At 40.8% G+C, this 57,671-nt stretch carries 56 protein-coding genes and 2 pseudogenes (1 of these 58 running past the window's edge); 36 read left to right on the top strand and 22 right to left on the bottom strand.

Annotated features, from left to right (window positions below; translation table 11 throughout):
* Positions 1 to 267, bottom strand: partial view of a DUF748 domain-containing protein gene (locus H5123_RS17490; protein WP_182698785.1) — the 5' portion only. Its footprint begins 3,084 nt before the window's first position; the window shows 267 of its 3,351 coding nt (coding positions 1–267); the start codon lies at positions 265 to 267; its stop codon lies off the left edge, out of view.
* 312 nt (positions 268 to 579) lie between these two features.
* On the opposite strand from H5123_RS17490, the gene H5123_RS17485 reads away from it, so the two are divergent.
* The 4 genes from H5123_RS17485 (at position 580) to H5123_RS17470 (ending at position 2,479) form a co-directional block, all read left to right on the top strand.
* Positions 580 to 975 (top strand): GNAT family N-acetyltransferase, encoded by a 396-nt coding sequence (locus H5123_RS17485; RefSeq protein WP_182698784.1) that lies wholly within the window; start codon positions 580 to 582, stop codon positions 973 to 975.
* Positions 976 to 1,110: 135 nt separating this feature from the next.
* Positions 1,111 to 1,812, top strand: coding sequence for a DUF445 domain-containing protein (locus H5123_RS17480; protein ID WP_182698783.1), 702 nt, complete (start codon positions 1,111 to 1,113; stop codon positions 1,810 to 1,812).
* Between the two features lie 129 nt (positions 1,813 to 1,941).
* The gene (locus H5123_RS17475) at positions 1,942 to 2,292 is read left to right on the top strand and encodes a VOC family protein (RefSeq protein WP_182698782.1); all 351 of its coding nucleotides are present in this window, start codon (positions 1,942 to 1,944) and stop codon (positions 2,290 to 2,292) included.
* Positions 2,267 to 2,479: a DUF1289 domain-containing protein gene (locus H5123_RS17470; protein WP_182698807.1), complete on the top strand. Its 213-nt coding sequence runs from the start codon at positions 2,267 to 2,269 to the stop codon at positions 2,477 to 2,479. The genes H5123_RS17475 and H5123_RS17470 overlap by 26 nt, the downstream gene beginning before the upstream one ends.
* 41 nt (positions 2,480 to 2,520) lie before the next feature.
* Here the strand turns inward: H5123_RS17470 and H5123_RS17465 are convergent, their stop codons facing one another.
* Complete coding sequence (locus H5123_RS17465; RefSeq protein ID WP_182698781.1) at positions 2,521 to 3,039, bottom strand: GNAT family N-acetyltransferase; 519 nt, start codon at positions 3,037 to 3,039, stop codon at positions 2,521 to 2,523.
* Positions 3,040 to 3,148: 109 nt separating this feature from the next.
* Complete coding sequence (gene asnB / locus H5123_RS17460) at positions 3,149 to 4,813, bottom strand: asparagine synthase B (protein ID WP_182698780.1); 1,665 nt, start codon at positions 4,811 to 4,813, stop codon at positions 3,149 to 3,151.
* 538 nt (positions 4,814 to 5,351) lie between these two features.
* Between asnB and H5123_RS17455 the strand changes: the two genes are divergently transcribed.
* Positions 5,352 to 5,747: an ACT domain-containing protein gene (locus H5123_RS17455; protein ID WP_182698779.1), complete on the top strand. Its 396-nt coding sequence runs from the start codon at positions 5,352 to 5,354 to the stop codon at positions 5,745 to 5,747.
* A gap of 137 nt (positions 5,748 to 5,884) precedes the next feature.
* Here the strand turns inward: H5123_RS17455 and H5123_RS17450 are convergent, their stop codons facing one another.
* Entirely contained in the window at positions 5,885 to 7,543 is a 1,659-nt protein-coding gene (locus tag H5123_RS17450; RefSeq protein ID WP_182698778.1) for a M28 family metallopeptidase, read from the bottom strand.
* Positions 7,544 to 7,809: 266 nt separating this feature from the next.
* Positions 7,810 to 8,556 carry an HAD-IIA family hydrolase gene (locus H5123_RS17445; RefSeq protein ID WP_182698777.1) on the bottom strand — a complete coding sequence of 249 codons (747 nt, stop codon included), beginning with the start codon at positions 8,554 to 8,556 and terminating at the stop codon, positions 7,810 to 7,812.
* 1,096 nt (positions 8,557 to 9,652) lie between these two features.
* On the opposite strand from H5123_RS17445, the gene tnpB reads away from it, so the two are divergent.
* On the top strand, positions 9,653 to 9,946 hold the full coding sequence (gene tnpB / locus H5123_RS20870) for an IS66 family insertion sequence element accessory protein TnpB (protein ID WP_182698776.1): 294 nt from the start codon (positions 9,653 to 9,655) through the stop codon (positions 9,944 to 9,946).
* 53 nt (positions 9,947 to 9,999) lie between these two features.
* Positions 10,000 to 12,246: a S41 family peptidase gene (locus H5123_RS17435; protein WP_182698775.1), complete on the top strand. Its 2,247-nt coding sequence runs from the start codon at positions 10,000 to 10,002 to the stop codon at positions 12,244 to 12,246.
* 128 nt (positions 12,247 to 12,374) lie between these two features.
* Here the strand turns inward: H5123_RS17435 and H5123_RS20700 are convergent, their stop codons facing one another.
* Both H5123_RS20700 and H5123_RS17420 read right to left on the bottom strand, forming a co-directional pair.
* Complete coding sequence (locus H5123_RS20700) at positions 12,375 to 12,764, bottom strand: transposase (RefSeq protein WP_259395692.1); 390 nt, start codon at positions 12,762 to 12,764, stop codon at positions 12,375 to 12,377.
* A 184-nt stretch (positions 12,765 to 12,948) separates the two neighbouring features.
* Positions 12,949 to 13,384: pseudogene (locus tag H5123_RS17420) on the bottom strand (diguanylate cyclase); the annotation flags it as partial.
* On the opposite strand from H5123_RS17420, the pseudogene H5123_RS17415 reads away from it, so the two are divergent.
* Positions 13,385 to 13,603, top strand: a pseudogene (locus H5123_RS17415) (transposase domain-containing protein); the annotation flags it as partial.
* A 365-nt stretch (positions 13,604 to 13,968) separates the two neighbouring features.
* Here H5123_RS17415 and H5123_RS17410 read toward each other — a convergent pair.
* Entirely contained in the window at positions 13,969 to 14,316 is a 348-nt protein-coding gene (locus tag H5123_RS17410) for a hypothetical protein (protein WP_182698773.1), read from the bottom strand.
* A gap of 241 nt (positions 14,317 to 14,557) precedes the next feature.
* Here H5123_RS17410 and H5123_RS17405 point away from each other — a divergent pair, with 241 nt between their 5' ends.
* From H5123_RS17405 to H5123_RS17395, 3 genes are all read left to right on the top strand, one after another.
* Positions 14,558 to 14,866, top strand: coding sequence for a hypothetical protein (locus H5123_RS17405; RefSeq protein ID WP_182698772.1), 309 nt, complete (start codon positions 14,558 to 14,560; stop codon positions 14,864 to 14,866).
* Positions 14,867 to 15,343: 477 nt separating this feature from the next.
* The gene (locus H5123_RS17400; protein ID WP_182698771.1) at positions 15,344 to 16,279 is read left to right on the top strand and encodes a hypothetical protein; all 936 of its coding nucleotides are present in this window, start codon (positions 15,344 to 15,346) and stop codon (positions 16,277 to 16,279) included.
* Positions 16,280 to 16,548: 269 nt separating this feature from the next.
* On the top strand, positions 16,549 to 17,409 hold the full coding sequence (locus H5123_RS17395; protein ID WP_182698770.1) for a hypothetical protein: 861 nt from the start codon (positions 16,549 to 16,551) through the stop codon (positions 17,407 to 17,409).
* Between the two features lie 165 nt (positions 17,410 to 17,574).
* Here the strand turns inward: H5123_RS17395 and H5123_RS17390 are convergent, their stop codons facing one another.
* From H5123_RS17390 to pdsR, 4 genes are all read right to left on the bottom strand, one after another.
* Entirely contained in the window at positions 17,575 to 18,000 is a 426-nt protein-coding gene (locus H5123_RS17390) for a hypothetical protein (protein WP_124018427.1), read from the bottom strand.
* 65 nt (positions 18,001 to 18,065) lie between these two features.
* Complete coding sequence (locus tag H5123_RS17385; protein ID WP_182698769.1) at positions 18,066 to 19,256, bottom strand: cystathionine beta-lyase; 1,191 nt, start codon at positions 19,254 to 19,256, stop codon at positions 18,066 to 18,068.
* Positions 19,257 to 19,419: 163 nt separating this feature from the next.
* On the bottom strand, positions 19,420 to 21,591 hold the full coding sequence (pdsS, locus tag H5123_RS17380; RefSeq protein WP_182698768.1) for a proteobacterial dedicated sortase system histidine kinase: 2,172 nt from the start codon (positions 21,589 to 21,591) through the stop codon (positions 19,420 to 19,422).
* A 3-nt stretch (positions 21,592 to 21,594) separates the two neighbouring features.
* The gene (pdsR, locus tag H5123_RS17375; RefSeq protein ID WP_124018430.1) at positions 21,595 to 22,284 is read right to left on the bottom strand and encodes a proteobacterial dedicated sortase system response regulator; all 690 of its coding nucleotides are present in this window, start codon (positions 22,282 to 22,284) and stop codon (positions 21,595 to 21,597) included.
* Positions 22,285 to 22,531: 247 nt separating this feature from the next.
* Between pdsR and pdsO the strand changes: the two genes are divergently transcribed.
* The 3 genes from pdsO to H5123_RS17360 all read left to right on the top strand — a co-directional run bounded on the left by pdsO (position 22,532) and on the right by H5123_RS17360 (position 26,313).
* Positions 22,532 to 23,293: a sortase-associated OmpA-like protein PdsO gene (pdsO, locus tag H5123_RS17370; protein WP_182698767.1), complete on the top strand. Its 762-nt coding sequence runs from the start codon at positions 22,532 to 22,534 to the stop codon at positions 23,291 to 23,293.
* Between the two features lie 186 nt (positions 23,294 to 23,479).
* Positions 23,480 to 25,672, top strand: a complete 2,193-nt coding sequence (locus H5123_RS17365) for a marine proteobacterial sortase target protein (RefSeq protein WP_182698766.1) — start codon at positions 23,480 to 23,482, stop codon at positions 25,670 to 25,672.
* A gap of 11 nt (positions 25,673 to 25,683) precedes the next feature.
* A complete protein-coding gene (locus H5123_RS17360) occupies positions 25,684 to 26,313 on the top strand; it encodes a class GN sortase (protein WP_310736145.1) in 630 nt (209 codons plus the stop codon).
* Positions 26,314 to 26,497: 184 nt separating this feature from the next.
* Here the strand turns inward: H5123_RS17360 and ilvN are convergent, their stop codons facing one another.
* On the bottom strand, positions 26,498 to 26,992 hold the full coding sequence (gene ilvN, locus H5123_RS17355; RefSeq protein ID WP_124018441.1) for an acetolactate synthase small subunit: 495 nt from the start codon (positions 26,990 to 26,992) through the stop codon (positions 26,498 to 26,500).
* The gene (locus H5123_RS17350; protein WP_182698765.1) at positions 26,992 to 28,710 is read right to left on the bottom strand and encodes an acetolactate synthase 3 large subunit; all 1,719 of its coding nucleotides are present in this window, start codon (positions 28,708 to 28,710) and stop codon (positions 26,992 to 26,994) included. The genes ilvN and H5123_RS17350 overlap by 1 nt, the downstream gene beginning before the upstream one ends.
* 436 nt (positions 28,711 to 29,146) lie before the next feature.
* Between H5123_RS17350 and H5123_RS17345 the strand changes: the two genes are divergently transcribed.
* Complete coding sequence (locus H5123_RS17345) at positions 29,147 to 29,326, top strand: hypothetical protein (RefSeq protein ID WP_182698764.1); 180 nt, start codon at positions 29,147 to 29,149, stop codon at positions 29,324 to 29,326.
* A gap of 176 nt (positions 29,327 to 29,502) precedes the next feature.
* Here the strand turns inward: H5123_RS17345 and H5123_RS17340 are convergent, their stop codons facing one another.
* On the bottom strand, positions 29,503 to 30,669 hold the full coding sequence (locus tag H5123_RS17340; RefSeq protein WP_182698805.1) for a multidrug effflux MFS transporter: 1,167 nt from the start codon (positions 30,667 to 30,669) through the stop codon (positions 29,503 to 29,505).
* Between the two features lie 305 nt (positions 30,670 to 30,974).
* Between H5123_RS17340 and H5123_RS17335 the strand changes: the two genes are divergently transcribed.
* From H5123_RS17335 to H5123_RS17315, 5 genes are all read left to right on the top strand, one after another.
* Positions 30,975 to 32,882: a choice-of-anchor I family protein gene (locus H5123_RS17335; protein WP_182698763.1), complete on the top strand. Its 1,908-nt coding sequence runs from the start codon at positions 30,975 to 30,977 to the stop codon at positions 32,880 to 32,882.
* 227 nt (positions 32,883 to 33,109) lie between these two features.
* Positions 33,110 to 34,849 carry a SulP family inorganic anion transporter gene (locus tag H5123_RS17330; RefSeq protein ID WP_124018443.1) on the top strand — a complete coding sequence of 580 codons (1,740 nt, stop codon included), beginning with the start codon at positions 33,110 to 33,112 and terminating at the stop codon, positions 34,847 to 34,849.
* Positions 34,850 to 35,077: 228 nt separating this feature from the next.
* Complete coding sequence (locus H5123_RS17325) at positions 35,078 to 35,701, top strand: 2OG-Fe(II) oxygenase (protein ID WP_182698762.1); 624 nt, start codon at positions 35,078 to 35,080, stop codon at positions 35,699 to 35,701.
* Between the two features lie 173 nt (positions 35,702 to 35,874).
* Entirely contained in the window at positions 35,875 to 36,465 is a 591-nt protein-coding gene (locus H5123_RS17320; protein WP_182698804.1) for a GNAT family N-acetyltransferase, read from the top strand.
* A gap of 53 nt (positions 36,466 to 36,518) precedes the next feature.
* Positions 36,519 to 36,908 carry a hypothetical protein gene (locus tag H5123_RS17315; protein ID WP_165870201.1) on the top strand — a complete coding sequence of 130 codons (390 nt, stop codon included), beginning with the start codon at positions 36,519 to 36,521 and terminating at the stop codon, positions 36,906 to 36,908.
* A gap of 51 nt (positions 36,909 to 36,959) precedes the next feature.
* Here H5123_RS17315 and H5123_RS17310 read toward each other — a convergent pair whose 3' ends face one another.
* The 5 genes from H5123_RS17310 to sbcB all read right to left on the bottom strand — a co-directional run bounded on the left by H5123_RS17310 (position 36,960) and on the right by sbcB (position 43,724).
* The gene (locus tag H5123_RS17310) at positions 36,960 to 37,292 is read right to left on the bottom strand and encodes a YdbL family protein (RefSeq protein WP_182698761.1); all 333 of its coding nucleotides are present in this window, start codon (positions 37,290 to 37,292) and stop codon (positions 36,960 to 36,962) included.
* 15 nt (positions 37,293 to 37,307) lie between these two features.
* Positions 37,308 to 37,466, bottom strand: a complete 159-nt coding sequence (locus tag H5123_RS17305; RefSeq protein WP_124018445.1) for a YnbE family lipoprotein — start codon at positions 37,464 to 37,466, stop codon at positions 37,308 to 37,310.
* Between the two features lie 63 nt (positions 37,467 to 37,529).
* Entirely contained in the window at positions 37,530 to 40,712 is a 3,183-nt protein-coding gene (locus tag H5123_RS17300; protein WP_182698760.1) for a YdbH domain-containing protein, read from the bottom strand.
* A 649-nt stretch (positions 40,713 to 41,361) separates the two neighbouring features.
* A complete protein-coding gene (cdd, locus tag H5123_RS17295; protein WP_124018439.1) occupies positions 41,362 to 42,258 on the bottom strand; it encodes a cytidine deaminase in 897 nt (298 codons plus the stop codon).
* Between the two features lie 44 nt (positions 42,259 to 42,302).
* Positions 42,303 to 43,724, bottom strand: coding sequence for an exodeoxyribonuclease I (gene sbcB / locus H5123_RS17290; protein WP_182698759.1), 1,422 nt, complete (start codon positions 43,722 to 43,724; stop codon positions 42,303 to 42,305).
* A gap of 172 nt (positions 43,725 to 43,896) precedes the next feature.
* On the opposite strand from sbcB, the gene H5123_RS17285 reads away from it, so the two are divergent.
* Both H5123_RS17285 and H5123_RS20865 read left to right on the top strand, forming a co-directional pair.
* Positions 43,897 to 44,103 (top strand): Arm DNA-binding domain-containing protein, encoded by a 207-nt coding sequence (locus H5123_RS17285; RefSeq protein WP_259395691.1) that lies wholly within the window; start codon positions 43,897 to 43,899, stop codon positions 44,101 to 44,103.
* Positions 44,104 to 44,291: 188 nt separating this feature from the next.
* The gene (locus H5123_RS20865) at positions 44,292 to 44,342 is read left to right on the top strand and encodes a hypothetical protein (RefSeq protein WP_404948327.1); all 51 of its coding nucleotides are present in this window, start codon (positions 44,292 to 44,294) and stop codon (positions 44,340 to 44,342) included.
* Positions 44,343 to 44,550: 208 nt separating this feature from the next.
* On the opposite strand, the gene H5123_RS17275 is transcribed toward H5123_RS20865, so the two are convergent.
* Positions 44,551 to 44,760 carry a hypothetical protein gene (locus H5123_RS17275; protein ID WP_182698758.1) on the bottom strand — a complete coding sequence of 70 codons (210 nt, stop codon included), beginning with the start codon at positions 44,758 to 44,760 and terminating at the stop codon, positions 44,551 to 44,553.
* Between the two features lie 115 nt (positions 44,761 to 44,875).
* Here H5123_RS17275 and H5123_RS20795 point away from each other — a divergent pair, with 115 nt between their 5' ends.
* The 6 genes from H5123_RS20795 (at position 44,876) to H5123_RS17250 (ending at position 49,868) form a co-directional block, all read left to right on the top strand.
* Complete coding sequence (locus tag H5123_RS20795; protein ID WP_310736147.1) at positions 44,876 to 45,193, top strand: hypothetical protein; 318 nt, start codon at positions 44,876 to 44,878, stop codon at positions 45,191 to 45,193.
* A gap of 43 nt (positions 45,194 to 45,236) precedes the next feature.
* Positions 45,237 to 45,815, top strand: coding sequence for a hypothetical protein (locus tag H5123_RS17270; protein ID WP_182698757.1), 579 nt, complete (start codon positions 45,237 to 45,239; stop codon positions 45,813 to 45,815).
* Positions 45,816 to 46,462: 647 nt separating this feature from the next.
* On the top strand, positions 46,463 to 47,407 hold the full coding sequence (locus H5123_RS17265; protein WP_182698756.1) for an ion channel: 945 nt from the start codon (positions 46,463 to 46,465) through the stop codon (positions 47,405 to 47,407).
* Positions 47,408 to 47,432: 25 nt separating this feature from the next.
* A complete protein-coding gene (locus H5123_RS17260) occupies positions 47,433 to 48,227 on the top strand; it encodes a restriction endonuclease (protein ID WP_182698755.1) in 795 nt (264 codons plus the stop codon).
* Between the two features lie 402 nt (positions 48,228 to 48,629).
* The gene (locus tag H5123_RS17255) at positions 48,630 to 48,983 is read left to right on the top strand and encodes an SMI1/KNR4 family protein (protein ID WP_220487681.1); all 354 of its coding nucleotides are present in this window, start codon (positions 48,630 to 48,632) and stop codon (positions 48,981 to 48,983) included.
* A 429-nt stretch (positions 48,984 to 49,412) separates the two neighbouring features.
* Positions 49,413 to 49,868 (top strand): hypothetical protein, encoded by a 456-nt coding sequence (locus H5123_RS17250; RefSeq protein WP_182698754.1) that lies wholly within the window; start codon positions 49,413 to 49,415, stop codon positions 49,866 to 49,868.
* A gap of 141 nt (positions 49,869 to 50,009) precedes the next feature.
* Here H5123_RS17250 and H5123_RS17245 read toward each other — a convergent pair whose 3' ends face one another.
* Entirely contained in the window at positions 50,010 to 50,468 is a 459-nt protein-coding gene (locus H5123_RS17245; protein WP_310736146.1) for a Rha family transcriptional regulator, read from the bottom strand.
* A gap of 399 nt (positions 50,469 to 50,867) precedes the next feature.
* Here H5123_RS17245 and H5123_RS17240 point away from each other — a divergent pair, with 399 nt between their 5' ends.
* The 8 genes from H5123_RS17240 to H5123_RS17205 all read left to right on the top strand — a co-directional run bounded on the left by H5123_RS17240 (position 50,868) and on the right by H5123_RS17205 (position 57,546).
* Positions 50,868 to 51,272: a hypothetical protein gene (locus H5123_RS17240; RefSeq protein ID WP_182698753.1), complete on the top strand. Its 405-nt coding sequence runs from the start codon at positions 50,868 to 50,870 to the stop codon at positions 51,270 to 51,272.
* A gap of 121 nt (positions 51,273 to 51,393) precedes the next feature.
* Positions 51,394 to 52,209 carry a TIR domain-containing protein gene (locus tag H5123_RS17235; RefSeq protein WP_182698752.1) on the top strand — a complete coding sequence of 272 codons (816 nt, stop codon included), beginning with the start codon at positions 51,394 to 51,396 and terminating at the stop codon, positions 52,207 to 52,209.
* A 107-nt stretch (positions 52,210 to 52,316) separates the two neighbouring features.
* A complete protein-coding gene (locus tag H5123_RS17230; protein ID WP_182698751.1) occupies positions 52,317 to 53,750 on the top strand; it encodes a toll/interleukin-1 receptor domain-containing protein in 1,434 nt (477 codons plus the stop codon).
* Positions 53,751 to 53,949: 199 nt separating this feature from the next.
* The gene (locus H5123_RS17225) at positions 53,950 to 54,693 is read left to right on the top strand and encodes a hypothetical protein (protein WP_182698750.1); all 744 of its coding nucleotides are present in this window, start codon (positions 53,950 to 53,952) and stop codon (positions 54,691 to 54,693) included.
* A gap of 203 nt (positions 54,694 to 54,896) precedes the next feature.
* Positions 54,897 to 55,160 carry a glycoside hydrolase family protein gene (locus tag H5123_RS17220; RefSeq protein WP_182698749.1) on the top strand — a complete coding sequence of 88 codons (264 nt, stop codon included), beginning with the start codon at positions 54,897 to 54,899 and terminating at the stop codon, positions 55,158 to 55,160.
* A 275-nt stretch (positions 55,161 to 55,435) separates the two neighbouring features.
* A complete protein-coding gene (locus H5123_RS17215) occupies positions 55,436 to 56,239 on the top strand; it encodes a hypothetical protein (RefSeq protein WP_182698748.1) in 804 nt (267 codons plus the stop codon).
* 25 nt (positions 56,240 to 56,264) lie between these two features.
* The gene (rlmA, locus tag H5123_RS17210) at positions 56,265 to 57,086 is read left to right on the top strand and encodes a 23S rRNA (guanine(745)-N(1))-methyltransferase (protein ID WP_182698747.1); all 822 of its coding nucleotides are present in this window, start codon (positions 56,265 to 56,267) and stop codon (positions 57,084 to 57,086) included.
* 253 nt (positions 57,087 to 57,339) lie between these two features.
* Complete coding sequence (locus H5123_RS17205) at positions 57,340 to 57,546, top strand: cold-shock protein (RefSeq protein WP_124018113.1); 207 nt, start codon at positions 57,340 to 57,342, stop codon at positions 57,544 to 57,546.
* The last annotated feature ends 125 nt before the right edge of the window (positions 57,547 to 57,671 follow it).

Below are 57,671 nucleotides of genomic sequence, written 5' to 3'. Positions count from 1 at the left end.
CGTTTGTTGGCTATTAAATTCATTAATCACCAAGCCAGAGATGTTGAGTTCTAAGGTAAATGGATTGATTCGAACGTCTTGCAAGGTCACGCTTCTGCCTAACTGCTCGGCTAATATTGCGGGTGCTTGTTGTTTGGCTATGTACGGAATAACGCCACCAAGAACAGCACAGCCTAATAGATAAAGAGTTAATCCATAAAGAGCTAATTTTTGTATACGAAAGCGAGAATTAATCGCTGAGCGCATCTGAGAGAAATACGAGGTCATATGAGATAATCTTGATGTGAAACAGTGTCGACAGTAGTTTATTTTAGCAAAAAAACGATCTTAACGAATGATTATTTTGTGAGTAAAACGGATTAATTTACATTTGTGGACATAGATGTTAGATTTACATTTAAGTTAATGTAATTGATAGGTTTTATGCTTTTCTCATTTGAGAATGTTAAGCGCAAATGCCCTGTTAATGACTTGTGTCGATATAATGTGGTTAACCTTGATGTTGTGATTTCATCATTTAACTCACATTATAATGGCGATATCTAAGGTGATATTGAACCCTACTTTCAAGGATGATAAATGCAAATCCGTCTTGCCTCGAGCATTGATTTAGAACCGCTTAGCCTGTTATTTGATCAATATCGGCAGCAATTACAACAATCCGCTGACTATCCCGCGTGTCATTCATTTTTGAAAAACCGCTTGGCCGAAAACGATTCGATGATTTTTGTTGCCCTCATAGATGACAATATTGTGGGCTTTATTCAATTATATCCATCATTCTCCTCAGTGCGCCTGGCACCCGTATGGCATTTAGAAGATGTATTTGTCCTGTCAGACTATCAGCAACATAATGTGGTGAGTCAAATGCATACAAAGGCCCAATTACTGGCACACAGCATGGGAGTATTATTGATTAACCGTCACGATGATGAAGCCTTCGGCGAGTCTGAATCGGATAGTTGCTTGGTATAAAGCTGATCAGTTGAACAGTGGGGTATTCAAGTCTTTGACGACATAAACGATGAGTTATGTAGACCTCAGTTATTTTCTGGTAAAATAGCGCAGGTTTTTTATTTATTAATCATCATCTACGTTAAGGAAAAGAGATTGAATAAGAGCGTATTAACCAACCTTATTGCCGCCATTCTTATGGTGGTCGGGTATGTGTTACAGCAACACATTGTGATGACAATAGGTTTATTTGCATTGTCGGGCGCGATAACAAACTGGTTAGCTATCCACATGTTGTTTGAAAAAGTCCCTGGATTGTATGGCTCTGGCGTGGTTCCGTCACGATTTGAAGAGTTTAAAGCGGGCATTAAACATCTCATGATGAAGCAATTTTTTACTCAAGAGAATATTGATCGCTTTTTGACAACCAGCAGTGCTAGCAGTATCGATTTAACCCCTGTGATTGAAAAAATTGATTTAGCGCCATCATTTGATGCATTGGTGTCGACCATTGAAAAGTCATCGTTTGGTGGTATGTTAGCCATGTTTGGTGGCACCGAGGCGTTAATTCCGTTAAAAGAACCATTCATTGAAAAAATGAAGCTGTCTTTAGTGGAACTGGCCCAAAGTGAAGAGTTCAATGCAATTTTAGTTAATGAGCTTGAAAAACCGGATGTTATCGCCGATATGCAGTCGAAAGTGGCCAATATCGTTGACCAGCGTTTAAATGAGCTTACGCCAGAATTAGTCAAACAAATCATTCAAGATATGATTAAAACCCATTTAGGTTGGTTAGTGGTATGGGGCGGTGTATTTGGTGGCATTATTGGTGCCGTAGCGGCATTGCTACAACAATAGTATCAAACCACGCATTGTTTCATTAGCAGAGTGACCAGTCCGATTAAGCCATCCTTCTATATGGACGCTACAGGTTAATTGGTGCTAAGCGACTGAACTAAATTAAAAAGTGCAATAACAGAGGTGAGCATGAGTCAGCATCATAGTATCAATTATTTAGAAATACCTGTGAAAGACATTATTGCCACTAAAGCCTTTTTTACTCAGGTGTTTGCTTGGCAGTTTCAAGATTATGGACCGCAATACAGCTGTTTTTTACGAGTCGGTATTGACGGTGGCTTTTATCAAGCTGACAGTCAATTTACCTTGGCAAAGGGCAGCCCGTTAATCGTTATTTATAGCCAAGATTTATCGGCTACAGAAGCTAAAATTATTCAGTCCGGTGGACAGATAACCAAAGCGATATTCAGTTTTCCTGGTGGTAGACGGTTTCATTTCACTGACATTAATGGCAATGAATATGGCGTCTGGTCAGAATAAAAATAACAGCAATAACAACATAGCCTCACCGTGTGTGAGGCAATGTTGTTTAGATGAACAGGATGTCTGCTTAGGCTGCCATCGTACTCTCGATGAAATTTTAGCCTGGCATGCGATGAACTATCAGCAAAAAAGTGCCTTACTTGCTACATTACAACAACGCGCTAATGCAGGTAAAAAACGTTAGCTGAGTTAGTGTTGAGTCAGTGCTTCACTCATTGGGTTGACTTAGTCTGCAGTTATTTGATTGGTTCTTGGTTCAGTGTCGGTTCTAAACAGGCTAAATCCACGAGCTTGATAGTTTTGCAATGCACTAGGGTGATCTAAGGTGCAAGTGTGTACCCACACTCTGCGAGTATTGGGTAATGCCCATGCTTTTTCAATTGCTTGGGTCAATAAATAGCCGCCAAATCCTTTACCAATAAAGCGCTCTCCTAAGCCAAAATACACAATCTCTACATTAGCCTCATCTTGTTGCTGCAACTCAAAATATCCCGCGGGTGCGCCATCTTTATACGCCACAAACGAGTGTAAATTATCCGCTTCGCTATATGCCTGCCATTGGCTATTGGTCCAAGGTAGTCTATCTGTCCATTCCCATCCAGCACCGACAAACTCATACAGAAAACGGTTGAATTGATATTGTTTTATTTGTACTTCAACCACGGTTAACCCGTTGGCGTCATGCTTAGGCTTCAATTGGCTGCGGTCGGTCATTTCAAGATTAAAAATACTGATGTCTGTCATACAAAGCCTTATTATTTTTTATTATCTTCATAGAGTAAGGTTCAATATTACAAGATAGTGCTAAAAAAAACACCACCCTGATTGGGTGGTGTTTTTGTGTGGTTAAAGATTAATATGCGCTAGCGTGAACGTTTTTAACCGCACGACCAGATGGGTCGTTAATGCCTTGTAAGCTAGCATCCCATAACAGTGCTTCTGGTGTTGAACATGCTACTGTTTTTCCACCAGGCACGGTTTCAGCTGCGGTGGTTAATGGGAAAAACTCTTCAAAGAAGCTGCGGTAGAAATAGGCTTCTTTCGATTCTGGCGTGTTGTATGGGAAACGGAATTTTGCGTTGGCAAATTGTACGTCATCCACGTTTGCCGCCGCGTGTGCCTTTAAGCCGTCAATCCAAGAGTAGCCAACGCCATCACTGAACTGCTCTTTTTGACGCCATACCACTTCCTTTGGCAACTTGTGCTCAAATGCCTGACGTAAAATATGCTTTTCGATGCGACCATCTTTGGACATTTTGGCTTCTGGGTTGATGCGCATTGCAACGTCGATAAACTCTTTATCTAAGAAAGGCACCCGAGCTTCAAGTCCCCATGCTGCCATGGCTTTGTTGGCTCGCAAGCAATCAAATAAATGCAGTTTATCAAGCTTTCGCACTAATTCTTCATGAAATGCCTGAGCGTTAGGCGCTTTATGGAAATACAAGTAACCACCAAATAACTCGTCAGCTCCTTCGCCAGATAACACCATTTTAATGCCCATGGCTTTAATTTTACGTGCCATTAAATACATTGGTGTTGCCGCACGAATGGTAGTGACGTCGTATGTTTCCAAATGGTAAATCACTTCTTTAATTGCATCTAGACCTTCTTGGAAGGTATACACAATAGGGTGGTGAATAGTGCCAATGGCATCGGCCACTTTTTGCGCCGCGACTAAGTCTGGAGACTCGGCTAACCCAACAGCAAATGAATGCAGTTGTGGCCACCATGCGCCGGTTTCGCCGTCGTTTTCAATACGGTGCTTTGCATATGTTTGTGTAATAGCAGAAATCACTGATGAATCTAAGCCACCAGAGAGTAATACACCATAAGGTACATCAGACATTAACTGGCGTTTTACTGCAGCTTCTAATGCTTCACGTAATTCTTCAATGCTGGCTGGGTTGTCTTTAACCGCATCAAAATCACGCCAATCACGCTGATAATACTGTGTTGGCTTATCATCGGCAGAATATAAGTATTGGCCAGGGTAGAACTCAGCAACTGTTTTACACACAGGCATTAATGCTTTCATTTCTGAGGCAACATAGAAGTTACCCGACGCATCATGACCGGTATAAAGCGGGATAATTCCCATATGGTCACGACCGATTAAGTAAGTGCCTTTGGCTTTGTCATACAGTACAAATGCAAAGATGCCGTTAAGTTTATCTAAAAAATCACAACCGTATTCTTGGTAAAGTGACAAGATCACTTCGCAATCTGAGTTGGTTTTATATTGGTATTTTTCACCTAGCTGTGCTTTTAACTGCTTGTGGTTATAAATTTCACCGTTTACGGCTAACACTAAGTTGCCATCAAAACTGATAAGTGGTTGTGCTCCGTGGTCAACGTCAACAATTGATAAACGTTCATGAGCTAAAATAGCTTGGTCATCAGCATACACACCAGACCAATCTGGACCACGGTGACGCAGTAGTTTTGACATTTCTAACGCCACTTGGCGCAGTTGGCTTGCATCAGTTTTGATGTCTAAAATCGAAAATATTGAACACATAATACGGCTCCAGCAGCGTTGGCTAATCTTTATCTGGTTCCTACTCTGCCAGCATTTTCGTTAACTGCCAAGCTTGTTTTTTAAGATAACATCATAAAAATGTCTATTTTAGTGATTTTATCTCTTTAAAATATCTTTTTAATTGATAAATGTTTATTAAAAAGGCGTTTTTATTGATACATGTTTATTTTATTGGCTATTGTGGCTATTTTTTTTAAGATTTCACAATCAAATACCACTAAACACGATTATTGCACTAAGCTAGTGCGCTTGCTGTTTATTTGTGCAATAACGGTCTAAGTTGTCCTTTCTGTTGCTTAATTTTATTGGTAAAAGCGCCGCTTAGGATATTTTATGATCTATATTACCCCTCTAGATTGAGCCTTTATGGTAATCATTTAGATCAATGTCAGTGTCTAATAAGACTAAGCTGAACGACACAAGATTAACAGCTAAACAGCTGAGTATATGAGTATGGCATTCGTTTGAACGTTCTGTTGTTAACGTAAGTTGAGTGATGGTTTTTGAGGAGAATACCGTGGTTGGTGAAACAGATTTAGCTAAGTTACTGGCATCAATGTCGCCGATATTATTAGCAGATGAATACGTTTTTTGTTCGGTACCGGGTCAATATGGTGATTATCAAACTTTTTCGCCGCTGGCAACGTTTCGTGAAACGGAAGGGTTGACTTTAGTGCTAACCAAAGCGGCTGCTATTGCTGGTGGCTTAGCATTTGAGTCCGTGTTTAAAGGTATTACCTTAACGGTGCACTCTAGTCTTGATGCCGTTGGGTTAACGGCAGCGGTAGCTCATAAACTCTCACAAAAGGGCATTAGTGCTAACGTGATTGCGGCCTACTATCACGACCATATTTTTGTGCAAACAGAAAAGGCCGCTTTAGCTATTGAGGCATTAAATGAGTTTGCTGTTTAGGGCTTTTATCTGATTGATGACCTTTGTTTTAAGTAGGTTAATAACAAAATAAGAATCATCATAAAACCCAGCATAAAAAAGCCCATCAAATAGATGATGGGCTAATCCTTGGGGGGGAAGGAACTGGGGTTATAGGCTTAATCTGCTGGGCGTAACTGATTAAATTCAGAAGCTGCAAAGTATCCTGGCCAATCTTGGTTATTGGCTAATTCAGCTGCAGCTTGGTAATACACACCTAAATCTTGTAACGCACCGGATAAATCCCATTCAGGGTGATAATAATCACACACGTTATGGTAACAGCCTTTCATTTTCACCATCATTGACGCTTTGTATTGTGCCGTTGCATCATCAAGGGGATCATTTCCTCCTCCGGCAAACACGGCAGGGACACCTAACTTGGCAAAACTGAAGTGGTCTGAACGGAAAAAACCGCCTGATGCAGGGTTAAGTTCGCCTTGGCTGATGCGATTTTGTTTAGCAACGGCGCGGTCTAAATAGTTTTCTAATTCTGACTGGCCTTTACCGACAATAGTATAATCTTTGGTTTTGCCGTAAACATTGGTGCTGTCGAGATTAAATACTGCCACCGTTTTATCAATAGGATAAATCGGGTTGGCCGCATAGTAGCGTGAGCCTAATAAGCCTTGTTCTTCACCAGTAGTGGCAATAAAGGTTAATGAGCGGGCTAAGCCTTGACCTTGTTTGGCGCGCTGGGCAAATTGGCGGGCGATTTCTAAAATACCTGCAGTACCGGAAGCGTTATCTAATGCACCGTTGTAAATTTGGTCACCGTCTTTGGTGTCATCTTTACCTAGGTGATCCCAGTGAGCGGTGAATAAAATCTGTTCATCGGTTTGAGTGGTGCCTGGTAAGGTAGCAACCACATTATAACTGTCGGCGAACTCCGCTTTGTTAGCAAATTCAATGCTAGCTGTTTGAGCTAAATCGACATTAAGTGAACTGTTGGCCGCACGATCCATTAACGAGGTTAATGACAGGCCTGCTTTGTCAAATAAGGCTGTTGCGCTGTCTAAGGTTAACCAACCTTCAACTTGAATGCGTTGATCTTGCTCCGCCTGGCTTAATACTAGATCTTGTTGTGGACCGGTCCAGCTATTTTCGACAACCGACCAAGGGTAAGAGGCCGGCTCAGTTTCATGGATAATGATTGCGCCTAATGCACCTTGACGACTGGCTTCTTCAAACTTATAACTCCAACGGCCATAGTAAGTCATCGCTTTACCATTAAACTTGGCCCCTTCAGGATGTGCAAAACCAGGGTCATTAACCAAAATGATGGCGATTTTGCCTTTCATGTCGAGGTCTTGGTAATCATTCCAGCCATATTCAGGCGCATTAATACCGTAACCAACAAACACCAATGGCGCATCTTTAATGCTCACTTGGTGGTTATTGTGACGACTGCTAAGCACAATATCCTGACGATATTGCATCTTAATACCTGCTAAATTAACCTGCTGTTTTTCGCTGGCGGTATAACTCACCATAGGCACAGGTTGCAGAAAACTGCCTTTATAAGCGCCTTTAAGGCCCATTTGGGTGAAAGCTGCAGATAAATACTCTAGGGTCAGTTTTTCGCCTTGAGTTGTGGGAGCACGGCCTTCAAATTTATCAGAGGATAATGTTTCGATATCCGTTCTAAAGCGTTGTTCATCGAAGGTAACGGCAGCGGTTTGGGTTGCGCTGACTTGCTCAGTCGAAGCGTGTTTAACATCTTCATTGTTACATGCTGTTAGTAAGGCAATGGCGCAAAAAGGAAACAATCGTTTCATGCTATGTCCTGTTATTATTTTTAGTTTTATTTCAGACAAGCATAATGAGCCAAGCCAGTGCTTGAAAACAAGGTCACTGGCTTGGAAATATGTTACCTAATGTAAATTGTGATGACAGCAAGTCAGCTTATTAACTAATTGATCTTATTGGGTTGGAGCAAAGTTTCTCGTGCTAACTCGCATAGATTAGTGATGAGAGATGAAGGCTTCTTGTCATTAAACATATGCTTAGACATGTGAGACGCAATCTTATAGATCAATTGTCACTAAACGATATCAATATCACCAGCACATGCAAACACATGATTTGGTCTGAAAGGTTCTTTATCAATATCACTCATTTGGCTTACACCACTGGTAACCAAAATGGTTTCTAGACCCGCTTGGAAGCCTGCTAAAATATCGGTGCGCATATTGTCGCCAATAATCACAGTGTTTTCAGAGTGTCCCTGAATATGATTTAACGCAGAGCGGATAATCCACGAGCTAGGTTTACCCACATAAAATGGCATTTTACCTGTAATACGCTCAATGGCTGCACACAAGGCGCCACAAGCAGGGCTAAATGCTGGGCCGTGGGTGTCTGGATTCGTAGCAATAAAGCGGGCACCGCCAGCAACAAAACGCGATGCTTTATGGATCATGTCCCAGTTGTACGAGCGAGTTTCACCGACTATGACAAAGTCTGGGTTAATATCGGTTATAGTGAAACCTGCATTATACAACTCATGGGTCAGCGCACCTTCACCGATCACATAGGCTTTGCTGCCATTTTGGTGTTTTAGAAAGTCGGCCGTGGCCATCGCTGAGGTATAAAAACAGGTTTCTGGTACATTAATACCTGCAGCGCCAAGTCGGTTTTGTAAGTCTTTACCCGTTTGAACGGGATAATTAGTGAGAATAACTAGCGGATTGCCTTGTTCAAGTACGCGATGAATAAACTTGTCGCTTCCAGGAATTAGCTTGTTGTCGTGCAGTAACACACCATCAATATCGCAAATAATATTTTTCATTCAGTCATTTCTTCCTTCAAATACAACCTGCTTACATCTAATGCTAATTCAATTAAGAAAACAACGATTAAATACAAAAAGTACCTGTTTGGTGATTGATTTACTGTGTTGTGAGTAGGGGAATAGATTATCGTATAGGGGGGGGTAGGCTTTTTGTTACACACTCGGCTAGCTGTTGATAGATATGGTCTGCGACCACGAACATAGTGATTTTCACTTAAACCAGAGCAAGAGGAAACCAACGGCTGTTATCTCTTTACTGTTTATAAAAGAATTAGCCCAGCCGCCCCGCAACATTTCTCAATTACTTAAATATTAGATGCGAAAAGGTCGTCATGGGGATTGATCCAGTTTTTTACTTCGTTTGAATCCTGCCTCGGTCCATCTTGTAATAAATCGTGAAAATGATAACGCTTCCGATAGTACATTCTGTAACGCGAAAGCTAGCTGGCCGTCCATGGCCAGTTCTCGTCATTTTCTTCAACGGCCTCAAGTTCAGAGTTGATGCTGAACATTTCATAGTCAAGATAACTAAATCGTTTTCTCAAAGTGAGTCAGCAAGGTATATCAGGGAAGGCAATTACCGAGCAAAGATAAAAACCATAAACTGACCTTAAAAGGTATAATCAAACAGGTAATTAGCCGAAAGGTTGTATAAAAAACAACGTATCCGTCTAGCGAACCACACCTCGCATCGTTAATCTGACTATCTGAAAATACCTGCTCAATGATTAAATTCGGAGCAGGTGATGAAAACTTACAGGACAAGTGCACAGTGGCTTGAACTACTTCAGCAACGCAGCAATTTCAAAGGCACTAATATTGAATTCTGCCAACACCATAAAGTCGCTATTACCACTTACTATAAACAGCGTGCTTTACAGGCTGAGAACCAGCAAAGCCCAACCTTATTAAAGCCAGGCTTCTGCGCTACATCATCACGCTTTATTCAGATAAAACAAACCACCACTGAAGGCAGCTCGCAAACTCATCAACATCCCTTACAGTTTGATACGCGTAGGGGCCAACTCACATTTCCTGCCGATCTAGCAACGACCGATATCGTTGCCATCATTAAAGGGCTGATTGCATTAAGATGTTTGTTGATGTACCCACCGTTTATTTATGTGCCGATATGGTCGATTTTCGTAAATCGATTAATGGATTGGCGGCGTTGGTGGAAGCAGAGCTTGAACTGCCTGTGCTCAGTGGCGCGCTATTTGTCTTTTGTAATAAAGGCCGTGATAAGCTCAAACTGCTTTACAGCATTGTCGAAACCGCAAAGGTAAATGGTTTAATCCCATTTGATTACATAATCGCTTGCCTTAATGAACTGTGCCAACCAGCACCGGATATCGACAGCCTGTTACCATGGAATTTTAAAAAGTAGGTGTAGTTGCCCAGACGCTTACGAAGAAGTAAAGGATTCAGGAAGTTAATAAAATGGAAAAAAATATACGTATCATGGTTTTGTTGCTTTCTTTGTTAGCGGCTTTCGGAGGGATGGCTAAGCCTCGTTTACCTGACCTAGATTTCGAAACCTACGATAAGTTCCCCAGTAGTGGGTGGAGGGTATCTGGAGGGGAGGCTGGGTATAGCTTTTCGGTTGATGATAAGGTTTTTCAACGTGGGCAGCGATCAGTTTCGGTTGAGTTTAAAGGAAGTAAACCTAACGCTGGCTCCTTTGGTTATTGGTTGGCGCTCCAAGCGAAGGGGCAAAACATTAAGTTGAGGGGGGCTGTGAAAACTGAGGGTATTACTGATGGATGGGTGGGGTTGATGCTTAATGTTCACCCTGATCAAGCCTCGAGTAATATGCGAGAGCAGAAATTATTCGGTGACAATGATTGGAGGGATTTTGAGATTAGTTTGGATGTTGAACTCAAAAATGCCTCTGCGATTACAGTTGGTGGTGTGTTATCGGGTAATGGGAAAGTTTGGTTCGATGATCTTCAGATACTGATAGACGATAAACCATTAACAAGTTCTCAACTACGTGAGACTCCTCGCGCATATAAGGATGACGAATTTGATTCTGGTTCAATGTTGGTTTTGTCTGGGGTGGATGAGGCAACACTAATAAACTTAGACCTTTTAGGGAGGGTGTGGGGGTTTCTGAAATATCACCATCCAAATGTGGGAGGGGGAGATTATAATTGGGATTATGAATTGTTTAGGTTTCTTCCAGATTATCTTTCAGTTATGGATGTTCAGGAGAGAGACAAGAGTCTGGTAGGTTGGATCGATCGGTTAGGTAAGGTGACTCTGTGTATTGATTGTAAGGTGACAAATCAGAAGTCTGTTCTGAAGCCAGATCATAGATGGTTTTATGAATTCGGTCTATCAAAAGAACTAATCAAAAAATTGAACTCGGTTTATGAGGGGCGGAGACAAGGCGCGAGCTTTTATGTAACCACAAACAGTAGGCGGAGGGTCATTTTTTCAAATGAAAAAGCTTATTCTAATATGCCGTATCCAGATGATGGGTTTAGATTATTAGCTTTATACCGGTACTGGAACTTGGTTCAATATTTTTTTCCGTATAAGCATTTGACTGATAAGGAGTGGAGTAGTGTTCTCGCTGAATATATTCCATTGTTTCTAGGGGCAAAAAATCGGTTAGATTATGAAAAAGTGGCGCTATCTTTAATGGGTGAGCTTAAGGATACGCATGCTAATTTATGGGCTGGTCGCGGTGAAGTTGAAAAAATGCGAGGTGAATTTTACCCACCAGTTTTCACAAGGTTTGTTGAGGGTGAGCTTGTTGTGGTGGATTTTTACACGGAAAACAAGCGTGATATCAGCGATATGTCCCGCCTGAGCGGCCTGTCTATAGGCGATGTTATTACAGAGATCGATGGTGTCGCCGTGGAAGAGTTGGTTAGGGATAAGCTGCGTTATTACCCTGCATCAAATGAAGCTTCAAGGCTAAGAGATATTGCTCCTGATTTGTTGAGGTCGAATAAGGCTAAAATAGATATAAGCTTTAGGCGCGACAAGTTAATGGGTAATACGTCGCTAAAATTATTCAAAAAGGAAGAGTTGCACGTTTTCCAGTTGTATCGCAAACCTAAGGGTGAAAAAAGCTATAAAACTATCGATGGGGATATTGGTTACGTTACGTTGGCCACCATTGAAAAAAAGGATGTGGATTCTATAAAAAATCAATTCAAGGATGCGGCAGGCATTATAATTGATATTCGAAATTATCCTAACACTCCATCAATGTATAGTTTGGGTTCATTTTTCGTGGAAGATAAAAGAGCATTCGCGAAATTCACTTATCCAAACATAAATAACCCGGGTGAGTTTGGCGTTGGTAATGTAGCGGTTCTTAAACCGTCGGAAGTGACTTTTAAAGGAAAGCTAGTTGTCTTAGTGAATGAAAACACGCAAAGTCAAGCTGAGTTTACTGCGATGGCATTTAGGGCGGGTAGAGACACTGCGATAATAGGGAGTAAAACGTCAGGTGCAGATGGCAACATTGTGAGCTTTGCTCTGCCGGGTCTATTAAGGACGACTTTTTCCGGTCTTGGAGTTTATTATCCTGACGGTGGAGAAACTCAAAGAGTAGGTATTATTCCTGATTTAGAGGTGAAGCAAACCATAGAAGGAGTGAAAGAAGGTAGGGATGAGTTAGTGGAAAAGGCTATTGAGGTAATTAGAACTAGGGAAGCTGCGATTAAGTAGTCAGATTCTCCCTACATGAGCCCCAAGGCCATCATCATCGACGTCCTGTGGCTCTATTTTCCTATTTTCAGCTAAAAATCGTCTCTATGAGGCTGATTTTGGACCTGTTTTAGGTCGATTTTCCCATTTTAGGTAGATCTCGCCTGTGCGCTTATTAATTGGTCGACTCCCACTAGGTTCGCCAAGTTGAATAACATCATCAGCTGACTGTCGTTTTTAGCCAGTTCCTTGTACCTGGCTTTGACGAAACCAAACTGACATTTAACTATCCAAAATGGATGTTCAACCTTGGCTTGGATACAGGCCTTCAGGTATTCGTAACGGATGGTCAGCTTGTTCTTGCGTGGGAGCTTCTTCAACTCATTCACCTTGTCGGGGCCGTAGCGTTTAATCCAAGCATAAAGACTATGAGTGGTAGTCCCTAAACGCTGAGCAACGTCAGCAACGGAATGACCGGCAACAGTAACTTGCTTAACGGCTTCTTCTTTAAATTCTGGGGTATATCGTTGTCCGCTCATAAACATATCTCCTATGCAAAAAGCTTAGGTGAAATTTGTCCATAAGACTCGGGGCCGTCCATATCTAACTAAAAGGTGTCTAGGAAATCAGTGGCGATTCAGTCACTTCACAGTTTTATATCTTTGATAAAACTTAGGACAAACAATTAAATTAAAGGGTATTACCATACTTTGATACGTGAATTCAAAACGGTGAACTAAAAGTTGAAACTACTTTTTCCCTTAAACCACCGAGTAACTCAAATGACAGTGTTGCCGTAGGGCATGAGCGTTCTATCGATACCAACTCTGTCAGATGTGATGGAATTTGCTCATCGAAGTAGGTGCTTCCTAATTTAAGTTCACTTATTGTAGTTGGTGGAATGTCTTTAGATAGCAAAGAAAGGGGCTTAACAAGGTCTTGTGTAACGTCAGCTTCTATAGATAGCCTAAATATCACTGGAATGTCAGGTATCTCTTCAGCTATGCGGTTTGCAAACTCGACAAGCTTCGGTGCGGCGAAGGTGTATAACCAGGCTTCTTGGTTTTTGCTTCTATTTTTACGCAATACTCTGCCTAAAATAGAGCTCTGTTTTGACTCTGCTCAGGTGACAACATACCTGTAGACGCGGGATGTCAGTGCAGAGCGGGCGGTAAAACCGTTTGTGATAGGCCGAAAGAATTGGTTATTTAGTCAAACGGCTAACGGTGCACATGCCAGCGCCACACTTTACAGCATTGTCGAAACCGCAAAGGTAAATGGTTTAATCCCATTTGATTACATCATGGCTTGCCTTAATGAACTGTACCAACCAGCACCGAATATCGACAGCCTGTTACCATGGAATTTTAAAAAGTAGGTGTAGTTGCCCAGACGCTTACAAAACAACTGCAAAAAAGCCAATTCCTATATCATCTAAATTGAGTAAGAAGAATGTTGATTACAGCAAAAGGGAAAACTAATAACGGGTGTTATCTGTTTTTTAATGTTTGTTGGTACTTAATAAGTGAACATGGCCAAGACAGTTGGCTCCAGCTTAATATCAATCAAGCAGCGAATGATGCTTTAAATCTAGCGTATTGATCATCATTTTTTCATATGGAGCTCAGTTCTTTGATAATTTGCATCCAATTTATACATTTAAAGAGTGCAGAGGACTATCGCAATCAATGCTAAAAGCAGTTATGTTAATTTATAATAAAATGAGTAACATGCTTAAATTAGCTATTCATGCTCTTTTTTTAAACGACTAATAATAGATGCAATAGTGTAGTCATCATGAGTAAGCGGAGCTATATTTTTGTCAGAGCTGTTATTTGAGCCCTTTGACTCCGCATATTTATTACCGAATAGCATATTGATAATAGGATCGGTGATATAGAACAAAGGAATGAACACCGCGGTATGAACCCCCGCTGAAATTAGTGCACCTGGATTAATCAAGGCCACGTAATGATCTTCTAAATAAATGTAAATGTTAGGTACTAATCCGTAGGTTAAAACAGTGGCTATAAAAGTTGAAATCATAGGGCTAAGTAACACCCCTATTTTCTCCATATTGATTTTTTTCACGCTAAAATCCCTTTAAGTGTCTCAAGTTCAACAAGTACCTTGAATAGCCGATCTTACAAGTTTATAAAACAGATAACTAGCCTATTGTAAAATGAGTGGCATGTTTAATCGATCGACGTGTTAGGTGATTTATGAATAATCAAATAATACTAGTATCAGTATTAACGGCTATTTTTGCTGTTATTTATTATCTAGCTAAATCAAGAATAGTACGACGGAAAGCAAGGTTAGTGACACAGAGATGCATCCCAAAAAGTACTCAACACAACAAGCGGTTGGTGATAGATGGAAACGTCAATACATTGTTATCAAGAAGGTGAAAGAGGGGCGGAGTGAAATGGCTGTGGTTAAGAGCCAAATCGGTACATTGCACTCTCATATTGACGACATCAAAGCTACTCAGAAAGAGATGAATGGAAAGCTTGATGAGCTATATAACTACAATCCGAGCTTGGTTATTTGGGATTTTTTACAAACTAAGAGAATGCTTTGCAGAATAGAAGCGTTGTTAACGCTAGTAGGGATAGATCCACAAAAATTGCAAACCTAAGTTTAATATTAATAAAGCGCAGAGTAATATAATGGTGATGAAAACAACCAAGTTTTTGTAAAATACGATGTCGTTAAGAGCATTCATTTCCATTATGTTTATCTGAGTTGTGGCAAACCAGATTCCCGCAGGCAAAGAGAGTAGATTGGTTGCCATCGTGTCGAATACTGAATGATTTTTTGATATGTACTCTGTACGTTTTTCTAAATATTCTTTTCTCACCTTGTCAAAAGTATAACTTTTAACGTAACTTTGATAGCTAAGTAAAACGTTAAAAATTAATGAGCTCATGCGTCTGAGTTAACAGATAAGCTTTTGTTTTATCGTAGTATATTTAGATAACCTAACAGTCTATCTACACCCCCCTTGCACACCTCAACAAAGCTTGAACAACTGCATCAAATTTGACACAATTTCAGTTAGCTATCATGAAGAGAGCTTTAATTGTTGTAATAACATGGAATGGAGTTATCTGAAATGAAAAAAGTTTTGTATAGCACACTTTTGCTGTGCGGCCTCTTGTCTTTCTCCTCTCAAAGTCTGGCAATCACTAAAACTGAAGTCTGTAATGGTTGTAGTCACTCCGAAATGGAGCAAAAAGCAACTTTTGCACAAGTAAAATTTGGCACAAGCCATGTGGTTGTTGTGGATTTTGTTCATAAATATTCTAGAAAGTTCACCGTTGTCAACGACGAAGATGATCGTGGAGAACCAATCAGATATGCATATGAAAGCAGCCTCAGTAGTGGAGAAAGAGCAAGCGTCGCTTCCCTATTTGAATATAGAGGGCTTTTAGTCGAAACAGTAAAGCAGGCTGAGGAAATTAATAAGAAACTGTACCCTAATTATGTTTATGCTGCGCCACAAAAAGTTAGTATCCAATACTCATCGGAAGATAAGGCCAATGAAAGCCGCCTTTATGTTGGTGAAATTAAAACTAAAGGTGATCCTTATGATTTTTTAACTTTTAGTTCTATAAGAAATACGGTGTTTGACCGCCACATTCAAACAAATTCAGGCATATTGCAAGCTACTGCAAACAATGTGTTAAACACAATTAGCATCCCAAAAATACTGGACTTAGGTGTCTTTATAGATGTTAAGTTTTACTCAGATGATCTTGGCGAGCAACCTAACGGTGTTGTTCAAGTTGGCATTAATGCATTGGAGCGAGGCTTTGTCCCTATATCTGGTAAAGATGTGAATAATAATGATATCCCTATGACTGCTAGCCAGGTGTTAGGTGGCGGTTTTTCATTAGGTGGGTCAGGTAATATTAAAGAAAAATTCGAACGCTATTCAAGTACGCTAGTAGGCGGTTCGACTGCAGGCGTCTCTGGAGGTTGTAGCTTATACGTTAAAGAGACAATAGTAATCAACGGTAGATACTACTTTATATACGCTTGCAAATAATACCATTCAGGGCCAATGTCTATCTTTGGCCCTCTTGTCTATACAAACTTTTATAATGCTCTCTACAGTTGACCAAACCGTAACCAACTAACAGCCCAAAAGTTGAGCGGCTTCTAGTATGTTAAATTCAACTTTTTAATATCTGCTAATAACCATAGTGACCATTGCAAATAGTCTTTTTATTAATAACTTGTTATTGTTCGGTAGGGTTTTAAGGTTCCTTTATCGCTCATTGTAAAGGGCATTTTTATAAAAGATGTGGATAGCAAATGATTGATGCGGTTTGTACTTATGGTGGTGAAAGGCACACTTTCTCAATTTTGAAATTTCAGGTGTTACCTGAATCAGAGGTTGAACAATTCAGGCAATTTTTAGAATGCCCTGAGTGCAAAGGGAAGGCGTATTATCGTAAGAGAAGCTCAGACGGTAAAGCGGCCTGTTTTGGCTCTAGATACCATATTGCAGGATGTGACGAAGGCCATCCTTCAACTCAGCGAGACAGAGAGACTCGACATGCCGTTGAAGTGAATCAATTTATTGCAGATACGAATATTATCAGTATTGATTTCAGGTTATTAAACACCAAAAAGCCCATTTTAGAGGTGAAAACTGTCGCCTCTGGAGCAAACCTAATCCCAAGCCGCGCCCCAAAAATCGATAATACCAGTCGCAAACCCGCTGGCAACAATCAACAACCCAAGGTCAAAGTATTGGGGCTGGAAAAAATTCTCAATAGCCTAATGCGTGGTAGCGACTTAGCCCAGTCGAGTACCTTGATTGAGCTTGATACTGGTTATCAATTCAAAGCGAAGAATTTATTTGTTAACTTTGCCGAGGCTGAGCCCAGTGCTAATGCCAAAGAGGCAAAGCCTAAAATGTATTGGGGGACGATTTCACACCTAGATAAAGCGCTTGATTGGTTAAACCCATCTGATTGTAATGATATTGGCATTCCTATCGCTAAATATAAGTCGATATTATTAGAACGTTTTAAGGTATCAGAAGGGCGTCAGTTAGAAGGTGCGGGGATTATTCTGTTTGGAAAATGTTTTTGGAACGCCAAGAAGACTCGCAAAATAATAGAACTGTGGAATGCAGACCGAATTTTTATCTCAGTACTAGAGGATTAATAACCTCATAATGGTTTGCGAATGCTAGTGTGGTTCTGAGTTGCAGTGGTGGTAGACATTGCACTAAGGCTCATAAGCATTAACAAAGCCCTGGGTCGATTATGACTCAGGGCTTTGTTAATCCTAACAGTTAACTGGGCTGCTATTTTGTATGCTTACTTTGGGCTAGACACGTGCCATACGTTTAAGCAGCATCAACCACAGAATAGGTAGCAGCAAGATATAGAAAAACAGCACTTTTGCACCGATATCACCGTAAAACAAGGTGTTGTTTACAAACCTGACGATGCCCATCGGATCCCATGGCATGTAATGCATATTACCGTGCAATAACATGGCAGCTAAAATCATAATGGTAATGGCAATCCATTGTCTTGCAGGCTCGTAACTTCTGATTATAAACGCAGGAATTAACGCTGCTATGCCGATACCAACAAAGTTCTGTGCAAGGTGCGCCAGCATTGGATATTCACTGCTATTAAACCACCACAATAAGTTGCCGGCAGCAGACTGGCCAATTGCCACGATAGTTAATGCATAATAGCCAATGCTAATGCACAGGCTGAGTATGACTAATTTGATGATATTCATTTATATCCCTGTAGTTTGAACATTCCATAAACGTTTTTAACAAAGCGTTACAGCCACGAGTAGGGCTATTTTTGTAGTATTGCATTATATCGGCTAAATGCCGCATCAAGATCTGCAATTAAATCGTCGGCATCTTCAAGTCCAATATGTAATCGTATTAATGGCTTGCTGTTGTCCCAGTGGGTAGCCGTGCGGATATTGTTAATACCAAATACCCCTAAAATTAAGCTTTCGAAACCGCCCCATGAAAAGCCCATTTTAAAATGGTCCATGTTTTCAACAAAAGCCGTCACCGATGCTAAGTCGCCTTGCTTAAGCACAAACGAGAATAAGCCATTACCGCTGCTAAAGTCGCGTTTAAAAAATTCGTGGCCTGGGCAAGTATCAAACGCTGGGTGACGCACATGATCGACTTCTGCACGAGTCGCCAACCAATTAGCCACTTTTAAGGCATTTTTATTATGCTGTGCCATACGCACCCCTAAGGTACGTAAGCCTCGCGCGGCTAAATACACGTCATCAGGCGAGGTGGTTTGGCCCATTAAGTAACTGTTTTCGCGCAGTTGCTCCCAATGCTGTTCATTGGCAGTAGCCGTGCCCATCATCACATCTGAATGGCCGACAATGTATTTGGTGGCTGCTTGAATTGAGATGTCGACACCCATATCAAATGGGCGAGAATTAATTGGTGAGGCCCAAGTATTATCCAGCATCACAATAACGTTATGTTCGTGGGCGATACGACTGAGCGTTGGAACATCCTGCACTTCCATGGTGATAGAACCTGGTGATTCCAAAAATAACACCTTGGTGTTTGGACGAATTAACTCACGAATGCCATCGCCAATCATTGGGTCGTAATAGGTGGTTTCGATACCAAAACCCGCGAGCATTTTATTGCATAAGTCGCGTGTCGGTTCATAGGCGGTGTCGACCATTAATAAGTGGTCGCCACTTTTTAAAAATGCCAACAAAGCGCTGCTGATCGCGCCTGCACCCGAAGGGTATAATGCAGTACCCGCGCCGCCTTCAAGTTCGCATATGGCTTGTTGAAATGCAAAATGGGTTGGGGTGCCGCGACGACCATAAAACATTTCACCGTTGGTTTTGTTTTTAATCGCAAAACGCATCTCGTCCATGGTGTCGAACACCACTGTAGAGGCTCTAAATACGGGTGGATTGATAATGCCTTTGGTGAATTTTTTTTCGCGGCCAACGCTAACAATTTGGGTGGCGAGTTTATCGTCTTTGCTCATGTTGTTACTTCCATTATGTGTAGAGTCCACGGTTTATGCTTTAGCTAATTTTTATTAGAAAATATCAATGACATGGATAAATGCGCTACGGTGAGTGATATACCAAAGTTGATTATCCTAGCACCTACAAACGTAAATAAAAGCGCTTAAATGCTGTGGTTGACTATTTTTCATCACTTAAGGGTAACGTCAGGCATATTTCGACGCCTTCAATACCATTTTCTATCATGTTGCTAGCTTTAATCGTGCCATGATGGAAGTCGGTGACCAAACGAGCAATATACAAGCCTAAACCTAGATGTGGCTTGCCGTTTATACCTTGCGGCCTAATTGACACCATGGATTCAAAAATTTGGCTATTCATGTCTTTAGGCAATAAAGGGCCAATATTACTGACTTTCAATATCGCCTGTTTATTGTATTGAGTCAGGCTGACAGTAATCGCGCTGGCGGGCTCATGAAACTCAATTGCGTTGTTGATCAGTTTATCCATTAATTGAGCAATATATTCCGGAACACCGTCGCAAAACAGGGTTTTATCTTCAATATGCACGGTAAATACTTGATCTGGATAGGTGATTTGATAGCCTTGCATGCAACCACTGATGACCTTCTTTAATGAAAAGTGGCAGCTTTCAGCTTGGGTTAAACTGGCTTCTAAGCGGGTAGCTTCGCTTAGGTTATTTAAAATAAGATGCAAGCGACTGACGCCTTCCTGAGCGCGATTAACATATTTTTGCGATTGGTCATCAAGTTGTTGTAAACCCAAATGCTCAAGCGAGCTGCGAACCACGGCAACTGGGGTGCGCAGTTCATGCGACAAGCGCGATGACATATTTTCCAAATAATGTGTATACTGACCTAAACGACTGACAATACTTGAAAAGCTGCGGGACAAGTCACCGATTTCATCACGATTTTTAGAAGCGACAATTTGCTGCCTTACCCGGCCTTGACTGTCGATGGCGAGTTCAGCCTGATCACGCAGACGACGGATGCGACTTGAAATACTGGAAGCAAAGATAAATAAGGCTAATGTGCCCATGCTCATAATGGTCAAGATAACGTTAAACAGCTTTTCTAATGCGCGGTTACGTAGGCTGCGAATACCGTGAGTGGTTTCCTCTGCTATTACTACGCCCATGACTTTATCGTCAATCCATATTGGGCTGGCCGCGGCCAGTACCACCGCTTTATTATCTGGGGTGAGGCGCCATGTTGAGCCTTGCTTACCGCTTAAGGCTTTTTCAATGTGACTGCCAGTGAGTTCGGTAGAGTCTTGCAGCGAATCGATAAAGTCTTGCGGTGGACGGGTTAATATTTTGTAGTACAGCGGCAATATATATTGCTGCTTGACGTGCTGCCAAAACGAGTCTGCTTGATTGACGTCTAGGTCATCCGCCCACGTATTGGATGATGAACGAATATCGCCCGATTTAGCCAGTACTCGGCCATGATTATCGACCACCCAAATGCGTGAGCTGTTATGGCTCATGCCTTTAATAATGCTTTCAATTTCAGGTGAGGGCACAAGTACCGTGCCTAAACTGGCGACGGAATCGGTGGCTGATGTGCCGATGATATTCACTAATTGCCGGGTTTTGGCATCGTTGACATTATGAATCGCAAAACCTAGTTTACTGCCGACCATTTCCAGCGGCAGCCTGAATTCAATATTGTAGCCTTGCTCTGTCTTGAGCCATTGTCCTTGAATACGCACTTCTGGACTGACGGGCATAGATTGGCTGGGATCAGCGGGTAATTCAAATGCACTTAACCAGCCACTTTGAGTGTTGGCAATTATATAACGCCTGAACTGACCATCGGGCGATTGAGTGGCCATGACTAAGTGATCGTTTCTGTCGATGCGCAAACTTTTACGGCTACGAAAAACGACATTTTGATCAGTGACATTAAAAAATCCATACAGGTAACCGCCGTATTTACCCACCATATGGTTAAAACTGATATCAATTGGCTCGGATTTATTACGTTGATAAAGCACATGTTCATCAGAGTAGTTTAAGGTGCGGTGTTGGTATAAGTCCCAATCTGTGAGTTTGCCATCAAGTTGGATTGGGCCCGCTAACGGGTATGCGTATAAGTCGCGACCTTCTTCAACTTGGTTTAAAAAGCTGGCTTGGTTGTCAAATAATTTAGGTCGCTCATGTAAGGCGGTGGCAAGTGCCTGAGTAGTACCTTCCAACGTTTTTTCTTGGCCATAGCGCAAGTACTTTTCCATTTCCCACACATATTCATACCCAAGCCAAGGTAGGCAGAGTAAAAACAGTGACAAAATGACAACTTTGGCGCGCAGTCCTATAGGTAAATTCATCGGTTAAATATTGTCCCAGCGATAACCCATACCATACACGGTATCGATACAGTCAAACTCGGAGTCGATAGCGATAAACTTTTTACGAATGCGTTTTACATGTGAGGTGATAGTACTGTCGTCTACGTAAATTTTGGCTTCTTGCATTAAATCTTGGCGACTGCGCACATGACCTGGATGTTTTGCCATAGCGTGTACCATCCAAAATTCGGTCACCGTCAGCTCTATTGGCAGCGATTTCCAATAAACCTGAATACGGTTGCCATCAATGGTGAGGTGACCGCGCTCGAGTAAGTTGTCTTCAATGGGGCTTGAGCCTATGAGTTCAGAACGGCGAAACAGTGCTGCAATACGCGCCAATAAATGAGGAAAACTGACATCTTTGGTTAAGTAGTCGTCAGCGCCCAAACGTAGGCCACAAACGGTATCAAAGTCGCTGTCTCTGGCGGTTAAAAAGATAATCGGTAAGCTACTCGACATCGCCCGAAGTGACTGGCATAGGGTAAAACCACCATCAATTTCATGTTCCAAACCTATATCAATAATGGCTAGGTCAGGTAAACGACCATTAAAGGCGAGCATAGCTGCGGGGCGGTTTGCATAAGCTTGCACGCTATATCCTTGCTGTTGCAGGACATCTTTATAGTTTTCGCGGATAGCGGCTTCGTCTTCAACAATGGCAATTCGTTTCATGGGATGATTTCAATTAATGAGCTGATAAATAGATACAGTGCTGACTATACAGGATTTTATCAACCAAAAAAGCCGTCTACGGCAATTGCCATATTGTTGCCACATTTGATCGCCACATTGCCATTTTTGCTCCCCAATAAAGCCATCTATGAGGTGTTTAATAGCGACATAGCGTTAATCCGCAACGCATTAAATGATGCATTGATGATAACGAACGTTTTTTAAACAACCGCTAAAGGGATTCTTTATGAAAAAGCAACTTATTGCCGCAACGATGATCACTACCATGATGGTATCAAATGTCAGCTGGGCTAACGACACTGATACTATCGATGAACGCGAACATACCGAAGAGCTAGTGGGTTTGAGCTCTGGGATTTTACTTGGTGCTGTGATTGGTGGGCCTGTTGGGGCCATTATTGGTGCATTTACCGGTACTTTTATTGGTAAGTCGGTTGGTGATGATGCTGAGCTTACCGTGCAGAAACAGCAACTGGTAGATCAAGAACAGCAATTGGCTCAAACCAATGAGCAATTAATGGCTCTGAATGCCAAGCAGCAATCCTTGGAGCAAGTGTCTGAAAAGTATTATCAATTACAGTCTAATTTAACCGAACAACAAGCCAACCAATTGCAGACGCTTAATGAGCTCACCATAGGTATGAACGTGCAGTTTAAAACCGGATCGAGCCACATTGAACCGCTATTTGAACAACAGCTAGATAATGTGGCTTATATGATGAACTTATCACCTGAATTAACCATTGATCTAACCGGTTATGCCGATCGCCGTGGTGATAATGATTTTAACCAAGCCTTGTCTGAGCAGCGCTTAGCTGAAGTGACGCAATATTTGGTGATACAAGGAATAGCACGTGACCGTTTGCATGGACAAGCTTATGGCGCGACATCGCCAATGCATCAAGAACAAAATTTTGAAAATGACTTTTTTGATCGTCGAGTAACGCTCAAGTTAATGGCGCCGGGTGCTGAACTCGCGGCCAACTAAACACCGAGCACGGTTTTGCATATTTGTTTGCAAAATGGAGTGCCAAACAATGTCACTAAGTCGATTTTTCTTTTTGTTTTAATGATTACTCATGTCGGCGCAAACAATGATGTTGGCGCTTATACCCAAGCCTCCTGAAGTCAATATGAGCAGGTTGTTTGGGTATCTAAGGGTAAGGAGCTACATATGCGCCCGTTTTTTTTGATGCCACATTTTTCTGTAAAGCATGTCTATAAATTACTGTGTTTCGGTTTGTTATTTGTCATTTATGCCTGTGTTACAAGGGCATTTGCCTCACCGTCTGGATATCAAGATAACGATATCAGCCAAGGAACCTTAGTCTATTCTACCCAAAACCAAGTTATACAAGCCTTAGCGCTGGATACACAAGTGAGCATGGATGTGTCGGGTTTGCTTAATCGTGTCACGGTTAAGCAAGTGTTTATCAATGATTCAGATCAATGGGTTAACGGGCGATATGTCTTTCCGCTACCCGAAAATGCCGCCGTTGATAGCATGCAGTTACGCATAGGTGACAAGATTATAGTGGGTAAAATCCAACCTAAGAAGCAAGCATTACAGACGTTTGAGACCGCTAAAAAACAAGGTAAACAAGCCAGTTTATTACAGCAACAGCGTCGTAACTTATTTTCATCAGATGTGGCCAATCTTGCTCCGCATGAGCAGTTAATTGTTGAGATCAGTTACCAGCAACAGGTTGAATACCGCGATGGGATGTTTAGTTTACGTTTTCCATTAGCGATTACGCCGCGTTATAACCCGCAAGGGGATCATAATAGCGAGCCGCAACAGCAAACCATGCCGTCTAGCCATAATGAGGTGAAGTCTATAGTTCAAGCCCATTCTCAACTGATGGTTAATATGCAAGTAAACATAGATGCAGGGTTTGAGTTGAACTCGCTAAACAGTCTGTATCATCCAATTAAACAGTCAAGTCATGGCCATTATTACAATGTGAGCTTTGCAGGTAAACAAATTGCCGACCGTGATTTTGTGCTGCAATGGCAAGCCAATGTTGGCGCATTACCGCAAGCGGCGACATTTTATCAAACTGGCAAAACCCATGTGACAGATAATAGTAATGACTTTACGGATGCTAAAAATGTTGCAGGGGCGGAGCAAAGACAAGCCAATCCCGTAGATAATAATTTGTACTCGTTAGTGATGTTAATGCCGCCCAGTGTCGAGGTTAGTGAGCAACATCTTATCGCCAGAGAACTGATTTTAGTTATCGACACCTCTGGGTCTATGTCTGGTCAATCGATTATTCAGGCCAAACAAGCATTACAATTTGCCCTCGCTGGGCTGCGTGATATCGACAGTTTCAATATTATTGAATTTAACAGTGACGTGACTATGTTGTCGGCAACACCATTGCCTGCCAATAGTCGTAATATCAATCGAGCAAATCGGTTTATTCAATCATTAGACGCTAATGGTGGCACCGAAATGCGCGGTGCATTACAAACCGCGCTGGTGGACAGTGTCCAAGCACCACAAAACGATCAAACTGCTAAGCATAACGAGTCCATGTTGCGTCAGGTTATTTTTATGACAGATGGTGCTGTGGGTAATGAACATGAACTGTACCAATTGATTAGTAATCAATTAGGTGACAGTCGATTATTTACTGTTGGCATTGGCTCTGCACCGAATTCAGACTTTATGCGCCGAGCCGCCACTATGGGCCGTGGCACATTTACCTATATTGGTGATGAGGCTGAAGTGCAGCAAAAAATTGAGCAGTTGTTACATAAAATTGAGCAACCAGTGCTAACCAATATTGGCTTGTATTACCTTGATGGCAGCGTACCGGATTACTGGCCGACAACCATTAGCGACCTGTACCAAAACGAACCACTTTGGGTCAGCATTAAATCGGCATCACACCAGCAGCAACCGATTATTGTCTCAGGTAATATCAATGGTCAGTATTGGCAACAACAGCTTGATTTTGATGATAATCAAGCAGCAAAAGGCATTGATCTATTGTGGGCGAATGCGCAAATCACCTCACTCGAATTGTATAAAGACAGTAGTAATCGTCAACGTGTTGATAAACAAGTGGAAGCGTTAGGCATTCTGTATCACCTAGTGACCAGCCAAACCAGTTTAGTTGCAGTAGACGTGACACCGGTAAATCCATTAATTGATAGCCCTATTGACGTGCAATTACAGAATCATCTGCCACATGGTTTGCAAGCGGCACCATCGTCGCAAGTGCTGCCTCAAACGGGAACCGCCAGTCGCTTATGGTTATTAATCGGTTTTAGCTTATTAGGTTTGGGTTTACTGCACTATTTATGGTTAAGACAACGTTTACCAGGGCAGGTGTTAGTGATTGAATCACAGGATTAAACGGGAGCTAAATGATGCAGCGAACTATATCACCGACCAAACACTGGATTGTGATTGTGCTGATGAGCGTGCTCGGATGCGGACTATTAATACAAGGAGGTTATATGCAAGCTAAAGCCCATTTTGCGCAATTTTTGATTGAACGTGCCTTTGAACAAACCTTGGTGGATAACCAACCACATAAACCCTGGTCGTGGGCCGACACTCATCCCGTGGCGAAAATGCGCGTATTGCAACAGCAAACCGATGGGTTTCAGCCCTTAGGTAGCGATCTATATGTGCTCGCTGGGGCCTCTGGGCGTAATTTGGCTTTTGGGCCGGGATTGATGCTAGGCGGCGCTGGGTTAGGGGAGCAGGGGAATACCATTATAGCGGGTCATCGTGACAGTCACTTTATGCGTTTACAATATGTAAAATTGGGCGACATCATCGAGCTATACAGTACCGAGGGTGTACGAGTGTTATATCAAATAACGGCCACTGAAGTGGTGCATGAAACTGACATGAAGGTGCTTGCTCCTACGGCAGAAAAACACTTAACCTTGATCACCTGTTATCCGTTTGATCAACTCTCTGGTAATGCCGAATATCGTTATATTGTTGAAGCTAAACCTATCGATGCGCAGCCGTTATATAGCTAAGCTATTAGCGTCTATAAGCTTATGGTGAAGGTTGGCAAGCTTGACCCTCATGCAATGGTGATGAGTGTTAAATCTAAACTTGAGTCAGTAAGCTGTTGGGAGTATCTGGCTCTATCGCCCAAAAAAAAGCAGAGTCCACTATATATTATTAGTGACTCTGCTTTTTACTTCAGACAAGCTGCGGTTAGGCTCTCATGGATTTTTCACCACGGGCTAAACCTACAACACCAGAACGTGATATTTCAATCACCTTGGTCATGTCGGTGATCGCGTGGATAAATGCATCAATTTTATCGCTGGTGCCAACCATCTGCACGGTATAGATATTGGAAGTCACATCGACAATTTGACCACGAAAAATATCTGCAGTGCGTTTGACTTCTTCGCGTTGATCGCCTTGAGCTTTCACTTTTACTAAGGCAATTTCGCGTTCAATGTGGGGTGACTCAGTAATATTAGCCACTTTCAAAATATCAATAAGCTTGTGCAATTGCTTTTCAATTTGCTCGAGAATATTGGCATCTGCAATCACGGTAATATTTAAACGTGACAAGGTTGTATCTTCAGTTGGCGCCACGGTTAAGCTTTCAATGTTGTAACCGCGCTGAGAAAATAAACCTACCACTCGTGATAATGCGCCCGGTTGGTTTTCAAGTAATACAGAAATAATACGACGCATTAGCTTTTCTCCGTCTTGGTTAGCCACATTTCGTTCATTGCACCGCCACGAATGAGCATTGGGTATACGTGTTCAGTCTCGTCGACACTGATATCAACAAAGACTAATTTATCTTTCATTGCCAATGCTTCAGCTAGTTTTGATTCTAATTCATCAGGGTGATTGATATTCATACCAACATGGCCATAAGCTTCGGCAATTTTGGCGAAATTAGGCACAGAGTCCATATAAGATTGTGAATGACGACCGGAATAAATCATGTCTTGCCATTGTTTTACCATGCCAAGAAAGCGGTTGTTTAAGTTAATAATTTTCACCGGAGTGTCATATTGCAGTGCGGTAGAAAGCTCCTGAATATTCATTTGGATAGAACCATCACCTGTGACGCATACTACCGTTTCCTCAGGAAACGCCATTTTAACGCCCATTGCCGCAGGCAAACCAAAGCCCATAGTGCCTAATCCACCCGAGTTAATCCAACGGCGAGGTTTATCAAAAGGGTAATACAAGGCAGCAAACATTTGATGTTGGCCGACATCTGACGCCACATAAGCATCGCCATTAGTCAGTTTGTATAAGGTTTCAATCACTTGCTGTGGTTTGATTCTGTCGCTGGTGCGATCAAATTCTAAACTTTGACGTGAGCGCCAAATTTCAATATCGCTCCACCAAGCAGCCATAGCGGTCGCATCATTGGTGTCGTTCGTTTCATCGAGTAAATCTAACATAGCGTCTAGAATATTATCGGCAGAACCCACAATCGGAATATCGACCCGAACCGTTTTAGAGATAGATGATGGATCAATATCGATGTGCAAAATGGTTGCGTTAGGGCAATATTTTTCAACATTGTTGGTGGTGCGGTCGTCAAAACGGACCCCAATACCAAAGATTAAATCGGTATTATGCATTGCCATATTGGCTTCATATAAACCATGCATCCCCAACATGCCTAAACTTTGCTTGTGGGTGCCAGGAAATGCGCCTAAGCCCATTAGGGTACTGACCACAGGGATGTTCAAGCGCTCTGCAAGCGCCAGAATTTGCGCGTCACAACCCGAAATTATCGCGCCACCACCGACATATAACACAGGTTTTTTAGCCGCTAATAAAGCTTGCAAGCCGCGACGGATTTGGCCTTTATGACCAACAGTTGTTGGATTGTATGAGCGCATTTTTACGCTGTCTGGATAAATATAATCATGCAGTATATCTGGGCTTAAGCAGTCTTTTGGCAAGTCAATTACCACTGGGCCTGGGCGACCTGTTGCTGCAATGAAGAAGGCTTTTTTGACTGTTTCAGGAATGTCTTTAGCGTCGGTTATTAAAAAGCTGTGTTTTACGATAGGACGTGAAATACCAATCATGTCACATTCTTGGAAGGCATCATTACCAATCAAATTACTCGGTACTTGACCAGACAGCACTACTAGCGGAATTGAATCCATGTACGCGGTGGCTATCCCGGTAATTGCGTTAGTTGCGCCAGGGCCTGAGGTCACAAGTACCACGCCGACTTTTCCGGTAGCGCGTGCGTAGCCATCAGCCATGTGCACGGCAGCTTGCTCATGACGTACTAAGATGTGTTCGATACCGGATATTTTGTGCAGAGAATCGTAAATGTCTAACACCGAACCGCCGGGGTAACCGAAGATATGGCTGACACCTTCATCAATTAATGAGCGCACGATCATACTCGCGCCAGAAAGCTTTTCCATGAAATACATCCTTATTAAGTTACCGTATGGTAAACAGTATCTTGTATACAACGACGGTAATCGTTTTATCAATAAGCTTGAAGGATAATTCAAACTCGAAGATTGAATATTGCTGTCGTAATATTCAATGGCTGGTTTTATCGTTACTGAAGCAGTAACTTGCCTCCATCTTATGTAAATTTATTTTTACTGCAACCCCTTTGGTTAATTATTTTTGTTTGTTGAAATAGTTTCATGTTTATGATTTTTATTTGGGGCTTGAAAGCAGTGGGTGTTTATCAATAAAGCGCTGCACTATTTATACTGAAGTTAACAGCTAAATATTAGCGACTTAGCAACCTAATTAGCGGTCGAATGTGGCATTGCAGGAATGTACTTAAGTGTATGGAGATGAAGATCGAGTTCAACTGAGTTTCAATTCATATGTGAAAATAGCGTGTTTGATTTGCTTTACTTTTGCCGTGGTCATAACGATTTTGCTTGGTGCAGTCATTTAATCGCTGCTGAGCCAGGGATTGGTGAATCAAGATTACACACTTGGATGATGGGCTATATATTGGGTGGTTTTTTTATTACTAGCTGGATGAGTGCTGCGATTTTCTTTGCTGTTTATTGATGAATATGTGCTAAACAACAAGGCCAGAGAGTCACTGGGAAGTTGCCAGATTAGTACCTTGTTCTCATCATTATTAATCAATGAGTTAAGCGAAGGGGAGGGTTGACTGTTTTGGCACTCTCATAAGAATAAAGCCACCGATATCGATGACTTTATTTGTGGTAATACTTTATTCATTAAAGGGTCTTATTTTTCGATAAAGTACTTTGAAAAAACTGACATAGCCCGACTAATAAAATAGCGCCAAGCATCAAGGCTGCAAAAGGCACAGCGGTACCGTCATAAAAATATGCCAGCAGTGGCCCCGCGACTGCGCCAAAACCAAATCGTAGTGTACCAATCACTGCGGTGGCAGTACCGGTTTCTTGCTTGAATTTCATTAATACGATGGCGTCGGCATTGACTGACATCACCCCTAGCGAGCCCATTAAAGGAATAAGCATTAACACGGTAAAATGATAACTTAAATCGAGTAAATTAACGGCTAGCAAGCCAGTTGCGGCAATGACTCCGAAGAAAGTTGACACATGTAACATCCGTTTGGAGCCGAATCGGCTAACCACTCTAGAGTTGACAATGTTGGCGAGCATCAAGGCTCCCACATTCGTGCTAAATAAAATCGCAAACAGCGATTTATCTAAATTAAACACTTCCATGTAGATAAAAGGCGAAGCGGTTAAGTAACAAAAGAAAGCAAATGAAGTTAATACACCGCTGGATAAATTCAGTTTGACGCCATTGCGAGCAAAGACTGTGTAGTAGCCGCCTAAAAAGGTCTTTTGACTGCGACTGCCTAGGTCTTTATCGCTGGGCATTTTTAGTTTAAATAATACTAAGACTAATAATGTGATGGCATAACAACTTTGGCTTAAGAAGATAAGATGCCAATCGCCGAGTTCCATTATCAAACTGCCCAAAGTAGGTGCAAGTAATGGCGCTAACATCATAATCAGGCTGACATAAGACATGCCTTTGGCGGTATTGTCGCCATAAATCTCTTTAATGTAGCCAGGCACCACAACCGTGGCAGCAGCACCAATCAGAGCTTGTGCAAAACGCAATATCAAAAATTGTTCAATACTGGTACTTAATGCAATAAGCAAGCTAATAATCGTGAAGCCTAATAAGCCAAATATGACCAGTGGACGTCGGCCTATCTTATCGGCAAATGGGCCGAATATCAGCATGCCTAATGCATAGCCCGCCAGATAAATACTCAGCGATTGTTGCACTGTCGTGATGTCGGTATCAAACCCTAAGGCCAATGTAGACATCGCTGGTAAGTACATGTCGATGGCTAAAGGAGTAATGGCGACAATCGCGGCAAGCATAGGTATTAACATCGCTAAGTGGGGAATACCCGCTGATACTGGAGATGAGTTGGACTTTGATGGCGATACCACGGGAACCTCATGTGCTTTGTGCGTTTTTGCTGAAAATGGCTAAAAATTTTCGTTAGTTTACCACGCTATGGCGCATTTTCTGAGCCTGAATTTGTAATGAATAATTTAGCTAAATAGCATTTACATTAAGGCAATAGAGTGAATTCAAATAGAACAAAAATGCAACATTTTTGTCATTAAAACTTCACCTTGATTATCTAAGTTGTTGGCATTATTTTGCATAACTTAATTCGGAACTTTAGTTTATGAAACGCTTCCCTCAGGGTAAAACGGCACTACTGGTTTCTTCAATCATGGCCACTATGTTGTTAACGGCATGCAATGGTGACGATGGACAAGCGGGAGCTCAGGGCATGGATGGCACCAATGGAGACGTTGGGTTGTCAGCCCTGGTTGCGTTAACCTCGCTTGCTGTCGGCGATGCACAATGTCCATTCGGCGGCCAGCAAATTGAAACTGGAGTAGACATCAATAGTGATGGTGTTCTAGATGCAAGTGAAGTTGATGCGGCGCAAACACAAATAATGTGTAATCAAGCCCATAATACTCTGAGCGCTGAATTAGTGGGGCGTTATCAATCAGGTGTTTATGGTCTTAGTGCCGCAGAAATTGTTGATTATCATTCGGCAAGCCAAAGCGCATTTGTCGTTAATGCTCAAAGTGGTAAAGTTGATGTGGTTGATATATCGATGTTAACTCAAGCGCCGGTTTACGCTGAAGCCGGTTACAGTTTAAATAATCTCAGCAAAAAAACGGACTTAAATATCAGTGTCGATACTGGCTTAACTTTATTAGGCGCAGTTAACAGCGTCAGTGTATCGGGTAATTTACTCGCCGCTGCCGTTGAACGAGCAGACGCCTTAGGTAATGCGACCCAAGGTAATGGCATTGTTGCATTTTATCGTTTATCAGACAGTGAGTTACCCCAGTACTTGTCATTTGTTGACGTTGGAGCATTACCCGACAATGTCGTGTTCAGCCCTGACGGTAGCATGTTATTAGTCGCCAACGAAGGTGAGCCAAATAGTGCTTTTGATATCGACCCTGAAGGTTCTATCGCGTTAATTGCAATCACTAATGGTGTGCCTGCCACAACGGCTACCCTAATCGGTTTCAATGATTTTAATGTTGGTGGTTCACGTAATGCAGAACTGAGTCCATTAATTAAGATCAATGGCCCTGGAGCGAGTGTCGCGCAAGATTTAGAGCCTGAATATATTGCCGTGTCGCCAGACAGCCAAACTGCTTACGTCAGTTTACAAGAAAATAACGCCATTGCAGTGATTGATATCAAGGCGGCAGCGGTAAAAAGTATTATTGCTTTAGGGCTTAAAGACTTTGGCTTAGACGCCAATAAAATCGATGCCAGTGATAAAGATGATGCCATAAATATACAGGCTTACGCTGGGGTGTATGGTATGTATCAGCCAGATACGATAGCCAGTTATCGCTGGAATAATACTGATTTTATTGTCACTGCCAATGAGGGGGATTCACGGGATTACGCCGGTTTTTCCGAAGAGGCTCGTGCAGCAGATCTAAGCTTAGATCCAAACCATCCACAATTTGCCGCAGCGCAAGATAAAACACAGCTTGGGCGCTTAAAAGTCACTACCAGTATGGGTGATGACAACAATGATGGCTTAATGGATAAAATTGTTGCTTATGGCGGGCGTTCATTTTCGATTTGGACTGCTGATGGCCAGCAAGTATTTGACAGCGCTGGTGATTTTGAGCGAATTACGGCTGCGATACTGGCAACGAACTTCAATAATAATAACGATGAAAACAAAGGTGATAGCCGCAGTGACGATAAAGGTCCAGAGCCAGAGGCACTCGCTCTTGGCCAAATAGGCTCACGCACTTATGCCTTTATTGGTTTAGAGCGTACCTCTGGATTTATGATTTACGATATTACTAATCCATTTGCCGTATCGTTTGTCGATTATGTCAGCAACCGTAACTTTGATGCTGATTATGTCATTGATACCGATACTGGTGACGTTGAAGGTGATGCAACATTAGCAGGTGATTTAGGCCCAGAAGGGATGAAGTTTATTGCCAGCCAATATAGCCCGACAGGCTTGCCATTGTTATTGATTGGTAATGAGGTTAGCGGCACCACAACTGTGTATCAACTGCAATTACAGTAATGCATTGATGCTTTTTTATCGCCAAAGCGAATGAGCGTGTTGCGATTGTGAGTATCTAACAAGCCGAGCATAATATGCTCGGCTTTTTTTGCTGCGTATGTCCCATCCTGAAATATGTTTATTTATCGCAGGTGAATATGTCGTAATTAATTTGAAATAAAACTATGATAACAACCTAGATTATAAGTATTGAGGTTGTTGTGGTACTGAGTCGTTTGTATGATTTTATGCCAGGTTTAGAGACCTTCTCTCGTTACGAGCGAAGCTGGCTCAAGGATGATGTTCGCGCCGGTTTGTCTGTTGCCGCGGTTGCGTTACCTGTGGCAATTGCTTATGCGCAATTAACCGGAGTGAATGCCGCTGTGGGGTTGTACTCTTGCGTGTTACCTATGATCATCTACGCTTTATTTGGCACCTCAAGACAACTTATTGTTGGTCCCGATGCGGCAACTTGTGCGGTTATTGCTGCGGTAGTGACACCTTTAGCGGCCGGCGACAGCCTTAAACATTGGCAATTAGTGATGACCATGACCGTGATGACCGGTTTTTGGTGTTTAATCGCCAGTCGATTTAAATTAGGTGTATTAGCGGACTTTTTATCAAAACCTATTCTAATGGGACTACTCAATGGTGTCGCCATTACCATTATTGTCGGCCAATTTTCGAAAATATTCGGTTTTACCTTTGATGAAAAATACTTACTTGAACGCTTAGGTGGTGCACCAAGCTATTTGTCGCAAACCCATATTCCGACGCTATTGATGGCCATCCTTACCGTGATTGTCTACTTTGCAATGAAACGCTTTAAACCAACTTGGCCTGCGTCGATGTTTGCTATTGCTGTTGGCGCCGCTTTAGTGTGGCTTTTCCACTTAACCGACTATGATATTGCGGTGATTGGAAGCGTGGCAGGAGGAATGCCATCATTTCAAACACCAGTGTTTAATATCGGTATCGCTCGTGAGTTAGTCATGCCGGCGCTCAATTTAGCGATGGTGAGCTTTGTCAGTATGATGCTTACCGCCCGCAGCTTTGCTGCTAAAAATGGTTATGACATTGATGCCGATAAAGAGTTTAAAGCTTTAGGCTTAGCCAATATTGCTTCTGCTCTCTCGCAAGGTTTTGCCGTTAGTGGCGCAGATTCTCGTACGGCTGTAAATGATGCTAATGGCGGAAAAACCCAATTAGTGTCCGTGATTGCGGCGGTATTGATCGCCATTGTGGCAGTGTTTTTAACCACGCCGTTAGAGTTTATTCCCAGTGCAGCATTGGGCGTTGTGTTAGTGATAGCCTCAATACATCTTATCGATCTGAAAGCGCTGTGGGGATTACGTTTACGCGATCGCCAAGCATTTTATTTGGCCTTAACAACTTTCTTTGCTGTTCTGTTTATTGGCGTTATTCCCGGAATTACCCTTGCGGTGCTATTGGGATTATTTCAGTTTTTACGAACGGTCATGCGACCAACAGATCAAGTGCTCGGGCTTGATGCCAAAGGGATTATTCGTAGCGTTGATAGCAGTGATAAAGCCGCATCTGTGCCTGGTGTGTTCATTTATCGATTTAATTCTCCACTGACTTATTTTAATGCCACCTACTTTAAACGACGTCTGCTTGAACGATTTGCTCGTCAGAATCAACAAGAAACCATTGAGTGCGTGATTATCGATGCGGTGCCATGTTTTACCCATTTAGATTTGAGCGTAATGGCCATGTTGACCGACATCAATGCATTATTGCGTAAACGCGGAGTGAGTTTGGTATTGGCAGGGCGTAAACGACAATTAATTAGTTGGTTTGAACAAACCGATATGGTGTCTGGAGAAGAAGGCATTACAATTCATTCAGACTTATATCTCGCGTTAAAGATGCACCAAAGTCATGTTGCTGCTTATGAGTCCCAACGCTTAGATGATGCTGATCAGGATGGTTCGACAGAGGTGATACTGTCACATAGCCAAATTTAACCATTAGGGTTCGCTGTTGATGTGTGTTAGGTTTGATTAAGTTAATGAATTTAAATGCTTTTAATAAGTGTTGTTCAGAGCGTATTTATTATATAAAATCGCCAAAAATAACCAAGGTATGGCAATCATACCTTGTAATGACGCCCCCTCGAAAATCAGGCCCTTAATTTTCTTCCCGGGCCCTTGAGTAAAGTAAAAAGCGTAGTCTTTCTGTTGGATGTGGCATGTATGGTTTCGCAAGTAAGTGAAGCAATGCTGGATGTGATCGCAGATGCGTTAGTCGATAAAGGGTATATCCTCTTATCCGATATCATTCCTGATTATGTAAGTCTGGCCTTGCTTGAAAAAGTGCAAGCTCAGCGCGATATTGATTTTAAACAAGCCGCCGTTGGTCGAGGTTTTGAGCAACAAATTAATCCTGATATTCGTTCGGATAAAATTAGCTGGCTAGATAATCAAGACCCTATTGACCGTGAATATTTGTCGATGATGAGTCAACTTAAAGATGGCCTTAATCGTCGTTTGTTTATGGGGCTATTTGACTTTGAAAGTCATTACGCAGTTTATGAGCCGGGGGCATTTTATAAAAAACATCTCGATGCGCTGCACGGCAGCCAAAACCGCATTCTATCGACAGTCTTTTTCTTAAATTCTGACTGGCAGGAAAACGACGGTGGTGAGTTGATTATTTATGATGAATTTGATTTACCTCTAGAAGTGGTTAATCCTAAAATTGGAACCTTGGTGCTGTTTTTAAGTGAACGTTTCCCTCATGAAGTGAGACCGACAATGAAAACTCGCAACAGTATTGCTGGATGGTTTAGGGTTAGTCACGCTAATCATGGCTTTTAATCATATCGCTGTCAGCCTGGTGCTGTGATAAGCCCTTTTTAAGATAATCTTTAGTCACAACAGAAAACAATGTTTTTAGAATATCAATAAAAACATTGTTGCCGTTGGCTGTATATCTATATGCAGTTAAGGTAATGTAACCTATCAACAACAGGAGCATTAACTTGAGCTGGATTAATAGACAAGATTGCTTAATTGGCGAGCATGTTATTTTAGAACCATTATCATTAGACCATGTTCCTAGTTTAATTTTAGCTGCTAATGACGGTGAATTGTGGACCTTATGGTACACAAACATCCCCGATTCTTCGGGAATGAAAGCGTATGTCGAGTTTGCACAAGCCTGTGAAAACCGAGGCGAAGCCGTTGCATTTGCCGTGCGTGATAAAGTGTCTGGTAACATTGTTGGTAGCACTAGAATTTGTCATTGGGATCAACCCAATCGCAGACTTGAAGTTGGCTACACTTGGTATGCTAAATCCTATCAGCGTACGGCCATAAATACCGAATCTAAGTTATTAATACTCCGTTATGCTTTTAATACCTTAGACGCCATAGCAGTTGAATTTAGAACTCACAGGCATAATCTTGCCTCACGAAATGCGATTGAACGACTCGGTGCCAAGCAAGATGGCATATTACGCAATCATAAAATCCTAGCTGATGGTACTATTCGTGACACGGTCGTGTTTTCGATTCTTGAAACCGAATGGCCTCTAGTGGAACCGTTTTTAACATCTCGTTTAACGCATTATCAATCTTAACATTACCGACTAATTTCTAAACATGAAGGGAAAGAACCATGAATAAATCTGCTATGTGGATTTTTACTGTATCGGCACTTTGCGCCAGCATGACCGCACGTGCAGAAGATGCTGCAGAAAAGGCATTTACTGATGAGTTAATCGAATGTGCAGCTTATTATCAAATTAGCTCTGAAGCGATTGGTGCGATGAATGCACCACAAATGAAAGCAGTCGGAGACCGTTTAAAAACGTCTGCAGTTGATGCGGTTGCTATTGCGGGAAAGTATCGCGCGCCTGCGCAAGTTGAAAAAGATGTGATTGCCGCTAAACAACAGCAAATCGATAAATTAGCTGGCTCGAATAACTTAGGTGGACTGATGGCAAAGTACAAAGATTCTTGTAAATCCATTGTCACTGAACCACAAAAACGCTTAGATTATTGGACTATGGCGACCATGTAGTGGTGTCATATTAAGTGAATATAAATAACCACGTATAGTTTTCTATCGTGGTTATTTTTTTAGCCATTGCCCTTGTGGCGTTTGGATCATATGACCAGGTTCTGCTGCTTCAATGGCTTTTTGCGCCGCGAGTGTCGCGACTTCATCAATGCTCACGCTATGTCGTTTGGCGATTGATTGATAATAGTATTTCCGTTTAGCATTAACGGATAATACTAGCTGTTTTGCCTCAGGAGTGTCGATAATTAACCCTAAATAACCATTCGGTTGCTCACCCACTATTCTTGCTGCTTTAGCCTCTTGCAATGTCATTGACCACGCACTCGCACTCCATAATAAACTGGTTAAGCATAGTGCAGTAGCGAAAGTGAAAGTTGATTTCATCTTGATCACCTCTGCTTAAAATAACTCATCATTTTCGAGTAAATTATTGAGTTCTTTATCCACTCTAATTTTAATTTCATGCTCAATTTTTACATTTAAGTTAATCACGATAGGCTTATCGGGCGGTTCTATTTTTACTGTTGGCGTACAAGCTGATAGGCATAACGATGCCATTATGGTGCTGATACTGATTAAATATAGCGATGAATATTTCACGTAGACGATCCTTTTATGCTGCTATTGGATTTTTGTTTCAATCTTGTTTTGTAGTTGATTGCCAATCTGGGTGCTTTTGTATAATTGAATCAGGTTTTCTTGATGAGTGTAATTGAGGTGAACAGGTCGCTCAATTCCGCGGCTGTTACCTTTAACACCCAAGTTAAGCACGGCATCTCCATTGGGTGTCATGTCAAATGTGCTCGCCAACTCAGTGTAGTTAAGATGCTCAAGTGCGGTAAATACCAATCCAAGATAGGGTTGAGATAATTCTAGTCTATCTATGGCAGGATTTCCGGCTACTTCAATTAATCCTCCAGGCTTACGCGCTGCAAGTTTGCCACCGGATATTGTCACTTTGCCATCCGTTAATTCAGCAGGAAGTACGCCATCAAATAAGCCATTGGCTTTAACTCCTACTTGGGGTTGTTCTTCTAAAAACTTATCTAAACTAAGACCTTGTAATAACAAGTATCCATAAGATTTATCATGCAGTTTAAGCACAAATTCAGGTAATAGAAAACGTCCATCCAGCATGTCGCCACTGGCGGTAAGATTGATGTTAGTCTCACTTAATCCGGTAACCTGTTGTAACCAGTTGGTCGGCAGTTTATTGCCATCTTTATTGAGTTCAATATTGGCATTAACATTTAAATTAGTGAGCGATAAGCCGATTTTAGCTTGCTGTAAACTGATAGCCGTTTGTGGGCAGACAAGCTTACTGTGAGCAAAGTGTTTTGCATCTGCGGCCGTATTCGGCGCATCGTAAGTTTGTTGCCAGTTAAATTGGCATTGAGCAAAAACTTCACCGCCGTTAAATGTTTTATCTTGCCATTGCCCAGATAAAGACGATAACTGCTGTTCAATCTTCATCTCAAATTGACTGCTATTGTCTATTTCGCTTAAGGCAAATCCAGCAATGAGTTTACTGTGGCCCTGTATAGTAAAGTCATTCGGCAAGGGTTGGACTTTTTGCAATGTATTTAGTGCGGTTTCAATGTCGGTATCGAATGTCCATTGTCCTGCTAGTGATAAGGGGCTTTTCTTATCCGCAAATTTAAGCAAGTGGTAGCTGCTTAAGGTAAGAGTATCGAGTTGCCATTGCTCATTACCGATCAATAGTCCTTTGGATAAGTTAAGTTGTTGAATGACATTTAACTGGTTTAGCGCAAGCAAAGGCTGGCGGCGATTGTTGCCGATCTGTTTGGTGATATCGAGTTGATTGACACGCCATGCTATGTCGTTAGTCGCTGGGGTTTGTAACCACTTGTCTAATGACGTTTGTAAAGAGTCATCTCTATGCAATCCAAGGGATAACTTTTGGTTAAACGCCACCTCAGCTTTATTAATCACTCCCTCTATGGTCGATAATGCGTTTTTGCCTGCATGCGTTGCTTGCTGGCCAATAAGCTGACCAATTTGAATCTTGAAAGGGGCCAGATCAATTTGAGTCGTGTCTGCTTTGAACACTATGGTAGAGGTGTCATTGACCGTAAGCCCAAATGTCTCCCATTGCGCCGACGTTGTTTTGGTTTGTTTAGTTTGCTGTTGATTCTCACTGGTTACACTGCGTGAAATACTACTGTGATTAATGGCAAAGCTAGAGCTTGAATCTAACGATAGCGCGAGTTGATCTTGTTGTTGCGATATTTTACCGACTAAGTGTAGTTTAGCCTCTGACAATAACAGCTGATCTAAAGCAATTTGCGGAAATAAAGCTTTAATATCAATAGTACTTGGAGCTGAAGGCGATGCTTGTAAGGCCGCCTTTTGATTTGTGCCAGTTATGGGATCTGTTATCCGAGTGTCGTCAGTGGCGAGTGTTACTGCTTGCTGTTGTTCGGTTTGGTTTATGGCGGCATGCGATGATAAAGCCATATCCAAGTCAAAATCACTGCTAAATTGTTGGTGACTATTCAATGTGGTATGGGCCAAGGTTAGCTGACTTTGCAGTAGTAATCCCTCAATGCTCAGCTTCAAGTCCGGCAGTGTTATTTGTAACGGTAACATATCATTTTGTAAGGGAATAACCGCTTCGATAGGGGAGTCCATGTGCACATCAATATGGGCCTGCTGAGAAGCCAACTTAGGCGTAAGTTGATCAATAGCATGTATTATTTGATTATCATGATCACCGGCAAATAATCTAATCAGCTTATTTCTGTCTTGTTCTGTTGGTGACAGTTGATAGTTAATGGGCGCTATGTTGAGTTTAATCGCGAACGCGTTAGTGGTTTTGTTGTCGGTTAAGGTTGTTGATATTGGGTAGTTACCCATATTTAGCATTAATTTAATTGGCTGCTGCGGCGCAAAATATACACTTGGCCACAGTGGAGAGTGCAAGGATAGTCCATCAATTGATTGTTGGCTGCTGATCTCGCCGCTCATTAAGTCAACTTTACTATGGGCTGTCCACTGGCCTTTCACTGTGAGTTGTTGCTGACGGATGGGTTGCAGTATCTGCGATAACTGTTGCTGTAAGCCATTAAGCATATTATTAGCTTGTGCTTGTTGTGACTGCTGCTTGCTGTTTAATAAATATAAATATTGATCTAATGACTCAAGTCCCTGATAACTTAAGCCCAAATCAACCAGCGTATTAAATTGCCACGCTTGTTTATCTAAGGTGGCATCAAGACTAAATAATGGAAAATCATTAAAGCGCCACAAGGTATTTAACTGACCTTCTGGGGTTAATGTGAGCTTGTCCATTTTTAACGTATTGTGCTGTGGATCATCTTTATCCAGAAGTGGCAGCTTAATATTAATCTCGCCTAATTCAATCATGGGTAATTTAGCCAAGTTGAGCTGCATTGACGCCGGCGATTCTTCTGTTTGTTGAGACTGACGAATAAAAAAACTGTCGCCTAAATCGACATAAACACTGTGTGTTTTGATACTAATAATATCGTCAGCACTGATTTGTTGATTTTTAAGAATTTGCAGGCTATCTCGCAGCTCAAGGTTAAATTCTTGGATAGCGATATGACTGTCTTCCACTTTCAATACTAATCTAGGAATATAAATATGGTTAAACGACACATATTCGGCATCAAAGTTAAGCACTTCGATATGATTGTCGGCGAGTAAATTATTGAGTATTTTGACTGTAATGGGTTTGGCATTTTCGAAAATGATCCACACTAAGGCCACTGTACAAAACAGCACAAAGAGTAAGATCTTATTAACGGTCAAAATGCGCAATAGTGACTCACTTTACGTTTGCTTGGTTAAGGGCATATGTGTTTGTTGGTCATGTATTTTTACATAACCTTGACTGTGATTACTCATCGCGACACCTTGTTGATTATAAGACATTTAGCGACATAAATTGGCTCATAAATGCTATTGCCAAAAAGAGGCTATTTAACGGTATAGCGATTAAAAAGTGAATTAGTTTAGCATGTTATTAGCAGTAGATTATTAAAATATAACACATTATTAATCTGTGGGCAGTTCAACTTTTAAGACGTATTTAGCTGCAGTTCGTGACAATTTGATGCCAGACAGAGTTTGCCAAGTGTCATGATGCATCATGTGTGAGCGATAATGCCCGAGTAAGTAACCACAAATACTGCCGCAAGCGGCGGTTAAATAATCTTGCTTATTTGATAGAAGAAGTCTTTATCAGGAGTGGGGTGATTTAGCGACTGTGTCTCTAAAAACGGTGTTTCTATAACGGTGTCTCTTAGGCTTGTGCTGCATTTCTTAATCAAGTGTTGAACCGCTTATCTCGAGTCAATGTTCACCATAAAAGTTCAACTGTATCTGAGTTTCATGTGGTATTTAATTCAATAAAAAAGGCGCATATGAGCGCCTTTTTATTGCCGATTAAGATGGCAAGCTTTTTCGTTTAGCCTATCAAAGGTTCAACAACCATGTGTTGTAGTTCAATTGGGGCTATGGCATGTAGAGCATCCATTGCAGCACCCACTAAAGTAATTTTTCCTACCGATGATTCAACTAATACAGCACGCTTAATCTCGCTATATTGGCGGTTATTACGGATCAGATTTGATAACGCCATTTGCATAGGCTGCATTGATGGATTAAATGCTGCACTTTCAGCATAGCGACCACAGAAAGTGGCGCCATCCTTGGTTTCAAGAACTACAGCGGCGTTATTGTTGGTGTATGGCGCATAACTTAGGCCCATTTGATCAATGGCTTCGATGATCATTGGGTCATCAGAATCACAATTAAATTCTTGCTGACGTTTACTTAATAGCGGCATGGTGACATCTAAGTCAGCAGGGCCAAACGCATAAGGCAAATAGTGTGCTAGTGTTTTAGTTTCTTGCTCTGGCAAATGAATTCTAATCTTACTGCCATTGACTAGTTCATTCATAAATTGGCGACAGTGGCCACAAGGGCTGAAGTTGACAATAATATCAACAATTTCTGTTTCACCGGCCAGCCAAGCGTGGCTGATTGCACTTTGTTCAGCGTGTACGCTGTGAAATAGCGCTTCTCCGGGTAATTCTAAATTAGCGCCCATGTACAAGTCGCCACTGGCACCTTTTGCGATAGCGCCTACGTAGAATTCGCTGATAGGAGGGTTAGCCAGTGCAGCTGCAATAGGTAATAAATCCATTAGCACTTGTTGTTCTGGTTTGCCGCTTGCTTTTACAAGCTCAGCAAATTGAATCGCATCAATATGACCACAAAATTGCTCATGAAGTATTGGCACAAGTGCGGTAGCCAAAGGCTTGTCTAGTTGAGTAATGCTCTCTAAAAATCGATTTTGCATTCCCTTATCCTTAGATGAAATAAATTGTGTAAAGTGAAAGTTCACTATAATGATTGTAAATATTGGTATAGGGCTTTTAATAGCTTTTGTTTGTGTTCATTCTCGCTGGTTTCTTCGACCAGATTTTCGAGTTTTATCACATAATCAGCATTCGATAATCGTTGTTGACAGAAATCTCGCCATTTACGAGCTTCACTGTCGCTTAATGTTTCTGGGTAATTACGGGCCCTAAAGCGAAACAACATTTCGTTGATACGAGGATCATCAAACTGCAATGCTAATGCGGCTAAATTATGGGGTGCTGTATGGCAAATAATGTCCATTTTCGTTTTATCGGCATGGCTGAAAAAACCACCGCTGTAGAGCATTAAATCAGGATCAGTAATCGGTTTACGGTCTGATTCAAGTTCAAAGACTTGGTTCAGTTTTTCACGCAATTCTGGGTGATTTTTCAGGCGTTTATATTGCTCGCGTGCAAATGCTTTATCAAACTGTAATTTTTCTGTTACCTCATCGTCAAGTAATTTTGGTGAACCGATAAACGGGCACTTGTTCAGATGAATTTGTTTAAGTGGTATCGCCAGCTCGTTTTCGGCCAGATTTTGACGCGAGGTGTACATACGGTCGCTGATTTCTTGAGCCGACAAGGTTAACAAGGGAGAAATGTCCATCGCCAAATTAACGCAGATCACTGCATTTTTATTCGTTGGATGATAGGCCACTGGTGCAATCAATGTGGTACAGCCTTGCAGCGCACTAATTTTTGAACTGACATGAACCAATGGCTGCATTTTTAGCACATCAATATGATCCGCAACCGCTTGTTTACGTCTTAAGTTAAAATAATATTCATACAGTTTAGGCTGTTTTTGCTTGATTAATTTAGCCATAGCGATGGTGGCATAAACATCTGACATAGCATCATGAGCTTTTTCATGACTTAAACCATTGGCTTGAGTGAGTAGTTCGAGCTTAAAACTCGGTGAGCCATCTTCTTTCATGGGCCAATTAATTCCGTCGGGACGAAATGCATAGCAAGCACGAACTAAATCAATAATGTCCCATCTCGAATTACCGTTTTGCCACTCGCGTGCGTAAGGGTCAATAAAGTTACGATAAAAACCATAACGACTGACTTCATCATCAAAACGTAGTGAGTTGTAGCCTACAACACAGGTGTTTGGTTGACTAAATAAGCCATTGATACGTTTCATAAACTCAGCTTCAGGTATACCTTTAAGGTTAGCCAGTTGCGGGGTTATACCTGTAATGAGTATGGCTTCGGCAGCAGGTAAATAATCTGGTGCAAGTTTACAATAAAAGGTTTCAGGCTCACCAATAATGTTCAATTCTAGATCGGTTCGAATACCTGCAAATTGTGATGGTCGATCTTTACTTGGATTCGCCCCAAATGTTTCGTAATCGTGCCAAAATAGGGATGGTTGATTATCATGATTTATGTTCATTTATTTTTACTCATTTTTCTATTTAACGTCATGTAAATCATGATTAATTCCATTTTAAATCACTTCATTCAATTTAATTGAATTTGCTTTGCTATTAGGGCATCTGTGTACATATTTTTAATGTGTCATAAACTCTATATATCAATACTAAATATGTACGCAGGCTCTAAAAATGTTTTTATCTGACACACTGTTACGTTCTATAAACAGCAAACCATATTCAACTAAATCTGAGCTTTCAGACTGTGATGGTTTAAGTGTGCGCATCAGTGATGCTGGAACCATTACCTGGCAGTATCGCTTTCGATTTGCCTCGTCGCCAGCGCGTTTAACCTTAGGTCGATACCCTGATGTCAAACTGGCTGAAGCCCGAAAATAGATACCAGAACTTAGAAACTCATTAACGAATGATACAGATCCAAGAGTGTATTGGAAACAACGTAATACCCGAAGAAGCAGATCAACCTTGTCATCTCGCTTATCTGAAGCCGCTATATTGCCTAATGTAACTGAAAAAATGTTGGGCTCTGTCTTAGGTGGCGTAATGGCCGTATACAACAAATACAATTGGCTGAAAGAACAGGAATTAGCGTACCAAATGTGGACCGAAAAACTTAAGTTGGCAGTAGAAAATCAAGGAGGGTTTAATATCTAAAATACTTGATGTGTTTGTGCGGTATGGCAACAATGTTAAGTCTACTCAAAAGCAAAGTAGTTAGAAAATTGCAGTGACCGGTCATCCATTAATAAATATAAACTCGGCTTACAAGGCCTGATTAATTTGCCTAAGCGAGTGTAAATGGGCGTTGTTAAATGCCTATTCCACTTATGAGGCTAATTGCTTCTCATCCCACATTTCAAGTGCTTTTTTATTGTAGAAACGCCCATTACTAATAGGGTCTGGAAACCCAAGGTTTTTGCGCCATGTCCATAATGTTGCTGTTGAGCTGATCCGATAACGCACCATGACCTCTTTAGTATTAAGGAATTGTTCATTTGCATGATGTGAGAGTGCCGTTTGATGATGTTTCGGCAATATGCGCCCAGGTGTTTAAGTTAGGGATTGATGAAATAAGGGCGATGATTGATGGTGAATAATAATGGCGAAGATTAATGTGCAGCAGCTGTAGCATCAACAAGTGACGCTGAACATGAAAGCGTTACGTCATGGGTTAACGCGCTGGGGTAACTATTGGGCCCATCAAGAATATGGCCAAGGGCTCGCAAGCCGAAGCCAGTGCGACAAGTTAGGCGAGGTGATTGTTTACGGCAGTTCGGCAGTGGTCGAGATAACGCCACCGCGTGAGGTAAGGCACTTCGATATGATGATTGAGCGGTTAGCACCCCAATGTATACGGGCCATTAGAGCGCACTATGTATGCAAAGGGCAGTGGGCCTTGATGGGATTCGATAGCAAGAAGTCTTATGTGTATTGGTTGAGAAGGGCAGAGATTTCTTTAATTAATTGATGTGGTAAAGTCAGTATAATTAATATAAATGGATTGAATTTAATTGAAAATTTATTTTTTGATATCATGTTGTTTACTTTTTATAGGAGTAATTCTTGGTCAAGGAGTCGAGTTTGATACTTCTATGTGGCTTGGGTTCATCTCTTTAGTTGTTACTATTGCGACTTTGGGAATTGCTTATCGTGCTTATAAAGTATGGAGGGTGCCGATTTTAACCGGCTATGTTAACTCGTTATCTGAAATCATGATGGAGCGAGAAATTGCTTTTTCAAACTTATCTTATTCGATGTTAAAAGGCTCAAAGGGTGCCGAAATATGTAAGGTTGTAATGTTTGCTGAAGTGTCACATTTTATTCATGTAGACCGAGGCTTGTGGCTAAGAGGCCTGTTTCTCATTGAGATTATTAATAAATCTATACCTGACTCTGATTCACTCTTAAATTTCTGGCTCGAATATCAATTAGATAAATCATCATCTTATGAGCCAGTTATTTTGGATGAGGGTGACGACAAAAATTATGTCCATTGGAAAGAGATAATGGATAAGCACAGCCAACTTCAATCTCAAATCTGGAACCAGCATAATTCATTATCAGCGTTAATAATGATGAATGACAAATGACCTATCGCTATAAAAATTAGCAAGTATTTTTAATGGGTCCTTCTGGCTCGGTGCACTGCGGGGGGGACAAGCGCAGTGCTTCACTACATATGAAAATTTTAGGGGGCTATGTTGTTGTTTTATAGCTTTGATCTCTGCCAATAAATTTTACCTAAAAATTAAACTCATTAAGTGAATGAATTAATGGTTTACCCTACATTTGATGGTGCACAATTCCACTCAACTTTTGATCGTCTTAAACCGCAACTTTTGATCGCCTAAAACTTTGTTTCTATCACTTCAGTTTGATGCTAAATATTTTGTATCAGTCATTACTTCCCCCTTTACGTGACCTGCACTGTATTTATTTACAGTCATAATGAGTTTTGAGGGCATAATAAGAATATGTGAACAAAAAGCAGTCTAAAGGACTATGTTGAGGAAAATAGGGCTACTCTAATATATTGATATTATTGGTTTATTTTTTTACATTTGATGTTGACACTTTTAACGTGCAATTTACGTTTTTTATTTAAGTGTAAGAGTCATTAAATTGCTTTACTTCAAAGACATAGAAAACGTAGGATGATATTAATCAATAACTTAAACAGGCGGCTTTATCGGTCGAGCCGTTCAATAAGCTGTTAGCTTCCAAATGGGGTTTAATCATGAGTAGTAAGAAATGGGGATGTGTTTACTTCTTCATCGTAGTAGCCTTTTCAATCATTTATTACACTTTTTGGTTGGTTAAGCCAGATAGTTTCATCATTAATTCAGAGCTAAATGTTCACCCGTTCTATGATATGAATAGATTGCTCTGGGGGAATGAAAAATATGACTATCGAATTGGTGATGGGGTAAGCCTTGGCGAGCTAAAAACAGAGAATGATAAATACTTCTTGGAGCTATCTAAAAATAAGGAAAACCTTATCGCTATAGAAGCTGAGATGCTAGGGATTAGAAGCGAACTCGATAAGCTATCTGAAATAAGAGATTTGGAAGTTGATGAAAATACAGAAAATTATGATGAAGAGAAGCTTGCCCCTTTTATTTTGAGGGAGAAAGAAATGGCGTTAGAGGTAGCTAACCTTGAAGTGAAGTTGTCCCCGCAAGTTAAAACTCAAGCAGACGTAGACTTTATACGCCTTGTGGGCGATAAACGAGTCGAGTTAGCTGGGGTTAGGGTTGAGAAAGCACACCAAGCATACCTCAACTCAGAATTTATCCTGAGTAACCTCTCAGCTTTTATGTCTCAAGAAACACGAGACAGATATGCTGAGTTGAATCAAAGAGAGTCTGATGCTTATGAAGATCGGTATCAACTTGAAGAAAACATGAGAAATGCTCGCTCAATAACTCTTGATAAAATTGAAGAGTACATCAAGGAGTTTAGAAACAAGCTGGGTATTGTTGATTTTCTTTATTTCAGTGTTGGCATATCTACAACAACAACCTTTGGTGACATTGTCGCTAATGATAGAGTGGTTAGAGCGGTTGTGAGTTTTCAACTTATTCTATGCATATTCATTATTGGTGGCTTTGTTAATTCGGTTATTGCAAGAGAAGCTAACAAGTCAAGTAAGACGGACGCTGAAAATCGCGCCGCTTCTTGAAGCGTTAAATGCCTAGAGAGATCCGATGAACGACGGTAGTAAATTAGAAAAGCATGTCCAAAGAGTATATTCGTTCCTCTTAAATATGAAGGATGAAGGAATCGTTGTTGGGCAAGATGTGCAACTTGTTGATAAATTCGGTCGGTCTCATCAAGTTGATGTATTCTTTCAATTTGAAAAGGCTGGAATAACTCATAAAGTAGCGATTGAATGTAAAGATCATGGTAGACCGATTGATAATGGACAAGTAGCTAAATTTTATGGAAAGTTAAATCATGCAGGTAACATTCAGAAGGTAATGGTATCAAGGCTTGGATACCAGCAGCTGGCAAAAGATTTAGCTAAAGACAATGATGTTCTTTTACTAACAATAGATGATCTACCACGTATTAATGAGCTGTTAGCTGAAAGGCTTCAAACTGTTGCTCTTCCAGATGAAACAACTGTTGGTGAACCATTCTGGACAATAATGGAGTTAAGCAACGGTAAAAATAATGGAAGTTTCTTTGCTCATCCTAATCCAAGTTCAGGTCAACTCAATATGCTGCTCTTTTATTCCAAACAACATGCCGAAAGAGCTTTTTCAGAAGGCCAATTGGACAAAGGTAAATGGGGCATTAGAGGGATGCCACAATATGTATTTAAAGCTTTTTTATTACAATTAGAATTATTTGAATCGCGCAATTATAGTGCTGCAATATTAATGCGGCCTCCGGGAACACCAGAAAATGTACCGTTTATATCAGTCCCAGCTTCTAGGGCTGACTTAATAAAAGAATATTATGAAGGTGAATTACCGTCGATTATGAACGGCATTTAACAAGCACCTCAACCAGACGGCTAACACTGTCACATTTTTAGCAAGGAGATGCAAAAAACTGCGCCAGCATGCTGCTGGTCAGGTGGGCGTTGAACTAAGCCGCAGCGCGGAGCCAAATGTTGATTCAATCGAGTGTATTAACCTCATTGAATCAGCTAGACTTAAAAAAGATGTGATGGAAGACCACAATGACAAGGGAATTTCAATGAAACACGTACAAATCAAGCCTCATAATCAATTCAACATTGCTTTTCAGCCCAGAGCCAGTATCAAAAAAAGCAAATTCCTATAGCATAACGTGTATCCATTAACCTGGACTCGGCATCGGCCAAGTCCAACAAGCGATTTGTGCCTTGCAAACGGCGAAACGCATAAATACTAAAACGTTAGGGTTCTAATGTTATGAATCGTATTTTTGGTAAAGTATTTAAGGATGATGTAGGCAATGAGTTTGGTGTTATCCGAAAAACTACTTTGCCTTTCCCTGAAGATATATCTGAATATGAAGTTATTGCTGAAGATGAATGCGGTAATTATTTTCTCAATATTTCAGATTGCATTATCTTTTGGGATCACGAAACAAATACAAAAGTAGAGTTGTCTAAGACATTACATGAGTTTATTTCTAAGTGTACTCAACCTAGTGAAATAGAATTAGATCCGAGTGACATCATATCGGTGTGGGTAGATCCAGATTTTGCTAAAGAGTTTGGTATAAGCCCGAACCCTAATAAGAAAATCAACAAGAACACGTAAGAGTTGGCCACGTTTTGCTTCGCTACACAATTTGAGCCGACAATTTTTTGCCCATTATTAGGGCGCTTTAACTAAGCCGCTGCGCTGCGCCAAATGCTGTCTCAATTGAGTATATTAACTTCATTGAATCAGCTAGTATTAAAAAGATGTGATGGAACACCACAATGACAAGGGAATTACAATTGAACACATACAAATCAAGCCTCATAATCAATTCAACATTGCTTTGCAGCCCAGAGCTAGCATCAAAAAAGAAAATTCCTATAGCATAATGTGTTGCCATTAACCTGGACTCGGCAACTGCCAAGTGCAACAAGCGGTTTGTTCCATGCAAACGGCGCTACGCACAAATACTAAAACGTTATATTTACTCCAAACTTCAATTCACTTTACAAGGTGAATACTAGTTTTACTAAAAGGATATTTAGGGTGTTAAACAAAAAATCTATTTTATTAATCACATGTCTTTTTACTCTTGGTGGTTGTGCTTCTCCTGGGCCAATGAAAACTATGATGGGTCCAATGAATACACCTGCTTTTGAACCTGTGGTTTTAGATATGGTAAAGGATGGCTCAGAAAAAGTTCACTTTAAGGAGTGGACAACTATGTATGAAAATAAAGCGCTACAACAATGGGGCGTGTTTTTTATTACGGACAATGGTGCCTATATGGCTGAATGGGACCTCAAAGGTTATGAGTATAATCTCAGATATAAACTTCCAGCCAAAGAACTCAAAACAGTTTCAGATGATATGGTGGTTCGGGATATGTGGCCAGATTCAAACCTGTTAATTCTTAAAGATAAAAGTGGCCATGAAGTTGGTTTTGCATTGAACGGAAAAAATGCTGCACGTGCTATTCTTAAAGAGATCAGTGAGAAGTAAATATAGTCGGCGCTGAAACTGAAAATTACAGTTGACCCGCGTCACGCAAAATTTTGCCTGCTGTATTTTTCGGTTAGCTTAACTTTTCAAGCAAAAATGGCTACTTGATGTAGCCATTTTTATGGGCGTTTAGCGTGGTTTTTAGCGTAAACGGGCTTGTTTCTCTGCCAATCTTGCTAGTGTCGCAATTTGTTGGTTTGCGGCTTCGCTGATTTCTAGCAATTGCTCAAGAGATAAAAAGCGGGGTTCGCGCATGTACTGCACTAATTTATCGCGGCTGGTGACAAACTGGTCATCATGTATTGGTTGCGAACTCACTATTTTGCCGCCTTCCCATGTAAACATCATGCGCTGACGCTCAAACGGATGTTGAGTGCGGCTAAGTCGCTTTTGGGCTTCGTTAAAGGCATTAATGAAGTTGATCTTGAGTTCGGCAGCTTTGGCACCGGTAAAACCCATCACTAAAAACATAAAACCGTCTTTGGTCAGGTGGTAACACTTCAAATCACGCTGACTGGTGCCAACCTGTTGATTTTGCACGTTAGCGCAAAAATGCGCTGACGTAAATTCACTTGGGGCATCGACTAGAATACGGTCAATTTTACTTATGAGTTATCAGTTAAGTGAGTTATCGATAACCCTTCAGCCATTTTATAAAGCTAACATTGTGTCATCGAGAACTTTAGATCACACGGCTACTTGCTGCCTAAAGCAAAACGTATGTGTTTTAGATACTTAGAAAAAATGGGGCAATAATAAGCTAACCGTTTGGCAGCTGTAACGCCTTATTCTAATGTATTGATATTGTTTGGTTTATTTCTTACATTTAATATTGGCACTTTTAATGCGCAATTTACGTTTTTTATTTGAGAATAAGAGCCATTAAATTGCTTTACTTCAAAGACATATAAAATGTAAGGTTATACTCATCAATAACTTAAACGGTCGTCTTTATCGGTCGAGCCGTTTGATAAGCTGTTATAAGCCAAGGAGAGTTCAGTGTCTTTTGAAGTAATAACACTTGCTATCGGTATTGGGGGAATTGCTTCGGGTATAGCGGGCTTTGTGAATGGCTATTACCATAAAACTCATTCAAAAAAAGAAACGCTAGAAGACAGAATAAATAAATTAACTAGCGCATTAAAAGAGTCTAGTCACCTTGTCACTGAGGTGGAAATTGAAATAAATAAAAGAAAAAATCTAGTTCAAGAATTACAAAAAGATGCTGAGAAATATGAAAAACTTGTTTCTATAAATAAGGATCAAGTTGAAGCTGTTGCGCAATTACTTCAAGGAGAATTAAGGAAAGAAGGTAATAAATCCTTTTGGAAAGGAATTATGGCAAATTTCATCTTCTTTGTTCTTGGTGCTGGTGTTTCAGTAGCTCTATCAATTGGCTTATAACAAGTCATTAAAAAGGGCTAAAAACAGTTGGCTAGGTTCGCTGCGCTCACATTTTTAGCCAACAATTTTTAGCTTCTTAATGAGGCGTTAGGTGAATATCTAAATTGACTGAGGAGTCATAATGAAAGTTTTTATTAGTTGGTCAAAAAGCCTGAGTAAAGAATGCGCAGAAATTTTGAGGGATTGGATTAAATGTACACTACAGGCCTCAGAACCTTGGGTTTCATCAAAGGATATTGATAAAGGATCTTTATGGTTTAATGAAATTAATGATCAACTAAAGGATACAAAAGTTGGAATTGTTTGTCTGACGAAAGAAAATAAAGAGAATCCATGGATTCTTTTTGAATCAGGTGCATTAGCGAAAGGCTTATCCGCTAATAGAGTCTGTACCTTTCTTATTGATTTAACACCTGCGGCTCTTGCCAATCCTATGGCGCAATTTAATCACACAATGCCAGATAAAGAAGGAATGAAATCTTTATTGGTTACTATCAATAAAGAGCTTGGAACTGAAGGATTAGAAGATCGAATATTGGATCAAGTATTTGAAACATATTGGCCACTATTTGACAATAAGTTCAAAGCGGCCATGAAAAACGTTCCATCAACAGGCGAAGCAGAACCAGTTAGAAGTTCAGATGATATTTTGACTGAAATCCTTTATACAACTAGGACAATGGATAAGAGAATTCGCTCTTTAGAGCGACAAGAAGATAAATTTCATATTGAAAGGGATTTTTCAAAATCTGAAATTGTTAAGCGTATTCAGATGTTATCTAAGAAAGGTTTGCATCCAAAAGAAATTGCTATGGAGTTAGACGGTATTGCCCCGATGGAATTTATTATGGAAATCGCTATAAATTATTTAGAAGAAAATGGCATGAGAATGAATACAATAGAAAATTCACCTAACAAGGTATTTAAACGGAATTAAAACAGTGGGTTATGTTTCGCTTCGCTACACATTATAACCCCTCAATTTTTGTCCGCTTAACGCGGCGTTAGCTCACTACATCACTCAAAATATAAGAATCTAGGTTTATGGAAGATCCAAAAGTATTTATTTCGTATAGTTGGTCAGATCAAAGTCACCAAGAGTTAGTTAAACATTGGGCTGATAGGCTTGTTGCCGATGGAGTCGATGTTATCTTAGATATTTATGACTTGAAAGAAGGAGACGATAAGTATGCTTTTATGGAAAGTATGGTTACTGATCCTGAAGTCACCCATGTACTCGTTATTTGCGATAAGGTATATGCTGATAAAGCAAATGCCCGTAAGGCAGGTGTAGGTACTGAGTCACAGATTATATCTGGTGAGGTTTATCAAAGGGTGAAGCAATCAAAATTCATTCCTATCGTATGTGAATTTTCTGAAGGTGAGCCTATTTTACCTGCTTTTATGCAATCTCGGATGTGGATTAATTTTTCTAGCTCTGAAGCTGAAAATGAGAACTGGGAACAGCTCATTCGCCTTCTCTATGGGAAACCACAGTACGTAAAGCCAAAAAAGGGCAAGGCTCCAACTTTTATAACAAGTAATACGCCAATCCCAACAAGTGAAGCTTTTGCAAAATTTAACTCGTTAAAACAAGCTGTATTACAAGACAAAAAAGGACTTAATCATTATCGACGAGACTTTATAGAATCTTGCATTGCATATGCTGATGACTTAAGGGTAAGAGAACGACCTGATGTTGAATCGATAGGTGAAAAAGTTCTAGAGGATTGTAATAAGTTAAAAGCCGTAAGAAATCACCTTTGTGATTGGGTTTTATTAGAAAGTGAAATTACCGATGAATCTGCTTTTTCAGAGTCATTAATAGAGGTGCTTGAAAAGCTTAGAGAATTGAAATCCAGACCACCCGAAATAAATAGCTGGAATGATTCTTGGTTTGAGGCTCATTCAGTTTTTGTATATGAAACATTTCTTTATATAGTCGCTGCATTGCTAAAGTCAGGAGCTTACGGTGTATTAAATGATATTTACACTTCCCATTATTTATTACCCTCATCAGATCAATATGGTAATAAGAAGTTTGAAAAATTTGACTGCTTCTACGGCTACTCTGAAACTTTACAATCAGTTTTAGCTCCACCTAACCAAAAGCTGTATTCACCCGCTGCGGAACTTATCAAAAAGCAAGCTGACAGAGAAGATATACCTTTTTCAGATATTCGACAAGCAGATCTTCTCACGCTTCTTATGTCCTTTATAACCCCTGGAACTAGATGGTATCCTGCTACATTACATTATTCATCTTATGGCAGTGATTACCCATTTTTTATTAGAGCGGCGCAACATAAAAACTTTCTTAAACTTGCGAAAATCACTGGAATTGAATCAGTGGAAGTGCTTAGAAGTAAAATAAACGAAGGAAAAATACGTGTCTGTGTAAGTAGTTGGCATAATTTCCTTTATGAAAGTGATTTCGGGTCATCTATGAATATCGAAGAGCTTGATAGCTTAAGGTGAATTCACGGACTGTTAAGCAAAGACAAAATACAGTTGGCTTTAGCTCCTCAGTCGCTTATTCTAGCCAGCTAAATTATTGCTACAGCATAAAGATTACCAATTAATCTGGACTATGCATCAGCCAAGTCCAACAAGTGATTTATGCGTGCAAACAGCGCAACACATAAATACTAAAACGTTACATTTCTAAGAGGTTGCATTGAAGATTCTACGTAATTATCAGCCAGAGATATTTGGTGTTATTGTAGCCTTGACCGTGTTAAATATTTGGTATCTATCTTCTGTAGCTATAGAATATGCAGTAGTGCCTAAAAGCTATGACTATTTAATAAGGGCTTTGACGGTAGCTGTAGGTGGTTTTATTGGCGCCTTTTCTGCGTTTTGGCTAAAAACTTATGAAGAAGAAAAAAAGAACAAAGAGAAGCAGAAAAGCGCATTAAACTCTGCCCTTTTTGTTTTAATTAGGCAGATTAATGCAATTCAATGTATCAAAAGAGATTTAGAAAAATTTAAAACCCCTTTTGATCGCGGGCTATCACTACCTGCAATGAAGCCTCCAGATTACTCAAATTTAAAACAAGACATAGATAGCCTTCAGTTCTTGATTGAAAATGACAATGCCCAAGATCTTATGGAACTAACTATCGAGCAAGAGAGGTTTGAGCAAGCCATCAACTCAATCAATATCCGTAACGCGTTTTATGTAAATGAAGTTCAGCCTGCTCTTAGTTTTCACGCATTAAACGGTAGGCCAGTACCATTGGCTGAGTACGAAGAGAAATTGGGTGAGCGATTATTTCAGGGAGCTATGAACGGTGCTGCTGTATTGTATGCTCACGTTTATGCCAGTGATTTATCGCTATACGAAAAATATACTAGTTTGCGTGAATTGGCCAAAAAATTATTCCCAGGCGAGAAATTTGTTGCTTGGGTCAAAATGTAACAAGCACGTCAATTAGGATGTACTCCACCACCCAAAACTTTGCGTAATCTCAATTCACTATAGTTCGCATAATGTGATTCAGCGTGTTAAAGCGCTATTGCCCAGTTCTTATGTGTGGCAACTCACTTAACCGATAACTTTTAAATCAAATTTAAAAAATATCGGTTTTACATATCACAGAAATCCCATTCGCCCAACGCCATATGTGGCGCAAAGCCCGCCATATATGGCGTGTTTTTACCCCTAAAAATAGCTGCAGTTTATATAAGCTTGAAACGGCTTGCTTTGGCCAAACTGGCCACAACATTAAACTTGGCATGGTGTTCACTAACCAGCAGTGTTTAGACATGCTGGCAACCAGCCTTAACACCTTTGACCGTGAATTGCTTACACTCACCCCGCCATTAAGCGAGGGTGAACACATTAACAGCCTATTACGTGTGCGAACACTGCGGTTGCTGCATTGAAAACAATCAACTGCACCACATGGAAGAGCACCCAAGCGCTTTATGGATATGCGACAAAACGGGCGTGTACACCTCAAAATAGGGACGGTTGAATTGCGTTAGCCATAGTAAATATAAGATCCTTTTTCCCGAGTAAAATCATGTTAATATTTATCAGCATAAAAAAATGATGATGAGTTAATCTACAATTAAATTAATTCTAATATTGACTCGTTTACTCGTGACTAATGAGGATTTGCTGATTAAAATTCAATAACGTAATAAAGGGATATTCTATGCATCATGTATTTACTCAACCCTGTGTGAGTGAAATAGTTCAACCGACTGCGTTGACGCTTCACTTACCTGATAGTGTGAGTGACTTATTAGTGTTATCAGCGATGAGTAGTCCTTTGGTTGAGTTTGTGGTTAGCCAAGTTAGTCACACTCAAGCGACTCTCATCACCCGAATTCAGCCGTTCTTGAGTTTTGCTTTTGAAACGATGCCGCCGACAATCAACACTCCACAGCAAAGACGTAGTGTGGGGCAGGGGATAAAGTTATATCCTTTAACAGGCGTGGCGCCTCGGGTGTGTATTGAACAGCTAAGACGTGGCGTAACGGTTAGCATTAACATCGATGCGGGTGTTTATTTTAGTTTATCTACCGAAACTCGTTTTGAATTAGTAACCTTAGAGAATGATTTACGGATTTTGAGCGAACCTCAAGTTCTCGTTATGGCTAAAGCGATATTAGGCCGTAAGTTTGATCATGATGAGCCCTCTAACATGCTTGCTGTTCATATTAGTGAATTGGAGCAAGTACGACGAGAGTTACGTGACTATTTGCGGGGTGAGTCGGGGAAAATCCACCCTGGTGTATCAACCGAGCTATTAAAACTTGATCATTTATTGCAAAATAAGCACCAATGGTTGTTACGCACCTATCATCAGTCATTAGAGCGTACCAACTTAGGATATTCATCAAATGAACAGATTGTTAGTAATGAACAACTACAACGTAAATTAGATTGTTTTGAACTATTAGCCCCTAAAGACGTGTCGGAAATGGTCAATAAGCTGTGTGAAGACGATCTTTAATTTTTCAGTAACTCTAGAGTCCAACATGTCTTATATTTGCCCTATTTGTAATGCCCCATTAGTACAAAAACAAAAATCATTGCAATGTGAACAACGCCATCAATTTGATTTTGCTAAAGAAGGTTACGTTAATTTATTACCAGTACAGAAGAAGAAAACCAAAGATCCTGGTGATAACAAAGAAATGATGTTTGCTAGGCGGGAGTTTCTTAATCAAGGTTTTTATCAACCGCTAAGTGATAAGGTAAATCAGTTAGCGCTTGAATATACCACTGATGTAAACAAGATCCTTGATATAGGCTGTGGTGAGGGATATTACAGTCATAGGTTGTTTGAAACACTACAATCTGCCACGCAATCCGATATTGAACTTTTCGGGCTGGATATTTCTAAGTTTGCCATTCGTTATGCCGCAAAACGCTATTCAACTATGAATTTTTGCGTTGCGAGTGCATTTGAAATGCCTTTTGCAGACGACAGTTTTGATTTAGCCATCCGTATTTATGCGCCCTCTAAAATTGAAGAGTTACAAAGGGTGATAAAACCAGGAGGAATACTCATTACTGTGTCACCAGGTCCTATGCATCACTATGCGTTGAAGAAGAAGATCTACAGTGAACCCAAACTACACTCAGAAGAGTCGATAGTATTAGCAGGATTTACTTATTTAGCACATGAAGAGCTTGGTTATTCGTTGTCACTGACGCGTACAGAAGATATTGATCATTTTCTTAATATGACGCCTTATGCCTGGAAGCTGAGTGACTCACAAAAGTCTCAAATAATAGAGCAAGGGCTCGAATGTGAGATAGACTTTAAAATCGAAATTCATCAACGCGAACAATAAACAATCAGATAATTGATATAAATAACTATTTGATGCTCAAAGATAAACCGTTTTGTGATGGCATTAAATAAATAGGGTTGTTTTGCCGATGTTTGTTGACTTATTTCTAAAATGGTTTATAGTTTACTCAGCTTGAAGGTTGGGCTTATATTTATCAATACGAACAGTTTCGTCCTGTAAACATAAGTAATACCGGCATTTTCCAGCTTTACCGCCGTTAAGGCTTTAACTATTTTTTTACAGGATTTATATTATGTCTCAAGTTACTGGTGTTGTTAAGTGGTTTAACTCTGATAAAGGTTTCGGATTTATTGAGCAAGAGTCTGGTCCAGACGTATTCGTTCACTTCCGTGCTATCAATTCAGACGGTTTCAAAACTCTTGACGAAGGTCAGAAAGTTTCTTTCACTGTGACTCAAGGTCAGAAAGGTCCTCAAGCTGAGAACGTTTCAGTAGTTTAATATTTAGCTCGAGCTAAATGTTAGGACTTTAAAGCTGTAGCAATTTATTGCTGCAGTTTTTTTTATTTTCAAAGTTTACTCTTTACACTCTTGTTGTATTGTCGCCATACCCATACCCATACCCA

This window comes from Shewanella sp. SR43-4, from assembly GCF_014163845.1.
Classification (GTDB): domain Bacteria; phylum Pseudomonadota; class Gammaproteobacteria; order Enterobacterales; family Shewanellaceae; genus Shewanella; species Shewanella vesiculosa.
This window is presented reverse-complemented; position numbering and strand designations above follow the sequence as displayed.

Bases quoted from the DNA above. Each gene is read 5' to 3' on its own strand.
- H5123_RS17485 (WP_182698784.1), top strand. From the start codon at position 580: ATGCAAATCCGTCTTGCCTCGAGCATTGATTTAGAACCGCTTAGCCTG.
- pdsO (WP_182698767.1), top strand. From the start codon at position 22,532: ATGAAAAAGCAACTTATTGCCGCAACGATGATCACTACCATGATGGTA.
- H5123_RS20700 (WP_259395692.1), bottom strand. From the start codon at position 12,764: ATGAGCGGACAACGATATACCCCAGAATTTAAAGAAGAAGCCGTTAAG.
- H5123_RS17395 (WP_182698770.1), top strand. From the start codon at position 16,549: ATGATTGATGCGGTTTGTACTTATGGTGGTGAAAGGCACACTTTCTCA.
- H5123_RS17310 (WP_182698761.1), bottom strand. From the start codon at position 37,292: ATGAAATCAACTTTCACTTTCGCTACTGCACTATGCTTAACCAGTTTA.
- H5123_RS17445 (WP_182698777.1), bottom strand. From the start codon at position 8,556: ATGAAAAATATTATTTGCGATATTGATGGTGTGTTACTGCACGACAAC.
- H5123_RS17340 (WP_182698805.1), bottom strand. From the start codon at position 30,669: ATGTTAATACCTATGCTTGCCGCGATTGTCGCCATTACTCCTTTAGCC.
- H5123_RS17315 (WP_165870201.1), top strand. From the start codon at position 36,519: ATGTGGATTTTTACTGTATCGGCACTTTGCGCCAGCATGACCGCACGT.
- H5123_RS17385 (WP_182698769.1), bottom strand. From the start codon at position 19,256: ATGAGCAAAGACGATAAACTCGCCACCCAAATTGTTAGCGTTGGCCGC.
- H5123_RS17465 (WP_182698781.1), bottom strand. From the start codon at position 3,039: ATGACAGACATCAGTATTTTTAATCTTGAAATGACCGACCGCAGCCAA.
- H5123_RS17470 (WP_182698807.1), top strand. From the start codon at position 2,267: ATGAATATGGCGTCTGGTCAGAATAAAAATAACAGCAATAACAACATA.
- H5123_RS17305 (WP_124018445.1), bottom strand. From the start codon at position 37,466: ATGGCATCGTTATGCCTATCAGCTTGTACGCCAACAGTAAAAATAGAA.
- H5123_RS17330 (WP_124018443.1), top strand. From the start codon at position 33,110: ATGCCAGGTTTAGAGACCTTCTCTCGTTACGAGCGAAGCTGGCTCAAG.
- H5123_RS17230 (WP_182698751.1), top strand. From the start codon at position 52,317: ATGGAAGATCCAAAAGTATTTATTTCGTATAGTTGGTCAGATCAAAGT.
- cdd (WP_124018439.1), bottom strand. From the start codon at position 42,258: ATGCAAAATCGATTTTTAGAGAGCATTACTCAACTAGACAAGCCTTTG.
- ilvN (WP_124018441.1), bottom strand. From the start codon at position 26,992: ATGCGTCGTATTATTTCTGTATTACTTGAAAACCAACCGGGCGCATTA.
- H5123_RS17215 (WP_182698748.1), top strand. From the start codon at position 55,436: ATGCATCATGTATTTACTCAACCCTGTGTGAGTGAAATAGTTCAACCG.
- H5123_RS17260 (WP_182698755.1), top strand. From the start codon at position 47,433: ATGAACGACGGTAGTAAATTAGAAAAGCATGTCCAAAGAGTATATTCG.
- H5123_RS17390 (WP_124018427.1), bottom strand. From the start codon at position 18,000: ATGAATATCATCAAATTAGTCATACTCAGCCTGTGCATTAGCATTGGC.
- H5123_RS17400 (WP_182698771.1), top strand. From the start codon at position 15,344: ATGAAAAAAGTTTTGTATAGCACACTTTTGCTGTGCGGCCTCTTGTCT.
- H5123_RS17350 (WP_182698765.1), bottom strand. From the start codon at position 28,710: ATGGAAAAGCTTTCTGGCGCGAGTATGATCGTGCGCTCATTAATTGAT.
- pdsR (WP_124018430.1), bottom strand. From the start codon at position 22,284: ATGAAACGAATTGCCATTGTTGAAGACGAAGCCGCTATCCGCGAAAAC.
- H5123_RS17285 (WP_259395691.1), top strand. From the start codon at position 43,897: ATGTTTTTATCTGACACACTGTTACGTTCTATAAACAGCAAACCATAT.
- sbcB (WP_182698759.1), bottom strand. From the start codon at position 43,724: ATGAACATAAATCATGATAATCAACCATCCCTATTTTGGCACGATTAC.
- tnpB (WP_182698776.1), top strand. From the start codon at position 9,653: ATGTTTGTTGATGTACCCACCGTTTATTTATGTGCCGATATGGTCGAT.
- asnB (WP_182698780.1), bottom strand. From the start codon at position 4,813: ATGTGTTCAATATTTTCGATTTTAGACATCAAAACTGATGCAAGCCAA.
- H5123_RS17475 (WP_182698782.1), top strand. From the start codon at position 1,942: ATGAGTCAGCATCATAGTATCAATTATTTAGAAATACCTGTGAAAGAC.
- H5123_RS17205 (WP_124018113.1), top strand. From the start codon at position 57,340: ATGTCTCAAGTTACTGGTGTTGTTAAGTGGTTTAACTCTGATAAAGGT.
- H5123_RS17435 (WP_182698775.1), top strand. From the start codon at position 10,000: ATGGAAAAAAATATACGTATCATGGTTTTGTTGCTTTCTTTGTTAGCG.
- H5123_RS20795 (WP_310736147.1), top strand. From the start codon at position 44,876: ATGAAAGCGTTACGTCATGGGTTAACGCGCTGGGGTAACTATTGGGCC.
- H5123_RS17405 (WP_182698772.1), top strand. From the start codon at position 14,558: ATGCATCCCAAAAAGTACTCAACACAACAAGCGGTTGGTGATAGATGG.
- rlmA (WP_182698747.1), top strand. From the start codon at position 56,265: ATGTCTTATATTTGCCCTATTTGTAATGCCCCATTAGTACAAAAACAA.
- H5123_RS17220 (WP_182698749.1), top strand. From the start codon at position 54,897: ATGTGGCGCAAAGCCCGCCATATATGGCGTGTTTTTACCCCTAAAAAT.
- pdsS (WP_182698768.1), bottom strand. From the start codon at position 21,591: ATGAATTTACCTATAGGACTGCGCGCCAAAGTTGTCATTTTGTCACTG.
- H5123_RS17255 (WP_220487681.1), top strand. From the start codon at position 48,630: ATGAATCGTATTTTTGGTAAAGTATTTAAGGATGATGTAGGCAATGAG.
- H5123_RS17450 (WP_182698778.1), bottom strand. From the start codon at position 7,543: ATGAAACGATTGTTTCCTTTTTGCGCCATTGCCTTACTAACAGCATGT.
- H5123_RS17265 (WP_182698756.1), top strand. From the start codon at position 46,463: ATGAGTAGTAAGAAATGGGGATGTGTTTACTTCTTCATCGTAGTAGCC.
- H5123_RS17365 (WP_182698766.1), top strand. From the start codon at position 23,480: ATGCGCCCGTTTTTTTTGATGCCACATTTTTCTGTAAAGCATGTCTAT.
- H5123_RS17325 (WP_182698762.1), top strand. From the start codon at position 35,078: ATGGTTTCGCAAGTAAGTGAAGCAATGCTGGATGTGATCGCAGATGCG.
- H5123_RS17335 (WP_182698763.1), top strand. From the start codon at position 30,975: ATGAAACGCTTCCCTCAGGGTAAAACGGCACTACTGGTTTCTTCAATC.
- H5123_RS17360 (WP_310736145.1), top strand. From the start codon at position 25,684: ATGATGCAGCGAACTATATCACCGACCAAACACTGGATTGTGATTGTG.
- H5123_RS17235 (WP_182698752.1), top strand. From the start codon at position 51,394: ATGAAAGTTTTTATTAGTTGGTCAAAAAGCCTGAGTAAAGAATGCGCA.